Source organism: Leucobacter faecis, assembly GCF_054456695.2.
On sequence record NZ_JBTJER020000016.1, the window covers coordinates 1 to 49,590 of the forward strand.

A 49,590-nucleotide genomic window follows, 5' to 3' on the forward strand; every position below is an offset into this window, starting at 1 on the left:
CTTCGTTGCGGCGACAAGAGATAACATTACGCACTCCCGCCCCGCAGGGCAACCCGAGCCCCAGCGCCGGGCGTGTCGGCTCCCGTCTGTTCACCTACATAGCCCGTTCTTTCATGCGCCGCCTGCTTAGATGGACGGGTGACTACGAGCCATACCCAGCCGCCCTCCCCCGCGGATTTCTCCTTTGCCGTCGATCATCGCCTCGAAAGCGGCGGTGCGCGCGGCAGCAAAGACCAACCACTCGGCCGCGCCGGCACGATCCGCACACCCCACGGTGACATACAGACCCCAGCCTTCATTCCCGTCGGAACGAAGGCCACGGTGAAGGCGGTTCTTCCCGCCAAGGTGAGTGAGCTCGGCGGCCAGGCTGTGCTTGCTAATGCGTACCACCTGTTCTTGCAGCCAGGCAGCGACCTTGTCGACGAGGCCGGTGGGCTCGGTAAGTTCATGAACTGGAGTGGCCCAACGTTCACCGATTCGGGTGGGTTTCAGGTGATGTCACTCGGTGTCGGTTTCAAGAAGGTGATCTCCATGGCCGAGCACGATCACGCGACAACCGACGTGATCGCGAAGACGAAAGAGCGGCTCGCGCACGTCGACGAAGACGGCGTGACGTTCAAGTCTTTTATCAACGGCGACAAACACCGTTTCACACCCGAGGTGTCTATGCAGATTCAGCACCAGCTGGGCGCCGACATCATCTTCGCCTTCGACGAGTGCACCACGCTCCTCAACACGAGGGAATACCAAGAAGACTCTGTAGCCCGCACCGCACGATGGGCAGTGCGGTGCCTCGATGAGCACGCTGCCCAAACCTCGGAGCGATCTCACCGTCCTTACCAGGCGCTCTTCGGTGTCGTGCAGGGAGCGCAGTATGAGGATCTACGTCGCCAGGCCGCGAGCGGGCTCGCCGCCATGACCGGCGACCGTGCGCCCCACCAAACTTTTGACGGTTTTGGTATTGGCGGCGCCCTCGAGAAGACCAAGCTCGGCACCATCACAGGCTGGGTGAGCGATGAGCTGCCCGAGCACAAGCCGCGGCACCTGCTCGGCATCTCAGAACCCGATGATCTGTTTGCGGGCATCGCCGCGGGCGCCGACACCTTTGACTGTGTGGCCCCGTCGCGTCAGGCTCGCGGCGGTAGCATGTACTCCCCCAATGGACGCATCAACGCCAAGTCCGCGGGCCAGCGTCGCCGCTTCGCCCCGCTTGACGAAGAGTGCGACTGCTACACGTGCGAGAACTACACGGCCGCCTACCTGCACCACCTCTTCAAAGCGAAAGAGATGCTCGCCTCCACCCTCGCCACGATCCATAATGAGCGCTACATTGTGCGCCTCGTCGACCGGATCCGGGCCAGCATCATCGATGGCACCTTTGCCGAGCTGCGCGACGAGGTTCTGGGTCGCCAGTACGGTGTCGAGTTCGCGCGCGAGGCGGCAGAGAAGGCACGTGCGCTGCAGGTAGCGCGCGCCTAATCTGCGCCGGATCGCCAAAGGCCGCCGCTCCCAAGGAGCGGCGGCCTTTGCTATGCCAGCGGGTCAGGCTTTGAGCTCGCGCTCCTCCGCCGCGCGCACGAATTTGATCACGCGCGTCGTTACCGGCAAGAGTACGACCTCGGCGAGAACCTTGACGACATAGCCGAGCACGACATACATGACGAAATCGACACCGGTGATAATGCCGGCGAACGCGATCGTACAAAACAAGAGCGTGTCGATCAGCTGCCCCGCGATGGTTGAGCCGATAAGCCTGGTGCGCAGAAAGCGCCCCGAGGTGCGGCGCCGCAACCGGTCAAGCACCCAGGCGTTGACGAGCTGACCCGCGAGAAACGCAGCGAGGCTGGCAGCGACGATGCGTGGCACAAACCCGAGCACTGCAGCGAACGCTTCTTGATTGTCCCAGCCCGCCGCGGGCGGCGAGACCTGCACGAGCAGGATCGTGAGCGAGGCAATGAGCGCGAGCCCGAAGGCCGCAAAGATCGCCCGCCGAGACGCCTTCAGCCCGTAGACTTCAGCGAGCACGTCGCCGAGCACATAGGCGAGCGGAAACAAAAAGACGCCGCCGTCAAACACGAGAGGCAGTGACACGTTGCCCAGCGATATCTCGCCAAACGCAATCGGCTTCACGGCGACCACGTTTGAGATCAGCAGAATGCCTACGAAGATGGCTGAGATCGTAGCGTAGCGTGACCCACGTTGCGCCGACCGCGCGCCCGGAGTCAGGTATCCGTTCCCCTCAGTATCAGCTCGGCCCATGCTCAGCTCCGTCGTGTCAGTCATCGATCATCCCCACTCCGAGCGCGCCGCGGATCATGTCCATATTGAGCTTGGCCGCCACTCGCGCACCGTTCCCCGCGGCAATGATGAGCTGTTGCGGGCCGGGAGGCACGATGTCGCCCACGGCATAGACACCGCGCGCGCTTGTCTCGCCGCGGTCATCGACCACCACGAGTCCCCACCCGTCTCGTTCAATCTCGAGGTCGCCCATAAACTCGACGGGCGCATTCCAGCGTGGGCGCACAAATCCACCGACCCGAGGAATGACTTCTCCGTCGGCGAGCCGCACACCGGTCATGTCGGCTTTCTCGCCCACGATGTCGTCGATAGCGCGCCGCTCGACGCGAATCCCAATCGCGGCAAGCTGCGACTCTTGTTCGGGCCGGATCGTGTCTGCTCCGTTGGTAAACACGATCAGGTCTGAACTGAAGCGGCTAATCAAGAGCGCCCGCGCGAACAGGTCGGCTGTTTCACCGATCAGCACGAGCGGCTTGTCGGTTTTCTCGAAGCCATCGCATTCGACGCAGCTGTGCAGCGCAGTGCCATAGTAAGCGCGAATCATGGGCAGCGGCGGCAGCTGTTCGGTGAGCCCGGCTGCGATCAGTACGCGGCGGGCAATGAACTCGGCGTCGCCCGATCCCCGGATCCCGGTGCCGCGCACCCGAAACCCGATGCCGTCTGGAAAGCCGACGGCGTGCGCCTCGCCCTCGCTCAACCGCTCCACTGATCGCGTGATCGCTTGGGCGTACTGCGCGGTCGAGTACGACTCGAACTCTTCGCGCCCGAGCCTGCGCAGCTCGAGCGGTGATGCACCATCTCGCGTCAGAAACCCGTGTGACTGCAGGGTCGCCGAGTGGCGGGGGCGATTACTGTCGAGAATGGCGATGCGCCGGTTGGCGCGCACCAGCTGCAGCCCGGCCGATAGCCCAGCCGGGCCGCCACCGATGATCGCGACGCCAATGGGAAGGTCATTCGCACCCGCCGTCATGGATTACTCCTCGTCTGCAGCTTTCGCGGCCGCCTGCTCAACCAAGAATGCGGTGAGCTTTGCCAGCCGGGCCAGGGTTTCTTCTTTGCCGAGCAGTTCAAACGACTCGAACAGCGGCGGTGAGATGCGACGTCCCGAGGCAGCGACGCGCAGCGCCCCGAATGCCACGCGGGGTTTGAGCCCCAGCCCGTCGATGAGCGCCGACTGCAGCGCAGTCTGAATCGCCTCGGTGTTCCAGTCTGCAGCCTCGATCGCTTCGAGTGCGGCGGTTCCCGCGGTGAGCACTGCCGTTGAGTCACCCTTGAGTGACTTCAGCGCGTCGTCTTGGTAGCTGAGCGCAGCTGCCTGGGTGAAGAGGAAGCCGAGCATGTCGTTGACCTCTGACAGCACGGTGATGCGGCTCTGTACGAGGGGAACAGCCAGGCGCACGGTCTCGAGCTGCGCGGCCGACGGCTCAACGGGCAGCGAGCCACCCGCAATGAGGTACGGCAGAATACGCGTGCCGAAATCCTCTTCACCGAGCAACCGAATGTGGTCGGCGTTGATCGAATCGGCCTTCTTCTGATCGAAGCGCGCGGGGTTGGGGTTCACGTCGGTGACGTCGAACGCCGCGATCATCTCTGCGCTCGTGAAGATATCGCGATCCGGAGCGATTGACCAGCCCAGCAGCGACAGGTAGTTGAGCAGCCCCTCGGGAATGAACCCGCGCGCACGGTGGTGCAGCAGGTTCGACTCGGGGTCGCGCTTGGACAGCTTCTTGTTGCCCTCGCCCAGCACGTATGGCAGGTGACCGAACTGCGGAATAGCCGCCTCGATGCCCAGTTCGACGAGCGCCGAGTGCAGCGCGATCTGGCGGGGCGTTGATGACAGCAGGTCTTCGCCGCGCAGTACGTGGGTGATGCCCATGAGCGCGTCGTCGACCGGGTTTACGAGCGTGTAGAGCGGTGCACCGTTGGGACGTACGACGACAAAGTCGATCGTGGAGCCGGCCGGGAACGTGATGTCGCCGCGCACGAGGTCGGTGAACGACAGATCGATGTCGGGCACCCGAAAACGCAGTGCGGGCTGGCGCCCCTCGGCGCGAAACGCGGCACGCTCTTCGTCAGTCAGGTTGCGGTCAAAGTTGTCGTAGCCGAGCTGCTTGGGGCGGCCGGCAGCGATGTTGCGCGCGTCGATCTCTTCGGCGGTCGAGTAGCTCTCGTAGAGGTGGCCGGCGGCCTGCAGCTGTTCGATAATGCCCTGGTAGATCTCGCCGCGCTGCGACTGGCGGTAGGGGCCGTGCTCGCCCCCCGCGTCGATGCCCTCGTCCCAGGTAAGGCCGAGCCAGCGCAGTGAATCGAGGATCTGAGCGTAGCTCTCCTCGCTGTCGCGCGCTGCATCGGTGTCCTCGATACGAAACACGAAGGTGCCGCCGGTGTGGCGCGCGTAGGCCCAGTTGAACAGGGCGGTGCGCACCATTCCCACGTGTGGTGTACCCGTGGGTGAGGGGCAGAAGCGTACGCGCACGTCAGAACCGGTCGCGGTGGAAAACTTGGGGGCAGCAGTCTCAGACATCGGGTCCAGTCTAGTCGTTGCTCGCGCGTTCGGGCTGCGCGCGATCGCAGGGTGTCTAGATTCGCCGTACGCTCACGATCGAACGATCACGCGCCAGAGCTTCAAGGAGACGATCACACCGCCCACGAGCACCAAACCTGCGATGAGCGCGAGGAGCGGAAACTCGCCGATCGCAAACGCGACCCCCGCGAGCGCTCCCGCGGCGGCGCCCGCCGCGCTCATCGAGGTGTCTGCGCGCCCCTGCCATTTGGGTCGCTCGTGCTCTGGGGTGATGTCGGTGAGCAGCACGGCGCCTGCGACCGTGACCGCGCTCCAGCCCACACCCAAGAGGGTGAGCGAGACCTGCACCGTGAGGTGCGAGTCACCCGCCACGTAGGCGAGCCACGCCGAAATCCCGAGGGTCACAAGACCCGCGGCGATCGTCGGCATGCGGCCGAACTTGTTCGTGGTGTAGCCAAATACGGGCGACAGCGCGTACATGCCCGCGATGTGCAGGCTGAGGGTGAGGCCGACGATCTCGGCGGTACCGCCCGTGTGCATGAGGTGCAGCGGGGTCATCGCCATGAGGCCCACCATCAAAATCTGGGCCACCGCGATCACCACGATCACCGCGACCTGCGCACCCCGCGTGGCGGTGTGCGGGATCGTGACTCGCGAGGTATGCGGCGCGGCGGCGCTTGCCGCCCCGTGATCCGGATCATTGCCCTGCGGCGCACCGGGCTCGCTGGCGCCCTGGGCGGCGAGCTCGATGGCCGTGAGCTCGCGGGCGGTGAGCAGCGGATCGGGCCGCAGCCCGAGCCAGTTGACGAGCGCGGCGAGGGCCTGGGCTGCGCAGGCAAACACGAAGACGCCCGCGAGGGGCGGCACGCCGAGCGCATTGCCCACGACCTCGCCAGGGCCGATGAGGTTGGGGCCGATCACGGCCCCCACGGTGATCATCCAGACGACGAGCGACAGGTCACGCGCGCGGCGCCGCGGCGCCGCAAGATCGGTGGCGGTGAAACGCGACAGCAATTGCACCGCGCTCGCGACGCCGAGCATGCCGAGGCCGAGTGCGAGCACCGGCCACACACCGATCGCTGCACCGATGATCGCCACGACGGCGCCCGCAAACGCCACCAGGCTGCCAATCACGAGCGCCCGGCGGCGGCCGTGGCGCATCGCAACGCGTGCGAGCGGCACGCCCGCGGCCGCGGTGCCCGCGCTGAACATGGCTGAGGCGAGGCCCGAGATTGCGTCGTTGCCGCTCACCTCGGCGAGCAGCAGCGATCCGACCGAGAGGGCTGCGCCAACGCCGAGGCCCCCCAGAATCGTCGCTGCACTGAGCACGACGATCGTGCGGCGCTGCAGCCGCACAATGTGGGTGGGCGTGAGCGTGGCCGTCACGCGACCGGCTCCAAGTGCCACTTTGCGCCGTCGACGCCAGCGAAGAGTCGCTTAGCAAGCCGCACCTGCGGGCTCTCATTAGCCGTGTTCATTGCGACGAGACCGATCGTGCGGTGGCGCGGGGGTTCGAGCTCAAGGGCGCGGGCGTCATCGGGCAACGATCTAGCCGCGGCCAGCGCGAGCCCCGGCACGAGCGCCACGGCCCCGCCTGCGGCGGCCATCGCCAGCATGGCCGGCACGTTGTCTGTCTCTTGAATAATGTCGGGGTCAAACCCTGCCTCTGCCGCGGCTGTGAGCAGGTGTCCGCGACACTTTTCGCAGCCCGCGATCCAGTGGTCGGCCGCAAAATCTTCAAGCTTTGCTCGATCTAGCGCCGGGTCACAGCCGCGCTCTTTCGACACGACGAGCCGCACTTCCTCGCGCCACAGCGGCGTAAATGCGCTCCCGGCGGGCAGCTCGGCGGCGCCCTCGTAGTCAAAGATCAGCGCGCAGTCGACCTCACCGTCGCGCAGCATTGAAGTCGCCTCGGGCGGTTCGGCCTCGCGGTACTGCAGGGCCACGTCGGGTGCTTCTGCCGCGAGCCTGCGCATTAAGTCGGGTACGAGTGTGGCCGATGCCGAGGGGAACCCCACGAGTCGCAGCGTGCCCGCCCGCTCGCCGCGCAGGTCGTCGATCGCGGCAATTGCGGCGTCGATCTCGGCGACGACCGTGCGGCCGTGATCGGCCAAAATATTGCCCGCGGTGGTGAGCCTAATGCCGCGGCCGCTGCGTTCAATGAGCGGCACCCCGAGCTTGGTCTCAACGCGCTTGATGCGCTGACTCACGGCGGGCTGGCTCAGGCCCAGACTCGCGGCGGCGGCGGTGAGCGATCCCGTCGTAGCGAGCGCGTGCAAGATGCGCAGTTCAGTGGAGTCGATTGACCCGAGTGGGTCGGTGCTGCGGGGTGAAGTCATGCTCACGATTGTACGCGAAACATAATAGATAGTGAAACGATTAATAAGAATGATTCGGTTTCATTATATTCAAGGGTCGCCTACGCTCGAACCATGAGCACCGTCGCCACCAGTTTTACGCCCCTCACGCAGGTCACACCAGAGTTTGCGCATGCCCCGGGATACCTGTCGGCCTGCACCTCAGGGCTACCGCCACACGCGACCCTCGCCGCGATGAATCAGTTCACGCAGGCGTGGGCAACGGGTTCGCATGACCCGCAGGCCATCGGTGTCGAGGTGGCGGCCTGCCGCGACGCCTTCGCCCGCATTGCCGGGGTCGCGGCAGGACGGGTGGCGATCGGGTCACAGACTTCGCAGCTGGTGTCGGTGATCGCCGCGAGCCTGCCCGACGGTGCCGAGGTCGTCTGTGTCGCGGGTGACTTCGCGTCGCTCACCCATCCGTTTGAGCAGCAAAGACACCGGGGGGTGCGCGTACGTTACGCCCCGCTTCAACACTTGGCTGCCGCAATCACCCCGGGCACCGCGCTCGTCGCTTTCTCGCTCGTGCAGTCGGCCAGCGGAGAGGTGGCCGACCACGACGCGCTCCTCGCCGCGGCCTCGCGCGTGGGAGCGCGCACGCTGGCCGACCTTACGCAGAGCCTCGGCTGGCTGCCCGTGCCCGCTTCGTTGTTCGACTACACGGTCTGTCACGCTTATAAGTGGTTGTGTGCGCCGCGCGGCACGGCGTTTATGACCGTGGGTGACGGGCTCGATGACACCCTCGTGCCCATCGCAGCGGGCTGGTGCTCGGCCGAGAACGTGTGGGAGTCCTGCTACGCGGGGCACACCCCGCTCGCCGAGAATGCGAGCCGGTTCGACCTCTCCCCCGCCTGGCCGTTGATTGGCGGCACACTCGCGTCGCTCGAGCTGATCGCGGCGCTCGATCCCGCGCAAGTGCAGCGCCACGACGTGGGGCTCGCAAACGCGGCCCGCACGGTACTCGGGTTGCCCGCCTCGAACTCGGCGATCGTGACGTGGGGTGACCCAGACGGCGCAGCCCTTGCTGCGCTACGAGCAGGTGGCATCACCGCGTCGGGCAGACTCGGTAACGCCCGCGTAGCCTTTCACCTGTGGAACACCGAGGACGACGTCGAGCTCTTGGCCCGCGCGCTGCACGGCGTGCGCCTGCCGTAAGGCTCACGCCCCCTCCTGTGTCATTCTGCGGGAGCGAAGCGACTCGCAGAATCCATGCGCAATGGATCCTGCGACTCCTCCGTCGCGCAGGATGACGCGAAGCGTACGCAGGATGACGCGAAGCGTACGCAGGATGACGCGAAGCGTACACAGGATGACGCGAAGCGCGTGCGGTTACGCTCGGGCGGCCGCCTCGGCCGCTGCGGCTTCTCTTGCCTCGCGCTTGTCTTCTTCTGACGCGACGAGCTGCCCGCAGGCACCGTCGATCTCTTTACCCCGGGTGTCGCGCAGCGTAGTCGGCACGCCCGCGGCGTTCAACCGATCGACGAACTCGCGCGTCACCTCGCGGGTCGACGAGGTCCAGATCGACCCCGGAGTGGGGTTGAGCGGAATCGGGTTCACGTGCACCCAGCCGCGGCCGCGCGCATTGAGCTTGTCGGCGAGCAGGTCGGCGCGCCAGCCGTGATCATTCATGTCTTTAATGAGGGCGTACTCGATCGAGACGCGGCGGCCGGTCTTCTCGTAGTAGTAGTACGCGGCGTCGAGAACCTCTTCGACCTTCCACCGACTGTTCACTGGGATCAGGTCGTCGCGCAGCTTATCGTCGGGCGCGTGCAGCGACAGCGCAAACGTGATCGCGAGGTCTTCGTCGGCGAGCTTACGAATCGCGGGGGCAAGCCCCACCGTCGACACCGTGATGCCGCGGGCCGACATGCCGAGCCCCTCGGGTGACGGCGCCACCATGCGCTTGACGGCGTTCATGACACGCTTGTAGTTCGCAAGCGGCTCGCCCATGCCCATGAAGACGATGTTGTTGACGCGCTCGGGTTCGGCGCCGTTACCCGCGCGACGCTTGCGACCGAGCCCACCCTCAGCGATGATGCGGTTTGCCTGCACCACCTGGTCGAGAATCTCGGCGGTCGACATGTTGCGGGTGAGGCCCGCCTGGCCCGTCGCGCAGAACGGGCAGTTCATGCCGCAGCCGCACTGGCTCGACACGCACAGCGTAATGCGGCCCGGGTAGCGCATGAGCACCGACTCAACGAGCGCGCCATCGAACAGCCGCCACAGCATCTTGACCGTGTCACCGTCGTCGGTGACGAGCCGCTTCACCTCGGTGAGCAGCGGCGGAAAGAACGCTTCCGCAAGCTCCTCGCGCCGGTCTTTGGGCAGGTCGGTCATCTCTGCCGGGTCGGTCGTGCGGTGCTCAAAGTAGTGCTTTGACAGCTGCTTTGCCCGAAACTTTGGCAGCCCCATCTCTACGACCTTCGCCTCACGCTCAGCGAGTGTCATATCGGCGAGATGCGTGTCGGGCTGCTTGACACGCGGCGAAGCGAACTGCAGCGTCGGCCGGCCATCAGGGTTGGTAAGCTGCTGCCACCCCTCGGTCTTGGGGCGCACCTGCGGCCTGGACTGTGCCTCGGGCGGCGCTGAAGAGCCGCGCGGGCGCGTCTTAATCAACTTGGGGGGCTGATCCTGCTTCGGAGGTAGCGCGGCCGGGCCATGGTTGAGCTTGTTCGGATCCATCGTGCTCTATTGTCGCATGCGGCCCATGGCGCCCGCTGAGCGGTTGATCCGGTGCGTCACAGCAGCCGCGACCTGATCAAAAAGCGCTGCCCCTCGGGCGCCTCGAGAGAGAACCCGCCGCCGCGGCCCGGCACCGCATCTACCGTCAGGTGCGTGTGCGCCCACACGGCGAACTGCTCTGCCGACATCCAGAACGGGATCAAGCGCGGCTCTTGCCCCGCTTGATCCGGATCCGCGCCCGCCTGCGCCCCCGGGCCGCCCAGCGGCGCGAGCTGGAGCGTGCCGAGCAGCACGTCCTGGCCGCCCGTGCGAAACTCGCCGGCCTGGTAACACATGGGCGCACTGCCATCGCAGCAGCCGCCGGACTGGTGAAACATGAGCGGGCCGTGCATCGCCCACAGCTTGTCGATCAGCGCAATGGCCGCGGGCGTAAACGCGAGCCGGCTCACCGTCTCACCCGGCACCTCGGCACGGGCGGCGACACAGCCCGGAATATCGGCCGATTTGACGATCTCAGCAGCGGGTAAGGCACAGGCCTCTTCAGTATTGGCAGCCTCAATATTGACAGTTGATTCAGACACGATCTTCATCTCCTTCGCGGCCACGCTGCCGCCCAATCTCAATGCTACGCCCGGTTCCACGTTTGCGCAGTGACGGGTTCGATGAGCACACGGCGGGTCGGTGCAGAGCCCCCCCCCCACTCTGCACCGGCCCGCCTGGTCTTCGGTGTGCGAGACGTGCGGCTTAGAAGAAGCCGTCGGCGCTCTCCTTGTAGCTCACGAGCAGGTTTTTTGTCTGCTGGTAGTGGTCGAGCATCATCAGGTGGTTCTCGCGGCCGATGCCGCTGGACTTGTACCCGCCAAACGCCGCGTGTGCGGGGTAGGCGTGGTAGTTGTTGACCCACACTCGGCCGGCTTCGATCGCCCGGCCCGCACGGTAGGCCGTGTTGCCGTTGCGGCTCCACACCCCGGCTCCGAGCCCGTAGAGCGTGTCGTTGGCGATACGAATGGCGTCGTCAAAGTCGGTGAAGGTGGTCGCCGACACCACGGGTCCAAAGATCTCTTCCTGGAAGATGCGCATATCGTTTGTGCCGCGAAAAATGGTGGGCTGAATATAGAAGCCGCCCGCGAACTCGCCGCCGATGTCGTCGACCCCGCCGCCCGTGAGAATCTGTGCCCCCTCCTGGCGACCAATGTCGAGGTACGACTTGATCTTCTCGAACTGGTCGTTCGAAGCCTGCGCCCCCATCATTGTGTCGGTGTCGAGCGGGTTACCGCGCGTAATCTTCTGTGTGCGTTCGACCACGGCGTCAAGGAAGTCGCCGGCGACCGACTCCTGGATGAGCGCGCGCGACGGGCACGTGCACACCTCGCCCTGATTGAGGGCAAACATAGTGAACCCCTCCTGCGCTTTGTCCCAGTACGCGTCGTCCTTCGCCATCACGTCGTCGAAGAAAATGTTGGGGCTCTTGCCTCCCAGCTCCAGAGTCACGGGAATAATGTTCTCTGAGGCGTACTGCATGATCAGGCGGCCGGTCGTGGTTTCACCGGTGAACGCGATCTTGCGGATCCGCTTGTTCGACGCGAGCGGCTTACCGGCCTCAGCGCCAAATCCATTGACAATGTTCACGACTCCCGGCGGCAACAGGTCGCCGATCAGTTCAAACAGTACGAGAATTGAGGCGGGAGTCTGCTCTGCAGGCTTCAACACGATCGCGTTGCCCGCTGCAAGCGCGGGGGCGAGCTTCCACGTCGCCATCAGAATCGGGAAGTTCCAGGGGATGATCTGGCCAACGACGCCGAGGGGTTCCTGGAAGTGATAGGCGACGAGGTCATCGTTCACCTGCGAAATGCCGCCCTCCTGCGCACGAATTGCGCCCGCAAAGTACCTGAAATGGTCGACCGCGAGCGGAATGTCTGCGTTGAGGGTCTCGCGCACGGCCTTGCCGTTATCCCACGTCTCGGCGACGGCGATCATTTCGAGGTTCTGCTCGATACGGTCTGCGATGCGGTTCAAAATATTGGCGCGCTCGGCGACACTGGTCTTGCCCCAGGCGGGCGCGGCGGCGTGGGCTGCGTCGAGCGCGGCTTCGATGTCTTCTGATGTGCCTCGCGCTACCTCGCAGAACGCTTTGCCCGTGACGGGAGTGATGTTCTCGAAGTACTGCCCTTTCACGGGCGGCACCCACTGGCCCCCAATGTAGTGCTCGTAGCGGCTCTTAAAATTCACCAGGGAGTCGGGTGTTCCCGGCGCAGCGTACACAGTCATGGTGGTCTCCTCTGACAACGTTGTCGGTGGCGAGCCCGCGCGTTGCGAGCCCGTGGCAGACACCATACGCAGCGCAACGTTGCATGCGCGTTGCATGCGTGGTCTACGCGCACCACACACGCGCGGGAGCCCGCTATTCGCGCTGCAGCTCACCCAGCTTTGTGACAACTCGCGCCCGTTTCGGCGACAGCGGCGGTAGCACCTGCAGCAGGGTCTGCCACACTTCGATGTCGTGCTGCGCCCAATTTTGCGCGTACTCGAACAGCGCCTCTGCCGCTGCTTGCTGCAGCATCGCCTCACGCAGCGTCGCGTCGACATCTTCGCGCAACCGATTCGCGACGGGGGCGTCAGAGCCCGGCAAAACAGGCCCCTCGTAGGCGGCAAGCGCGAGCCTGTGGGCGCCCCGCTCGAGCGCTTCGAGCGCCTCGAGGGCGTCGACCCGCAGCTCCCCCGCGAGCCGGTATGGCCGCGATTCAAGCCTGAGCGGCAGGTCTTGGGCGGAGAGCCACTTACGCAGACGCACGAGCTCGGCGCGCAGGGTCTGTTCTTGCCGGTCATCACCATAGACATCACCCGCCAACAAAGCGGCGCTGCGTCCCCTGGGCGCCGCTGCAAGGGCGAGGAGTATTTCACCGTGCCGCCCGCCGATCTGATGCGGCGCGCCCGCAAACTCGAGAATTGCTTGCTCTCGCCCCAGCGTCACGAGGCGCGGCGGGAGTTTGCGCGGCGCCGTCGCTGAGCGTGGGCGCGCGACCGGCCGTCGCTTGACGGGTTGCCGCTCGCGTTCGATGAGCGCGCGCAGTGACTCCAGTTTCAACTCGGCATGCACGGCCGCGACCGTCGCCTCTACGAGCGGCATCAGGTGCGGCGATGCTGCCCCATCGCCGCCGGTGACATCGATCACGCCGAGAATCGACCCGCTCTCGGGGTCGTGCACGGGGGCGGCCGTGCAGCTCCACTCGTGCACGGCGCGTGCGTAGTGTTCGGCCCCCATAACCTGAATCGCGTGGTTCAGCGCGATCGCGCTGCCCGGCGCGCTCGTGCCCACGGCCGCCTCTGACCAGTCGACCCCCGCCGCAAAACCCATGTCTTCAGCGCGCGAGCGCATGCGATGCTCGCCATCGATCCACAAGAGTCTCCCGGCGGCGTCACCTACGGCCACGATGAAGCCCGAATCCTGCGCCTCCTGCACAAGCAGTCGTTCGACAACCGGCAGCACCCGCCCGATCGGGTGAGTGGCGCGCAGGTCGATGAGGGCCTGCGGCGTGAGCTGCGCGCGGGCCGGGGCATGATCCGGATCAATCGTATTTTCGTGTGACCTGAGCCAGGAGGCGAGCACGATCGGACGCAACTGGGCGAACCGCTCGAACAGCTCGGGATCGGCGGCTCCATCAGCAATGAACGCTTCGTGCGCTCGCTCAAGCAGCGCACGTCGATCGCGCACATTCTCGCCCGCCTTTAGCGCTCGCCAGTCGCTCATCTCGTGCTCCTTCGTCGCAGCCTTGCACACGAGCGTAGCCGAGCTGGGACGCGCGTGGGGACTACGCGGAGATTTCGTGCGCTGCGCGGTAGAGGTGCAGCAGGCCCGCGGCTCCTCCGTTGCGCCAGGCCTCGAGCTGCCGCTGCGCCGCCCCACCCGCCGCGCGCAGCCGCTCGAGGTACCGTTCGACGATCGCGAGGTCACCCGCGTCATCGAGTTCGCCTGAAACGTAGTCCATGAGCGCCGTGACGACGTCGAACGCTGGCCGCGGCTCCCCCAGCGACGGATGCACGAGGTCGGCCCCGAGCCCGTTGCGCGCGGCGATCCAGTGCGCGCCGCGCAGCACGTCGGGCTGCACGCGCTCGAACGGTTCACCCGCATCGCGCTCGCGTAGCGCACGAGCCACGAGCGCCCGCACGATCAGCGCGAACGCGACCGCGTCGGCGCTCGTGAGCTGCGAGTCTGCGGTGCGCAGCTCGATCGTCGGGTATTTATCTGAGAGCCGGATCGACCAGTTGACGAGCGCCGGGTCGAGCAACGCGCCCGCCCGCACAAGGTCGTGCACGACCGTGTCGTACTCGTGGGCGTTCGCAAAGTTGGGCGGGTACCCCGAGCTGGGCCACTGCTGGATCGACAGGTAGCGCCAACTGGCGTAGCCTGTGTCGCCGCCGAGCCAGACCGGCGAGTTCGCCGTGAGCGCCACGAGCACCGGCGACCACTGCGCAATACGGGCGAACACCTCGACGCCGGCGTCACGCGAGGGCACTTCAACGTGCACGTGTGTGCCGGTCGAGTAGTACCGCGTCACCATGCCGCGCATGGTGCGGCCGATGTCGAGGTAGCGCTGCTTCTCGACGACGCGGCCCGGCTGGCTGCCGCCGACGGGCGGCAGCCCCGAGCCCGCGAGCACAAGGCCCTGGCCCGCCGCGGCTGCGGAGGCCCGGCGCCGAAACTCGCCAAGCTCTTCGAGCGCCGTCGCCGCGGTCTCGCACACCGATGTCGCTGTTTCGACCTGTGAATAAAAGAACTCGTGTTCGCATCTGAGCTCGGGTATCGCGCGAATCAGTTCTACCGCACCGTCGCGCGGCAGCCCGCTTGTCTGGTCGAGCAGCAGAAACTCCTCCTCGACCCCAAATCTGGGGGCGGCGGGGGTGCGAGCGGTCATAGCGCCCATCTTTCGTAGGTGCGCGGCGGCCTCCTGGCCGCCACTGTGAACTCTAGCGAACTGTGTTGCGCAGCGTACCGATACCGTCGATTTCTACTTCGACAGTGTCACCCGCTTCGAGTAGCCCGACCCCCGCGGGTGTGCCCGTCAAGATCACGTCACCCGGCAGTAGCGTGAAAGCCTGCGAAGCGTAGGCGACAATCTTTGCGAGCGAATGGATCAGCTGTGACGTGCGGCCGTCTTGCCGCACCTCGCCGTTGACGCGCGTGACGATACGGGCGTCGGCGAGATCCGGATCAGTTTCGATGACGGGCCCGAGCGGGCAGAACGTATCAAACCCCTTGCCGCGGGTCCACTGGCCATCTTTGATTTGCAGGTCACGGGCGCTCACGTCATTGGCGCAGGTGAACCCGAAGACGTACTTCAGTGCGTCTTCTTCTGACACGTCTTTGGCGACCGCGCCGATCACGAGCGCAAGTTCACCCTCGTGTTCGACGCGGTCTGAGATCGCGGGCCGCACGATCGTCTCGTCAGGCCCAATCACCGACGTGTTGGGCTTCAGAAACAGCAACGGTTCGGGCGTTGCCTCGCCGCCCGTGACCTCACGCATCTCGGCAATATGGTCGGCGTAGTTTTTGCCCACGCACACCACCTTGGAGCGCGGAATCACGGGGGCGAGCAGCCGCACCTCGCCGAGCGGCACGCGGCGCCCGGTGGTGTCGTAGCCCGCCACGATCGGGTCGCCGTGCAGCTCGACCAGTTCGACCCCGTCGCCGTTTTCGGCACGGTCAACGATGCCGAACGAAATCTCACCCTCGTGCAGGTAGCGTGCGATCTTCATACTTGCCCCTTACGCTTATGCCTTTGCCGGCACGATCACGTCGAGCCAGCCGTGCCGGTCTTCGTGGGTGCCAAACTGAATGCCCGTGAGTTCTTCGCGCAGGCTCATCGTGAGAGCTCCCGGGGCGCCGTCACCGAAGTCGATGGTGAAGTCCTTCGCCTTCAACTGACCGATCGGGGTGATCACGGCGGCGGTGCCGCACGCGAACGCCTCGGTGATCGTGCCGTTCTTGACCCCATCGCGCCACTCACTGACCGTAACGTCTCGTTCTTCGACCGCGTGCCCGCGATCGCGCGCCAGCTGGATCAGGCTGCGACGGGTGATGCCGTCGAGGATGTTGCCATTGAGTGCGGGAGTGAGAATCGAACCGTCGGCCCGCACCAGGAACAGGTTCATGCCGCCCAGCTCGTCGATCGTGTCGACGGTCGCCGAGTCGGTGAACAGTACCTGCTGGCAACCGTTGGCGGTTGCCTCGTTCTGCGGGGCGAGCGAGGCTGCGTAGTTACCGCCGCACTTCGCTGCGCCCGTGCCGCCGCGGCCCGCGCGTGCCAGGGTCTGCGAAAGCCAGATCGAGACAGGCTTCACGCCGCCCGCAAAGTAGGGGCCAGCGGGGCTGGCGATCACCATGAACCGTGCGCGTTGGGCAGCTCGTACGCCCAGGAAGCTCTCGTCTGCGATCATGAACGGCCGCAGGTAGAGGCTCTGGTCGTGGCCGCCGGGTACCCAGTCCGCGTCAATCGTGACGAGCTCATGAACAGCCTGCACGAACAGGTCTTCTGGGATCTCGGGGAGCGCGAGGCGTACCGCTGAGGCGTTGAGGCGCTCGGCGTTGGCGCGCGGACGGAAGGTGACGATTGATCCGTCCGGGCGGCGGTATGCCTTGAGGCCTTCAAAGATTTCTTGACCGTAGTGCAGCACCGACGAGGCCGGGTCCATCGAGATGGGGCCGTAGGGCAAAACCTGCGGGTTCTGCCAGCCCGCGTCCTTTGTCCACTCGATCGAGACCATGTGATCGGTGAACACGTCGCCGAATCCAGGGTCCTGCAAGAGAGCTTCACGCTCGGCGGCAGGCCGGGGTGTCGCGGGAGTGTGAGAAAAGCTGAGTGTCGTCATGTGTGGGTTCCTACAAAGTTTTCAGTTGAGCTAGGCAGCGCGCACGGGCAACGCGGCGATCACGGCATCGCCGATCTCGCTCGTGCCCCGAGCGGCGGTGCCGCGGGAGGCGAGGTCTGCGCGCACAGCGGCGCGTACGCGCTCGGCTTCTGCGGGCAGCTCGAGGTGATCGAGCATGATGGCCGCCGACAGGATCGCTGCGGTCGGGTCGGCTTTTTGCTGCCCGGCAATGTCGGGCGCCGAGCCATGTACCGGCTCGAACATGCTCGGAAACGCGCCGTCGGGGTTGATGTTGCCCGAGGCCGCGATACCGATGCCGCCGCCGATGGCGCCGGCAAGGTCGGTGAGGATGTCACCAAAGAGATTGTCTGTCACGATCACATCAAACTGGGCCGGGTTTTGCACCATGTGAATCGTGGCGGCGTCGACGTGCATGTAGTCGACGGCGATATCGGGGTACTGTGCGGCGACCATGCCTACAACCCGCTGCCAGGTGGCACCCGCGTGCACGAGCACGTTGGTCTTGTGCACCCAGGTGAGCTTCTTGCGCGGGCGCTTCGCCGCCATGTCGAAGGCGTAGCGCACGATGCGTTCGACACCAAAGGCGGTGTTCACTGACACTTCGGTCGCGACCTCGTGTGGGGTGCCGCCACGCAGCGTGCCCCCGTTGCCCGCGTACGGGCCTTCGGTGCCCTCGCGCACGACGACGAAGTCGACGTCACCGGGCTCGGCGAGGGTCGAAGCGACACCCGGGAAGAGTGTGCAGGGGCGCACGTTGGCGTACTGGTCGAAGTCGAAGCGCAGCTTGAGCAGCAAGCCGCGCTCGATGTTGGCGTGCTTCAAGCGCTCATCGCCTGGCACACCGCCGACGGCGCCGAACAGGATTGCGTCGTGCTGGGCAATCGCCTGCTGCTCTTCGGCCGGCAGAGTGTCGCAGGTTGCGAGGAATCGCTCTGCCCCGAGTTTGAACTCGGTGCGTTCGAGAGCGACCTCACCGCCAGCAAGCACGGCGTCAAGCACGCGGTTTGCTTGCTCGGTGACCTCGACACCGATCCCATCGCCGGGAATGACTGCGAGTTTAATCGTGCGGGCCACTGAGCGCTCCTCTTCGTGCTGAAACTAGACTCCCCCAGCTTACTGCTCGTACGCCTCGCTGCAGACCCGCACGGGGCCCAGGCGGGCCGCGCGCAATAACACCCCAGAAAGAACGAAAGCCTCACCCGAGGGTGAGGCTTTCGCGTTTGGTGACCCCAGCGGGATTCGAACCCGCGTTACCGCCGTGAGAGGGCGGCGTACTAGGCCGCTATACGATGGGGCCAAACGCTGTGCTGCAGTGAATTACTTCACGTTTGCAACAAGACATATTTTGACACACTCTGCCGCCGTACAAAAAACTGGGGCGCACGCTCCGCGTGTCACTTCGCGCGTCACTCTGCGCCGCAGCAAGCACGAGACTGTATCAAAATGACGAATCGGCACGAAAAACGCATACTTATCGCACCGTCTCGTCGTTTTGATACACAACCGTGCACACCTCTTGACACACGGCCGTGCACACTTCCACAGATACGACGAAAGCCTCACCCGAGGGTGAGGCTTTCGTGTTCGGTGACCCCAGCGGGATTCGAACCCGCGTTACCGCCGTGAGAGGGCGGCGTACTAGGCCGCTATACGATGGGGCCGAACGCATTACCGCTGTGCTTTTTCGCATCACCGGCAACAGGTCATAACTTTACACACCCCGGGGGCGACCAGCAAATCGCACCCCGAACCCCGGGAGTGTCGGCCCGAACCCCGCCGCCCGCCATCAATCATTCTTCGCTGGGCTGCGGCCGAAACGGGCGAGCAGGCGTGTCTGGCCCGTCCCACACTTTGATAATGCCCCACGCTACGGCAGCAATCGGCACCGACAGCACGGCCCCCAAGATGCCGCTGAGCACCGTGCCAATCGTCAACGCGAGCAAGATCACCAGGGAGTGCAATTTGAGCGCGCGCCCCATGAGCACCGGCTGCAAGAAGTTTCCCTCAAGCTGGTTCACGAGAACTACGACGCCCACCACCACGATTGCACTAATCGGGCCGTTGGCCACGAGCGCGACAAGCGCCGCGAGCGTGCCGGCGAGGGTCGCTCCCACAATCGGAATAAACGCGAGCACAAACACGAGCACCGACAGCGGCAGCGCGAGCGGCACCTGCAAGATGGCAAGGCCGATGCCGATGCCGATCGCGTCGACGGCCGCGACAGCCGCGGTGCCGCGTACATAGGAGCCCAGCGTCTGCACGGTTTTGGCCCCCGCACGCTCGGCTCGACCTAGCGCCTCCCCCTGAAACGGGCGCAGCAAGAAGCGCCAGATCTGCGGCCCGTCTTTCAAGAAGAAAAATAGCACGACCACCAGCAGCACAAGCCCGGTTACAAAACTGGTCACGGCCCCTACGCCTGCGAGCGCCCCCGAGCCAAACTGCGAGCTCGTCAAGAAACCAGTAATGCTGTCTTGCCAGTCTTTGAGCTGCTCGGGGGTGGGCCAAAATGGCAGCTCATGCCCCCAGGCAACCACCTGGTCGAAGCCCTCTTGCGCCTGCTTAGACAGGTCATCCCACTGGTCACGAACGGCCCACACGATCAGCCAGCCGATCCCGGTGAGGATCAGCATGATCGCGAACAGCACCGAGATCGTTGCGAGCAGCGACGGCACGTTTCTCGCACGCAGCCACCCCATCACGGGCGTAAACGTGCTCGCGAAAATGAGCGCGAGCAAGATGGGAATCACGACGGTCGTGAGTGACCTGAGCCCCACGATCACGCCGGCGGTGAGCGCCAGCACGATGATGATCTGCAGCGAGCGCGTGGCGAGCATGCCGAACGTGTCGCCCCACGCCCCGCGCGCAGGCCCGGCAGACCCGGCAGGCCCGGCGGCGGGCGTCGATCCGGATCGATCTTCGCCCGCCGGTGCAACGCCCGCGGCCGCTTCGAGCCGCGCGAGCTGGCGTGCGGTTTCAGCATCATTTCTTCGGAAGAACATGGTGACCTTTCGCCGGTTTTCAGGGCCTGGCACAGGCAGCGCGGTGCCCGAGCGTCTATCGGTTAGCGCTTGGTGGCACGCTGCGCGACGAACTCGCGCAGCGCCTCTTCGTCGTTGCCCATCTCGGTGACGTGCTGCGGCAGTTCGAGCAGCCCGTCCAAGTGCGCGGGAATACCGATGCGCTCGCCGGTCGCCTCGAACACGATCTCGGGAAACTTCTCGGGCTTCGCGGTTTCAAGCACGAGCATCGGCACGCCCGCCTCGACATGCTCGCGCGCCACCTTCACGCCGTCGGCGGTGTGCGGGTCGATGAGCGTGCCGGTCGTCTCGTACACCGAGCGGATCGTCGCGACGCGGTCGGCGTGAGTCGACGTGCCACTTGCGAAACCGAACTCTGCCACGAAGCGAGGCAGTTCGGCCGTGAGGTCGATGCGGCCGGTCTCGTCGAGTTCGCGCCACGCGGCGGCGAGCCGCTCGGGGTCTCGGCCCAGCAGGTCGAAGATGAAGCGTTCGAGGTTCGACGCCTTTGAAATGTCCATCGAGGGGCTCGAAGTGAGGTAGGTGTCGGCGGCAGCGCGCGGTGCGTACACGCCGGTGCGGAAGAAGTCGTCGAGTACGTTGTTCTCGTTCGCGGCCAGCACCAGCTTACGAATGGGCAGCCCCATCGCGCGTGCCATGTGCCCCGACAAGATGTTGCCGAAGTTGCCCGAGGGCACAGTGAACGACACCATGTACGCCCCGCGATCAGCCTCTGCGACCTGATCGGTGGCGCGCAGCCACGCCCAGAAGTAGTAGACCATCTGCGCTGAAATACGGCCCAGGTTGATCGAGTTGACCGTGCCGAGATCGTGCTCGCGCTTAAACTCAAGGTCACCCGAAAGTGCCTTCACCAGGTTCTGGCAGTCGTCAAACACGCCCTCGACGGCAATGTTGTGAATGTTCGCATCGGTGAGCGAGTACATCTGCGCCCGCTGAAAGTCGCTCATGCGGCCCTGCGGCGACAGCATGAACACTGAAATGCCAGCTTTGCCCCGCAGGGCGTACTCTGCGGCCGAGCCGGTGTCACCCGAGGTGGCGCCGACAATGTTGAGGGCGCGGTCTGCGCCCGCGAGCACGTGCTCGAGCGCCTGCCCAAGAAACTGCATCGCCATATCTTTGAACGCGAGGGTGGGCCCCTCTGAAAGCCCAACGAGCGAGATGTCACCCTCGAGGTGAGTCACGGGCACGACCGCCTCGTGCACGAAGTTCTCGGCGCTATAAGCGGCCTCACACATGCGCGCGAGATCTGCGCGTGCGATGTCCGTGGCGTAGAGGCCGAGCACCTCGGTGGCGAGCTCTGGGTAGCTGAGCCCCCGCCACGCCTCGATCTGCGCGGCGGAAACCGTGGGAACGGTTTCAGGAACCACGAGTCCGCCGTCGGTGGCAAGCCCCTCGAGGAGAATCTCGCCGTACGATGCGGGCGTCATGCCGCCGCGGGTGGAAAAGTACTTCACCTGTGCTCCTTTGGATCGCTCCCCGAGAATCGGGACAACATGACTCATTCTGCCATTAGCCGCGCTGCCAGGCGTTCATGTAACACCAAGGCACGATTTTCTCGCGTTTCATCACGCCCGCACCGCTGCCCGCGCGCTATCGTGTGCAACAACGCACTCGCGTAAACACGCGCGGGGCGGCGGCACACACACTACGAAAACAGCTGGGAGATCACATGCTCAAGGGATTCAAGGAGTTTTTGCTGCGCGGCAACGTCGTCGACCTCGCGGTCGCGGTCGTCATTGGCGCAGCGTTCAACGCTGTCGTTGATCGGGTCGTCACCTCGCTCATCACCCCCATCATTGGCATGGTGTTCAAGGCCGACTCGCTCGACACGGCACTCATGATCCCGCTGCCCGGCGGCGGCGCGATCGAGCTTGGCGCGGTGCTCGGGGCCTTGCTCAACTTTGTGATCGTCGCGGCCGTCGTCTACTTTGTGTTCGTCGTGCCTATGAACCGGATGCGCAAGACCGAACCCGAAGAGGTGGCCACCGGCCCCAGCGAGCAAGAACTGCTTACTGAGATTCGCGACCTGCTGCGTGCGCAGCAAAAGAGCTAGCCTGAACTAAACGCAGTTCCTGGCGGCGCAATTCTCGGCGGCGAAGCAAACGGCGGGGCCGGATCATTGATCCGGCCCCGCCGTTCAATTGCGGCCTACGCGCCCTGCGCCGCTCGCAAGAAGCTAGCCCTCTCGCGCGTCGAGCCGCGCGAGGAACAGCGCCTCGGTGAGCACCGACTTGCGAAATGCCTCGATGTGCAGCGACTCGTTGGGGCTGTGGGCGCGGCCGTCTGGATCTTCGACGCCGGTGACGAGAATCTCGGCCTCGGGAAACTCGTTCACAAGCTCGGCAATGAACGGGATCGACCCGCCCGCACCCATGTCGACTGGCGCCTTCTCCCACGCGTCGGCCATGGCCCGGCGCACCTCGGCGACCGCCGGGCCGCTCGTGTCAACGAGGAACGCCTGGCCGAGGCCCGGGTCTTCGAAGGTGAGCTTCGCGCCAAACGGTGCCCTCGCCTCGAGGTGCTGCTTGATCGCCTCGTACGCGGCCACCGGATCCTGACCGGGCGCAATCCGCGCGCTGATACGTACGCGCGTGGCGGGAATCAGCGTGTTCGAGGCGTTCGCGATGCTCGGCGCGTCGATGCCCGTGATTGAGATTGCAGGCTGCGCCCAAATGCGCGACAGAATCTCGCCGCGGCCGATCGTGCTGACACCGGGCAGCAGCGCCGACTCTTCACGCAGCCTGGCCTCATCGTAGGGAGGCGCCTTGATCTCAGCCGAGCCGAGCCCCGCGACCGCGACCGCGCCGTCAGCGTCCCACAGGGTGTCAAGCAGGCGCACCGTTGCGAGCATCGCGTCGGGCACCGCGCCCCCAAACATGCCCGAGTGTGAGGCGTGGCCGAGCGTCTCGACGCTCAGGTTAAACGCGACCGCACCGCGCAACGCGATTGTGAGCGCCGGCGTCTCTTCGTCCCAGTTACCCGAGTCGGCGACAATGATGGCGTCAGCCTTGAGGAGTTCACGGTTTTCACGAAGGAAGCTGCCGAACGAGCCAGACGCCCACTCTTCTTCTCCCTCAATGAACAAAGCGATGCCCAGGTCGAGCTCGCGCCCCTCGGCTTCGGCCGCTGCGGCGAGCGCCCGGATCGCACCGACGTGGGCCATGACGCCCGCTTTGTCGTCGGCGGCGCCGCGGCCGTACAGCCTGCCGTTACGTTCGGTGGGTTCGAACGCTGGGCTCACCCAGTCTTCATCCTTGCCGGGGGGCTGGACATCGTGGTGGGCGTACAGCAGCACGGTGGAGCGGCCGTTACGTGGTTCGCGTCGTGCGACGACGGCGGGCTGGCCGTACTGCACTTCGGTAGCGCCCTCGGGCTGTACGTCGAGCGGCGCGCGGCGAATATCGACCTCGTCGAAGATGCCGATCTCGCGCAGCATGCCCGCGATGTCTTGGGCGCTGCGTTGCAGGTGTTCGTGGTTGAAGGCGGGCCACGAGACCGACGGAATGCGTACGAGCCGTTCGAGGTCTGCGATGGTGGCGGTGAAGTTGTCTGTTACGTGCGCGCGTACGCTTTGTTCGGTGTGCGCGGTGCGATCTGCGTGCGCGGTGCTGTCGTTTGCCATGCGGCGTCCCCTTCGGTGTCACGGTGCCCGTGCCGGGCTGCTCATTCAGCCTATCGCCGCTCTTTCGTCGAACCACTACACTGGCCGAATGGACGGTGTACACGATTTGGCGCTTGCGCGCGCAAGTTTTCCGATGCGTCGCGGCCAGGGCCGGCCTCGCACGAAAAAGGTTTACGGTGCACTGCTCGCCGCTGCGTTGGTCACACTGGTCTGCGTGGCCGGGAGCCCTGTCGACGGCCTCATAGCGGCGACGCCCGCGGCAGCTGCCCCGTTAGAGACGCCTGCCCCGCCCACCGGCGGCGCGTACCCCGCGGGGGCGGCGACCGTGCAGTTGCTGGCGATCAACGATTTTCACGGCCGAATCGAGGCCGCTCCCGCGGCGAATGACCGCGGCCCGGCGGGGGCCGCGGTTCTCGCGGGGGCGGTGACGCAGCTCACCGCAGACAACCCCAACACCGTGTTGGTGGCGGCGGGCGACAACATTGGGGCTTCGACGTTTACTTCGGCGATCGCGCAGGATGAACCAACGATTGATGCGCTGCTCGCGGCGGGGCTTGCGGCCTCAGCCGTGGGTAACCACGAGTTTGATCGCGGCTTTGCTGACCTGCGCGATCGTGTGATGCCGAGGTACGGGGACCCTGCGCTCACCCTCGGAGCGAACGTGTATGACCGCGCTACCGGTGTTCCGGTGCTCGGCGAGTACACGATCATTGAACGCGGAGGCATCAAGATCGGACTCATTGGCACGGTGACCGAGCACACGGCGATCGCGGTAAACCCTGCCCTCATCGCGGGGCTCGAGTTTCGCTCGCAACTCGACACTGTCAACCGCGTCGCAGCAGACATCGACGACCTTGTCGACGCGACCGTGCTATTAACGCACGACGGCTTTGCTAGTGAGAACTGCGTGGTGAATGCGACCGAAGCGTCGACGTTTGGCGACCTTGCGCGCGAAGCGTCACCCCTCGTCGACGCGATCGTGTCTGGCCACTCCCACCTGCAGTACAACTGTACGGTGGCTGGGCGCCCGGTCATTCAAACGGGCAATTACGGGAGCGCCCTCGGTCAGATCGAGCTGCGCTTTGACGTCACAGGCGTAACCCCTGTGTTCACCGGGGCCACGAGCGACCTCCTGCCGCTGAGCGCGGGCGGCGTACCCAGCTATGGAGCCGACCCCACAGTGTCGGCCATCGTTGACTCCGCCATCGCTACGGCCGAGGTGCTGGGCAACAGACCCGTCGGCCGCATTGCCGGTGACATTGTGCGCGGCGGCACTCCCCCGGGCAGCGACCGCTCGGTCGAATCAGCGCTGGGCAATCTGCTGGCAGACATTACGCTTGCGTCACTGCCCGGCGCAGACCTGGGGGTCGTTAATCCGGGGAGCATGCGTGAAGACCTCATATTCGATGCGGCCACCCTGCCGCACCCCGGCACAGTCACCTACCGCGACGTCGCAAACGTGCAGCCCTTTGCCAACATGATGGCGAGCGTGAAGCTCACGGGCGCTCAGCTGAAGCAGATGCTCGAACAGCAGTGGTCGAATGATCAAAACGGCACCGAGGTGAAACGTCACTTGGGCATTTCAGACGCCCTCAGATACACCTATATTTCTGATGCCCCCGCGGGCTCGCGCATCACCTCGATGAAGCTCAACGGCGTGGACGTCGCACCTGCCGTCACCTACACCGTCGTTACGAACGCGTTTCTCGCAGCTGGCGGCGACGGCTTCACCGTGTTTGGGGAGGGTGCAGAGCTTACCGAACTGGCATTCACCGACACTCAGATCACGCTCGATTACTTCGCGGCCCGTGATGTGGTGGCCTCCCCCGGTCTAGGCCGCTCTCAGGTGGGTACCGCACCGGGCGATGAAGAAGATGGCGTTGCCGACGGCGACGATGACGGACGGGAAGAGACTGACCAGGGGAAGACTCCCCCACCCGCCTCCCAGTCCGACGGCACGAACGGTGCTACTTCCACCCCCGCACCAGCGCTCGCTCGTACGGGCTCAAGCGCTGGTGCTGGGCATGCGGTGATCGCGTGGGGCGGCTTTGCGCTCGTCGCCGCAGCGATGTGCATGCTGGCAGAGGTGCTGCGATCTCGACGGCGGAGCTAGGGGCTTCGCAGACTAGGAGCGCCGGCGCAGTAAGTATGCCGCTGCAGCTGTGAGGATGGCTCCCGCAGCTACCCCGCCCGCAGTCCATGCCCACACGGGCAGTGCCCCTCCGTCACTCGCAGGGCGCCCCGGCAAGGCGACCGCACTAAAGTCGGGCACGTCCGCAGGATCCCCGTATGTCCCCGCACGCTCTAGCGTGGAGCCCTCAGGCCAGCCGCCGCCCACATCGCAGTTCATGCGATCCCTTGACGACGCACTGCTGCGCAGATCCATCGGCAGTGACCGTGCAGAAGCGGTCTCACCTTCGATTCGCTCGACCTCAGGTTCTGCAATGCCGCCCGCAGCGAATGAGCGTTCCAACACGCTGCTCAGCAGAAAGTTGCCGAGTCGCAAGCCGTCAAGTGCACGCACGAACGTTTCATCTGTGAGTGCGCCTGCGGGGTCGCGGCCTGCCTCGACTTCACGCTGGGCTGCGGCGAGCGCCTCATCCCATCGTGCAATGGACTGCGCATCGTAGCCCTCGAGCGCCCTAGTGACCTCACTCAGGTACTGGTCAGGCCGCGCACAGGTCGCATACATGAGGCGCTTGAATGTTTGGGTCGCGTACTCGGTGGCCTCTTGTTCGGCAAACGCTGGATCAAGATAGGTCGCTGATGCCCCAGCCGTGAGGTATCGGTGTTGGCTCAGTTCGATCGGCAGTTCGGTCGTGCCGATCGAAATGGGAATGTAGGGCGCGGTCGCTGCGGCCGTCGGAGCAACCCACAACGTAGTGAGCGACGGGTCGGGCAGATCGTCGCGTAACTGCGCCACGTGACCGTAACCTGATCGATCATCTGACCAGCGCGGGTCGCGCACGATCCGCATGACGTCCTCGAGCTTCGCGGGAGCGAGCTGCGCGAACTCCGCCTCCAGCGATACGGGGTGCCGGTATGGCGCCGGGTCATGCGCGTCGGCCACGTCTCCGATGTCGAAGGCTTCGGTGGGAAATGGCTCTTGGTAAACAGTTTGCAGGTTAAAGCTCGCGTCTGTGCTCGGGTCGTACCATCCCTGCTGTTGCGCAAACGAGACCAGATTCGCTGAGCCTAAGTAATCGGGGTCGTTGCCCGAGACCGCGGCCACAGGAAACTCGTGAATGTATCCCGGGTACGATACGCGCACTTCGTCTGCCCCGAGGCGTTCCGCCGCCCACAGCCCCTGGCCACCCGCGTACTCGATGAATACCCAGCCCTCATTTTCATCTGCGAACAGGTGGGAATTTCCGCCGTAGGTTGTATAGCCGTATTCATCGATCAGTTCGCCGAGGATCTCCACGGCCTCCCTGGCGCTGCCCGCGCGCTCCATCGCGATGCGCGACAGATCGGAGTACTGCGGGCCCGACTGATCTTGGGGCGTCATCTCGAGGAGCTCGGCGCGCGAGTTCGACCATACGTCGCGCGCTGCCACGTTCTTTTCGTTGAGTCCGCCATTAGTCAAGGGTGCAGGCAGTCCCGTGAACTCTGAATAGTTCGAGGTGATGTAGCGATACGTGTGCGGCACCTGGGGTATGGTGCTCAGCTGCCCGGGCATGTCGGCTTCGGCCGTCGCCCCCACGGTGATCTCGGCCCCCTCGGGGTGTTCCTGGGCTGGTACGACCTCGACCCAGTGGCTCGAGGGCTCGTGGCCGAATCCGCCGAGCATCGGGTACCCGTCCTCGGTTAGATTCTTGCCAACATACACGGCAAAGGATTTGTCTGGCTCATCAAAGACGGGCGCTACGGCGGCGCCTCCTTGTCCCGATGCGATGCCTGCGACTGTCTGGGGCAAGCTGGGGGTGGCGTGCGCGGCTGACGTGGCTGCCCCCGTTGCCATGAGCCCCACGCAGACGGCAGTCGCGACTACTCTCGTGCTGAATTTCACTGTCGAGGTGTGAAACGAAATCGTGTGTCTCCTTAGTATTGACGGCCACCGTGCACGCGGGCAAGACACGCTCACCCCTGAGTGATTTACGCGATTGGTGTAGCCAAATAGCGAGTGTAGGAGACGCATTTTTCCTTTGGCAAACCGGCCAGGAGGCCGATATTTCGCGCGCATACACGTGTCACACCCGCGCTAATGAGTCAACCTTCCCGCCTCAATTCGCCACGAACCACTGGCTGACTCCCGCCGTTTGTACAGAGCCACCCAGCAGTCTCGGCACGCCCGGTGCTACTCGTGAGCGGCCCGAGCCGCCATTCGGTCGACGGCAAGACGAAGCGCGCGATCCGGATCGACGCCCGCCGCGTTCGCCCGCGTCACGAGCGCGAGCATGGCGTCGCCAATGCCAAGCTCAGCAAGCCGAAGCTCATCGGGGCCGATTACGGCCATGAACGGGTCTTCGTGGTGCCCTTCGAGTGCACTCGGATCGATCAGACGCGCCCGCTTGAGGCGTTCCACGACCTTCGCGGCGCGCGCGAGCGAGGGCATACCGGCCGGCACCCCCTCGAGGGGGCTGCGTGAGCCTCGCGCTTCACCGGCCGCATCTTCTTTGAGGCGCTCCCACTCGGCCTCGAGCTCGTCGAGCGACATATACCCGCGGTCGCCAAACACGTGGGGGTGGCGGGCGATGAGTTTCTCGTTCAGGGCCGTCGCGACCGAATCGAGGTCGTACCCTTCGCCGTCACGCTCCGCGATTGCGGCGTGAAAAAACACTTGGTAGAGCACGTCGCCCAGCTCGGAACGCACTTCGTGGGCGGGGAGGCCACGCTCGATCGCGTCGATAAGCTCAGCGGTCTCTTCGACCAGGTAGGGCGTCAGGGTCTCGTGCGTTTGCGCTTCGTGCCAGGCGCAGCCACCCGGCGATACCATCGTGCGCACAGTGTCGCGCAGAGCACGCAGCGGGTCTGATGTTTGCTGGCCAGAGCCGTGCTTCGCGCACTGCTGTGAGTCGTGTGGTCGGTCTGTACTTCGATGTTCAGTCGCCATACAAAAACACTAGCCGGTACCCGGGCTGTTAGCCTTGATACGCACACCCAGATCTCAGACAGCGCGGTTACACGCGCGCAAGGAGTCCTCTTACCCATGTCAGTTGGCAAGACCACCACCAAGTTCGCAGGCGTTCTTTGCGCTGCGGCCCTCGCTTTCACCCTCTCGGCTTGCTCGGGCGGCCAGAGCGTAGCAGAAGCTTGCAAGATCGCAGAAGAGACCGTGTCAGAAGCGCAGAGCGACATGCAATCTGCCATGACTGAAGCGATGACCGGCGAAGGCGACTTCGGCGAGCTATTCTCAGGCGTCAACGACGCCCTCGTCAAGGCAGAAAAGCAGGTGAACAACGCCGAGGTCTCGCAGGCGCTCAAGGACATCACCGCAGACTTCGGCGAAGTACGCGACGTGTTCAAAGACTTCAAGATGCCCGACATGACCGATTTCGATTACAGCGATCCCGAAGCAATGGCAGATTTCGAAGAAATCTCTGCAGAGCTCGAGGCGAAGAGCGGCGAGCTCGAGGCGATCTCTTCGAAGCTTGAGAAGTCGAGCGCCAAGCTGCAGGAGCTCTGCACCCTCTAGACGAGATGCGGCGCCCACCGGGCACACGCTAGGTACTCTTCTAGCGCCCACATGCGCTGACGAGAAATCGCTCATAGGCGCTGAAGAGACGGTGTTGAAAGGACGAGCACCCACGATAAGTACGTATTTATCGTGGGTGCTCGTCCTTTGGGTGGCCGTTCGTGCCGCTACACGTCTTCTTCGAGCAGCGTCGCGAACACTCGGCCCGTCCAAGCCGCAATATCGCCCTCGTCGCCCACCAATTTTTGGCCGACGCCCGCAAGCGGACTACGCGACGACGCCGTGCCCCCCGGCAGCGGCACCTTGAGCGTCTGCGTCGCCTCAGCGTAGGTCGCACCGGGGAACATGCGCTTCATGCGCATGCGCCTGGAGTCTGCCAGCTGCACCGGTTCAATTCGCAGCACGGTGCCAGCCGCGACAACCTTCGCGAGGCCGAGTCGCGCTGCCCGCCGCCGCAACCGCGACACAGCCGCAAGACGTTCAACCTCGACGGGAGGCGCACCGTAGCGGTCCTTCAGCTCCTCGAGCACGAGCGCCACGTGGTCTTCGGGCGCTTGCGGGTGCGAAGCCGCCGAGAACTTCTGGTACGCCTCAAGGCGCAACCGCTCACTCTCGACATATTCCTCGGGAATGTGCGCGTCGACCGGCAACTCGAGCACCAGTTCAACCGGCCCCGTCTGTTCCTCACCCTTAAACGTGTTGACCGCCTCGCCGATCATGCGCAGGTACAGGTCGAACCCGACGCCTGCGATGTGCCCCGACTGTTCGCCGCCGAGCAGGTTACCCGCCCCGCGAAGTTCGAGGTCCTTGAGCGCCACCTGCATACCCGAGCCGAGTTCGTTGTTGGTCGCCAGGGTGTCGAGCCGCTCGTGTGCGTGCTCGGTGAGCGGCTTCTCGGGGTCGTACAGAAAGTAGGCGTAGGCGCGCTCGCGGCTACGCCCCACACGCCCGCGCAGCTGGTGTAGCTGACTCAGACCGTACTTGTCTGCGGCGTCGATGATGATCGTGTTCGCGTTCGCGATGTCGAGGCCCGTCTCGATGATGGTCGTCGAAACGAGCACATCGTACTTGCGCTCCCAAAAGTCTTGCACCACCTGTTCGAGCTGGTGCTCACCGAGCTTGCCGTGCGCGACTGCCACGCGTGCATCGGGCACCAATTCTGCAATCTGTGCCGCGACACGGCTAATCGAGCTCACGCGGTTGTGCACGAAGAACACCTGGCCCTCGCGCAGCATCTCGCGCCTGATCGCCGCGGCGATCTGCCGGTCGCTGCGTGGCCCCACAAACGTGAGAATCGGGTGCCGGTCTTCTGGCGCCGTCGCAAGCGTCGACATCTCTCGAATACCGGTGACCGCCATTTCAAGCGTACGCGGAATCGGCGTCGCACTCATCGCCAGAATGTCGACGTTCGTTTTGAGCTTCTTCAACGCGTCTTTGTGTTCAACACCAAACCGCTGCTCCTCGTCGATAATGACAAGTCCCACGTCCTTGTATAAGACGCTCTCAGAGAGCAGACGGTGCGTACCAATCACCATGTCGACGGTGCCGGCCGCAAGACCCTCGATCGTCTCGCGCGATTCTTTGTCGGTCTGAAACCGGCTGAGCGGTCGCACATTGACAGGGAACCCGGCAAAACGCGCTTGGAACGTTTCGAGGTGCTGAGTGACAAGTAGCGTGGTGGGCACGAGCATCGCAACTTGTTTGCCGTCTTGAATAGCCTTAAACGCTGCCCGCACCGCCACCTCGGTCTTACCAAAGCCGACGTCGCCCGCGACCAACCGATCCATGGGCACCTGCCGCTCCATGTCGCGCTTCACCTCGTCGATCGTGGTGAGCTGATCAACGGTCTCGGCGTACGCGAACGCTTCTTCAAGCTCGTGCTGCCACGGGGTGTCTGGCGAGAAAGCATGCCCCTTCGACGCGACACGGGCCGAATACAGTTTTACCAGCTCAACGGCGATGTCGCGCACCGCCTTGCGCGCCTTCTTTTTTGCGTTTGCCCAATCGTTACCGCCCATCTTGGACAGGGCGGGCGCTTCACCACCGACGTAACGCGAGAGCTGGTCGAGCTGATCGGTGGGCACGTAGAGTTTGTCGCGGGGCATGCCACGCTTCGTCGAGGCGTACTCGAGCACCAGGTACTCGCGCAGAGCTTTCGTCGCGTCGCGGCCGATGCCCGTGGGCACCATGCGCTGCGTCAGTTCGACGAAGCGCCCGATGCCGTGAGTCTCGTGCACCACGAAATCACCGGCGACGAGCTTCAGCGGGTCGACGACGTTCTTGCCTCGGCGACGGGCGAGCTTCTGACCGCTGGCCGCCTGCGCACTGACCGCGCGTCCAAAAAACTCAGACTCAGTGGCGACGATGAGTTTCGCCTCGGCGCTTTCAAACCCGGCTGGTGCATGACCCACCGTGAGGTAGATCACCCCGGCTTCAAGCTCAGCCGACGTCGCCGGCAGGTCCTCGACCAGGCGCGCCGCTGCTCCTGCCTCGGCGAGTAGATCACGCGCGCGCTCGACAAGACCGGTGCCCTGAGCGGTAATGATCGCACCCCAACCCGCTTTCAGCCTCTCGCTGATGACGCGTAGCGCGGCACCCGTCGGATCACTGTCAACTTGACTCTTAGGAAATGCGCCGCCCGCGACCGTGATCGTGCGCACGCTAAATGTGTCTTCTTCGGGCAGCCCCGCCCCCTCGTCGTGCACAAAACTCGAGACCGTCCACCACGGGCGATCCGGCGAAGCATCTTGCAGCTCGGTGATCGTGAGCATGCCGCTGTCGCCCGTGGGCAGCGGTGCATCGGCGCCCGCCGTCGCCGCGTACCACGCGGCCTCAAGAAACTCACGGTTCGTCTCGGCGAGGCTCACGGCACGCCCGGCAACGCGTTCGGGCGATGCCACGAGCACCGCGCCGCCCGGCGGCATGAGCGCCGTAAGCGGCTGCAAACCGGGCACCAGCTGCGGAATCAGGCTCTCCATCCCCTCGACCGCGATGCCCTCACCGAGCTTCTCGAGCATGCCACCGAGAGCCGGATACTTCGGCAGTAGCTCGCTGGCCCGCGCGCGAACCTCATCCGTGAGCAGCAGCTCACGTGCCGGCCACAGCTCGATCGCGTCGACAGGCTCGCCGGCGCTGCGCTGATCAGACACCGCAAAACGGCGAATTTGGTCTACCTCGTCGCCGAAGAAATCGACGCGCGATGCCTGCGATGCCTCGGGGGGAAACACGTCGAGAATGCCACCGCGCACCGCAAACTCGCCGCGCCTGGTCACCATATCGACGCGCGTGTATGCGCGCTCGATCAGTGCCCGAGCGATGGCCGCGGGGCCGGATCCGGATTCAAGCTGCGGCACCTCGCCCGCTCGCAAGACGAGCGGGGCGGCATAGGCGACCTGGGGTGACACGGGCTGCAGCGCCGCCCGCACCGATGCGACGACAATGAGCGGCGTCTGGCCGTCGTGCTCACGGATCGTGCGCAGCGCCTTCGCGCGCCGACCCACCGTCTCTGGGCTGGGGCTCAGCCGCTCGTGCGGCAGCGTCTCCCAGGCCGTGAACTCGCACGTCACTGCCTCTGGCATGACCGAGCCGAGCGCGTGGCGCAGCGCATCGGCTTCGCGGCTCGTCGCCGCGATCACGAGCAGGGCGCCCGTGTCGCCGCTTGCGCGACGGCGACGCATGAGGCCCGCGATGAGGGGCGCACGCATGCCCTCGCTCGCAGAAAACTCGGCGTTGCGCGCCGCCGTGTCAAGGGCGCGCGCAAACGATGCCGAGCTCTCGAGGAGGCCGTCGAGACCGCGCAAACTCACTGCGCTGCCCGACCGTGAAAGCGCTGCTGCGCGGCGAGCAGCCCGTCTTCGACGAGCGCTTCGCAGGCGTCTGCCGCGTCTTCGAGCAGCACGGGCAGATCCTTGCGTTCGGCCCCCGAGAAGGGTGCGAGCACGAAATCGGCCGGATCCTGGCGTCCGGGCGGGCGCCCCACCCCCACGCGCACACGCAAGAATTGGGGGGTGTCGAGCGCTTTCGCGATGTCGCGCAGACCGTTGTGGCCGCCGTGGCCGCCACCCTGTTTCAGCTTCAGCGCATTAAACGGCAGGTCGAGTTCATCGTGCACGACGATGACGTGATCGGGGCCAACGCCAAAGTACTTACACAGCGCAGATACGGGGCCGCCCGACGTGTTCATGTAGCCGTTTGATTTGGCGAGAATCAGTTTTGGGCCGCCCGGCCGCAGCCAACCCTCAGCAGTTCGAGAGCCCGTCTTGCCGTGCGGGGCGAACTTTGCGCCCATCCGGCTAGCCAGCACATCGAGGGCCATCTGCCCCACGTTGTGCCTGGTCGCCTCGTACTTGGGGCCCGGGTTTCCGAGCCCTACGATGAGCCAGCTGTCTTGCGACACGCGCTCCCCTTCCTGCTTACTGCGTAGCTTGTTACGACGCCAGAACAATTATCTCGTTTCCTTCGCCTCACGTGTGCGTGCTGAGGCACCATAGCGAAAGGCCCGCCGGTGTGGGGTTCCACACCGGCGGGCCAATACGCGTGAGTCGTCGAGCTTACTCGGCAGCCTCTTCGGTCTCTTCTGCTGCGCCGCGGGGGCCAGCGATCTTCACGACGAGCTGGTCTTCAGCGTCGATGACGACCGCGCCCTCGGGCAGGGTGACATCGCGCACGAGAATGTGGGTGTCTGCGGTGAGGCCGGTCACGTCGACAACAACGTTATCGGGGATCGCGGTGGCGGGAACGCTCAGGCGCAGAGTGTTGAGCTCCTGCAGCGCGTTGGTGCCCGAGAAAGGCTCGCCGGTCATGTGCAGGGGCACCTCAACCTCGACCATTTCGCCCTGCTTCACGATCAGCAGGTCAACGTGCTCGATGATCTGGGGTACGGGGTCCTTCTGCACATCCTTCACCAGCACGAGGTGCTTCTCGCCGTTCAGCTCCACCTCGATGAGGGCGTTGGCCTGGCGAATGATGAGGCTCAGCGGGTGGGTCTCAACCGTGATGTGCAGGGGGGCGGTGCCGTGGCCGTACACGACTGCGGGGGTCTGGCCTGCAGCGCGGAGCTTGCGGGCTGCGCCCTTGCCGAAGTTTTCACGGGCAGTTGCAACAAGCTGGTAATCAGCCATGGTGATCTCCTATGCGGGCTTTCGCCCAATGAGGGCGGGCTAGCCGCCGGGATTGGTGTCTCGCACTCGCGTCAATAACGCAGCAAGATGGCCCGCTGAGGCAGTCCGTCCCGCGTCGATAACGGGCGCATGCGCCCCTCGCCGAAGTACAAAGGTCTACTTTAGCAGAAAAGGGCCCTGGGATTTCTCCCAGAGCCCTCATTCACGAGCGCAGTTTACGCCGCGCCCTCGAACATGCTCGTCACCGAGCCGTCTTCGAAGACCTCGTGAATCGCCTTCGCCAAGAGCGGCGCGATGGGGAGCACTGTGAGCTTCTCGAAACGCTTCTCGGGGCCCACGGGCAGCGTGTCGGTCACAACGACCTGATCAATGAAGTCCTGTGAGAGGTACTCAGTCGCCTTACCCGAGAAAATAGCGTGGGTCGCTGCGATCGTCACGCCACGAGCGCCAGCAGCCTTGAGTGCTTCTGCCGCCTTGGTGATCGTGCCACCCGTGTCGATCATGTCGTCGACCATGAGGCACCAGCGATCCTTCACGTCACCAACGATGCCGTGAACAGAAGCCTGGTTCGCGACCGAAGGATCACGTCGCTTGTGAATGATAGCGAGGGGAGCTCCAAGACGGTCACTCCACACGTCAGCGACGCGCACACGCCCCATGTCGGGCGACACAACCGTGAGGTCGTCACGGTTGAGGTGCTCTTCAAAGTGCTTGATCAGCACGGGCATCGCAAAGAGGTGATCGAGCGGGCCATCGAAGAAACCCTGAATCTGCGGTGCGTGCAGATCGACCGACATGATGCGGTCGGCGCCCGCGGTCTTGAAGAGGTCTGCGACGAGGCGCGCCGAGATGGGTTCGCGGCCGCGACCCTTCTTGTCCTGACGCGAGTAGGGGTAGAACGGCGCCACAACGGTGATGCGCTTTGCCGAGGCACGCTTGAGCGCGTCCACCATGATGAGGTGCTCCATGAGCCACTCGTTGATGGGGTCAGTGTGTGACTGAATCACGAAAGCGTCGGCACCGCGCACGCTCTCATCGAAGCGCGCGTACAGCTCACCGTTCGCGAACGTGCGTGCGTCGGTGGGAACGAGCTCGGCGCCAAGTTCGGCTGCCACCTGCTCTGCGAGCTCGGGGTATGCCCGGCCCGTAATCAAGACGAGCTTCTTCTGCCCCGCCATCTCGATCTGGCTCATCAGTGCTGGTTCTCCATCCTATGGCTATTCGCCGTGCTCACGCGCTGTTTTCGAATGCTGCGCCGCTTCTGCGGTGCTGGTTCCCGGCCTGTTCTCGGCAACCCATCCCTCGATATTGCGCTGGGGAGCAACATTTAGCGCCAGCGAACCCGAGGGAACATCTTTACGCACAACGGTCCCTGCGGCCGTGTACGAACCATCTTCAATCGTAACCGGTGCGATCAGCACGTTCTTTGAGCCGATCCGCACCGCGTCACCCACGGTGGCGTGATGCTTATTCACGCCGTCGTAGTTCGCGAAGATGGTGCCAGCGCCCACATTGGTGCCGGATCCGATTGTGGCGTCGCCGACGTAGCTGAGGTGGGGCACCTTGCTCGCGTCGCCGATGGTGGTGTTCTTAGTCTCGACGTACGCACCGATCTTGCCATCACTGCCAAGCTCAGTTCCCGGGCGAATGTACGCGAATGGGCCCACGTCTGACCGCGCACCGAACACCGCGAGCGTGGCTTCACTGCGCCTGATATGCGCGTCTTGGCCCACTTCGCAGTCCACGAGAGTCGTGTCGGGGCCGATCACGGCGCCGCTCGAAATCGAGGTCGCTCCCTGCAAAAACGTACCGGGCAAGATTTCAACGTCGGGTTCGATCGACACATCGGAGTCAATCCAGGTCGTAGCGGGGTCTTGAATGGACACCCCGCCGCGCTGATGCTCGCGCACGATGCGCGCATTCAGTTCGCGGCCCGCGGCAGCCAGCTGCGCGCGGTCATTCACCCCGGCAATAATCCAGGGATCGTCGGTGGCGACGGCTTCTACCGCCCCGCCTGTGGCGAGAATACGCGCGGCCGCATCGGTGAGGTACTTTTCACCCTGTGCATTGTTCGTGTCGATTTTCGCGAGCGCGTCCTGCAGTGCTCGGCGGGCGAAGACATACACGCCACCGTTAATTTCGGTGATACGCCGCTCGCTGTCGCTCGCGTCTTTTTCTTCAACAATTCCCGTTACGGCGCCCGTGGCGTCGCGCAAGATGCGACCGAGACCGGTGGGGTTATCGAAGATCGCAGAGAGCATCGTCATCGCGCGATTGCCGTCGACGTGCCCGCGCAGCAGGCGTTCAAGGGTGGCCTGGTCGATGAGTGGCACGTCGCCTGACAGCACCACAACTGAGCCGTCGAAGTCGGCGGGAAGCGCGCTGAGCGCCTGCTCAACGGCACGGCCGGTGCCGGGAACTTCGTCTTGATCGACGATCGCCGTAGCGGGGGCGTGGTCGAGGATAGCTGCTGCAACGCGATCGCGGTCGTGTCGCACCACCGCGATGATCTGTGTCGGCGCGAGCGCCGCCGCGCTGTCAAGCACGTGGGCGATGAGTGAACGCCCACCGATGCGGTGCAACACCTTGGGCAGCGAAGACTTCATGCGAGTGCCCTGGCCTGCAGCGAGAATGATGACCGCGAGTGAACGATCTGTCATGGCGTGTTCCCTTCCCACCCGCCGCATGAACGCGACGTTTGCTCCGCCCCCAGGACTCGAACCTGGACCTAACAGCTCCAAAGGCTGTCGTGCTGCCATTACACCAAGGCGGACCGCGCCGAAGATCGGCACCCGTATAGTCTGCCAGATTCTTTCGGCGTTTCTGCACAACTGCCGAGAATCGCGCGTCGCAGTTGCCATAATGGACGAATGAAGCATGAGGACGAGGTCGATCAGATCATCGCAGCCTGGAGCGCGGCCAGACCAGATCTGGACCTCGCACCGCTGTCGATTTTTTCGCGTTTGTGGCGCATCGCGAAACACGTCGACCGGGCCAGGGCCCACGCCTTTGAGCGCTCGGGCCTCACGCTGTGGGAGTTTGACGTACTCGCTGTGCTTCGGCGTGGCGGCGCCCCGTTTCGACAGAGCCCCAAGGTACTGGTGCAGCAAACAATGGTTTCGAGCGGCACCATGACAAACCGCATCGACCGCATGGTCGACCGTGAATTGGTGCGCAGACTCACGGACCCCAATGACGGTCGCGGCGTACTCGTCGAGATGACGCCGCTCGGCCTCACACTCGTCGATGCGGCGATGACGCGCCTCAGTGACGCAGAGGAGCGGTTGCTGGGCGGGCTCCCCCGCTCCGAGCGCGAACGCCTCGGCGTGTTGCTGCGCAGGCTCGCGCTGAGCGTCGAACGCTTCGAACCGGTGGTCGAAGGGCCCGATGACCCCTCGTCCACCGCTTGAGCAGGATCCTGCTAGAGGCTGTCCCCGGGGAGCCCCGGGGCCTTCGCGGGCTGAACCCGCATTGATCCGGCGCTTTCAAACGCGGCCGCAAAGCTGAGCAGCGCCGGGTCTTGGTAGGCGCGGCCCGCGAAGGTGAGGCCGACGGGTACACCGATGTCGCGCATGAGCCCCATTGGCACCGTGATCGAGGGGATCCCGAGGTGCCTCAGCGCATAGTTGCCGTTCGAGAAGAACACGCCGTTCGCCCACGCACGGTCGGCGGCGGCGAGGTCGCGCTCGGCGTTCTCGGCGCCCACGTCGGCGTTGGCCGGAAACACGATGGCGTCGTAGCCCTCGGCGTCAAGCCACTGTTCGAAGAGCTCCTCGCGCAGCTGCACAAGCGCCCTGAGTCCCGCCGCAAAGTCATCGCGCTCTCGAGGGTCTGGAATGCCCGCCTGGGCCATCGCAACGGTCGCGCGGTAGCGGTTCTCGTAGTCTTCGACCTCCTCGTAGCGGTCGGGCAGTGTGCCGGGCGGCTGTGGGAAGATCTGGTCGGGGTCGACCACCCCCAGATTGGGCGTTTCGGGGTCACCGTTCGCCCGCAAGAAGTCGTCCCACCCAAACGCGAGAATGTGGTTGAATTCGGTGTCCATCCACCCCTCGGGTAGCACCCCGAGGGCCGCGACGTTCTCCTGCCCCGGGCGATCACCCTCGTACTGTTCGATGAGCGGAAAATCGGTGACGATTACTTCGGCACCCAGCGCTTCGAGGCGCGCACGTGCCGCCGCGAACCGCTCAAGCACCGACGCGCGAACCTCGATCGGAAACGCCGGATCCTCCCCCAGGTACATGCGCGGCACCGCGAATCTCTTACCAGCGAGCTCCGCTGGCTCATCGAGCGAGAGGTAGCTTTCTGGCCGGTGCTCACTTGGCTTGGGCAGTGTGATCACCTGCTGGTGGCGCCAGAAGTCACCGCGTGTTATCGCGTCGTCTGCGACGAGTACGTCGAGCAAGCGCAGCATGTCGCGCATGCTGCGAGTGTGCGGCACGACGACGTCGCGCGCCGGGAACAGCGGCCAGTTGCCACGAATGCTCAGCACCCCCCAGCTTGGCGTATAGGCGCAGAGGCCAGTGTTTGAAGCCGGGCTGCGCCCTGACGAGACGGTTTCTTCGCCCATCCCAAAGACGGCAAGGTTGGCGGCCGTCGAAACACCCGATCCGTTCGATGACCCCGACGCGTACGCGGCGGCGAGGTACTCACGGTTGTAGGGGTTCTCTGCGCGGCCGTACACGCCGCGCTGCATACCACCGTCGGCCATGGGCGGCATGTTGGTCTTGCCGATGAGCACGGCGCCCGCCTCAAGTAGTCGCGCCACCGAGAAAGCATCCCACTGCGCCACCAGATGCTCGAATGCGGGCGAACCCGCGGCGACTGTGAGTCCGCGCACCATGTACGAGTCCTTCACGGTGAAGGGCACTCCCTCAAGCGGTCGCGCCTCGCCGGCCTGCCAGCGCCTGTCGGACTCGTCGGCCTGTGCGAGGGCGTCTGGGTTCGACACGACGATCGAATGCAGCCCCTGCGGCCCTACGTCGTAGGCCGCTGCCCGCGCGAGGTATCGCTCGGTGAGCCACCTGCTCGTGATGCGCCCGTCGCGAAGCGCGGCCAGCACGTCCTCGATACTGGCCTCGATCAGGTCAAAACCTCTGGTGTGGTGTTCCATATCGCTCCTCGCTTCTGCTTGGCTACTTTCGAACCGCGCCAGACGCGGCTTTTGTCGCTGCGCCGGATCGCGTATCCTGAAAACAGTTTCAGTTTAGTGCGCGTTCTTGTCAAGCGGGGCGCGCCCGCACGCACAAGAAGACGCACACGACAGTTAAGGACCCACGATGACTGATGACGCCCGCACACGCATTCTCGATGCGTGTGAGCGCACAATCGCAGAGGCAGGCCTGCGTGGGTTTCGCATGACAGCCGTCGCGCGCGAGGCAGGCGTGTCGATCGGACTGCTCGCGTATCACTTTGGCGACCGCGATGGGCTACTCCAAGCAGCCCTCGACAGGGTCAACGAGGGCACAGCGTTGCGCGCCGCGCACACGATTGACCGCGATGCGGGAGCGACACCGCTCGCTGAGCTTGAGGCGCTACTGTGCTCAGAGTTTGGCGAAGACGCCCACGTGCGGGCCGGCTCGATCGTATGGAACGAATTGCGCGCGGCAGCGGTTTTCACCCCCGGCCAGGCCAAGGCGCTCCGTCATTCGACGACTGCATGGCAGCAGGCCGTCGAACAACTCGTCGCACGGGCCATCCCAGGTGCAGACACAGCCGTGACCGCCCTTCTTCTGACATCACTCGTCGAGGGGCTCTCGGGCAGGTGGCTGACGGGCCAAATCGATGCGGCTCGGGCAAGCGAAGCGATTCGCGCTGCCCTCGCAGCGATCGCCGAAGCGCCACCGTTGCACGAGCGTTTAGAGCACTTTGGCATGTAACGCGAAAATCGCGGCCTACAATTGACCGGTACGCCTGCGGCCACCGAGCCCCGGGCAGACTCGCCCGTGCTAGACCCAGCGCGGGAGTCAGTTGTCAAGCTCTCACACAGGAGTGAAGGATTTGTCGGAGAAAATTTCGGACGCCCCCACAGAAGAATTGCAGCGCGGCCTGTCAAACAGGCACCTGCAGCTCATTGCCATCGGCGGCGCCATCGGCACGGGGCTTTTTCTAGGTTCTGGCAAGATCATCAACCTCGCAGGCCCCTCAGCGCTGCTGGTATACGCGGTCATCGGCTGCATGATGTTCTTCTTGATGCGTGCGCTCGGTGAGCTGCTGCTCTCGAACCTCAACTACAAGACTTTCGGCGACATCGCTAAAGATCTGATCGGTCCGTGGGCCGGCTATTTCGTGTCGTGGACCTACTGGGTCACCTGGGTTGTGATCTGCGTGGCCGACATCATTGCGATCACCGGTTATGTCTCATACATCAACGCGTCCATTCCCAACTGGTTGCCTGCGCTCATCACCGCCGCAATTCTCACAGTGCTCAACCTGCAACCCGTGAAATTCTTTGGTGAGTTCGAGTTTTGGTTTGCGATCATCAAGATTGTGGCGATTCTCGCGTTGATCGCCGTGGGCGTCGTACTCATCGCGGTCGGGTTCGAGAACCCGACCACGCACACGCAGGCGTCCATTACGCACCTGTGGGACATGGGCGGCATGTTCCCCAACCAGCTCACCGGATTCCTCCTGGGCTTCCAGCTCGGCATCTTCTCGTTTATCGGCGTTGAGCTCGTGGGCACGGCCGCCGCCGAAACCAAGAACCCGCACAAGAACTTGCCGCGGGCGATCAACTCGATCGTCGTGCGCGTGCTCATTTTCTACATTGGTGCGCTCACCGTGATCATGGCGATTACCCCCTGGAACAAGCTCGACCCCGAAGCCAGCCCGTTTGTCACGACACTCGCTCTCGCAGGCTTTGGCGCGGCGGCGTTCGCGATCAACCTGGTCGTGCTCACCTCGGCTGCGTCAAGCGCCAACTCTGGCTTCTACTCGGGCACCCGCATGACCCACGCGCTATCGCAGGACGGCCACGCCCCTGCGGGCTTCTCGGTCACCGACAGCCGCGGCGTACCTCGTCGTGCCGTATTCTTCTCGGCTGTCTTCGTGTTCTCGGCCGTGCCGATTCTGCTCCTCGGGGACAACGTGCTGGCAGCGTTCACTATGGTCTCGTCGATCGCATCGACGTTCATCCTGTTCATTTGGAGCATGATCGCGATCTCGTTCATCATGTACCTGCGCAAGTACCCCGAACGACACGCAAACTCGACATTCAAGACTCCCCTGGGCAAGATAGTGCCCTGGGCAGTGCTCGTCTTCTTCGTGTTCATCGCGGTCACCCTCGCCCTTGCGGAGGACACTCGTTTGCCGCTTATTTACGCGCCGGTCTGGTTCGTGCTGCTCGCGGTAGCGTGGCAGTTCACCAAGCGCAGGCTGACTCGCGAAGGTAAGCCGCTCACCGCTGCGATCGCGCTGCCCGGCACCGGCGCAGACGCCGAGTTCGCGCCTTCGAAGGACGCATAGCGTCGACCGTACAAAACACTGCAGCGCCCGGGTTCTCCCCGGGCGCTGCAGTGTTTTCTGTCGATGACGACGCACTACACGAACGCACCCACCCCGGTGATGTCGCGCCCAATAATGAGCGCCTGCACCGTCTCAGTTCCCTCGTAGGTGTGCAGCGCCTCGAGGTCGGCAAAGTGGCGCGCGACCCTGTTCTCAAGCAGGATCCCGTTGCCACCGAGCAGGTCACGCGCATTGCGCGCCATGTCACGGGCGGTGCGGGTGGCGGTGTATTTGCCGAGCGAAGCGCCCGGACCCGCGAGTTCTCCCCGCTCATCTGCGCGGGTGAGGCCCATGAGTAGAGTCTGCAGCGACGTGAGCTGACTCAGCATTTCGGCGAGCCTGTTCTGCACGATCTGCGAGGCCGCGAGCTTACGCCCGAACTGCACACGCTGGCCAGCGTAGTTGACGGCGGTCTCGTAGACGGCATGGGCCTGCCCGAGAGCAGCCCAGGCCACTCCGAGTCGCGTGGCCTGCAACACGGCCGCCGTGTCTTTGAAGCTGTTTGCCCCTGGCATCTTGGCGCTCGCGGGCAGTTGCACCCCGTCAAACTCGATGTGCGCCTGCCAGATGCCACGCAGCGACACTTTGCCTTGAATGGTGCGAGCGTTGTACCCGGTCGAGTCCTGCGGTACGACAAAGCCCTGCACCTGCCCGCCATCACCCCGCGCCCACACCACCGCAAAGGCCCCGTTGCTCCCCGACCCAATCCATTTCTTATGTCCGTCGAGCACATAACCTCCGTCGACCTCGCGCGCCCGCGTTTCAAGGCTCACCGAGTCCGAGCCGTGCGTCGGCTCCGTGAGGGCGAAGGCACCAAGCTCCGTGCCCCGCGCGAGCGGCCCCTCCCAGCGCGCACGCTGTTCGGCAGATCCGCACTGATTGATCGAACGCAGCGCGAGGCCACCTTGCACGCCTCCGATCGTGGCAATTGACCCGTCACCGCGCGCCAGCTCCATCGTCGTAAGGCACGCCGCGATGAGGCTTTGCTCGGGAAACCCCTCCACGCTCACTCCGTCACGCAGCAGGTCGAGGTCCCCCATTCGCCGGGCCAGGTCGACCGGATACTCGGCGCGGTCCCAAATACCCGCGATGACGGGGCGCACCTCTTCGCGCACGAACTGCTGCGCGCGCTCACGGTACGCGTTGTCTTCGCTCGAGAGCCCCCGAAATACCCCTGCGACATCGGCCTCGACGGGGGCCCACAGGTCGTACTCGGGCTCTGCGGTGCCCTGTGGGGTGGGGGCTGGTCTGCTGTTCGACATGGGGTTCCTCTCTGAAGCCGGTGTGACGCCACGGGGTCAACCACGCCACCTCTCGAGCATGCCTGACACTGGGTGTCACGTCAACCTTGAAAGTCGCGCTGCGGCTGTGCAGTTCCGCGCAATTGCGGCAGACACGCCGCGTCGATCCCATGAAACGTAGTCCCAACCTGGCCGTTCCTGTGCTACCGTCACCATATGCCAGCACGCTCGTCCCGCGCCTCCGCCACGTCCCCCGCACCCCCCGGCCCTGCCGCCGCAGTGCGCCTGCTCGCTGCGCGCGGATATGACGCGACCACAGCAGAGGACCTGGCCGACGCCGTCGGCATGAGCCGCAGCACGTTTTTTCGCCGTTTCGGCAGCAAAGACGACGTGATCTTCGCTGACCACGATCTCGCCCTGGCAGGCCTTGAAGAGCACCTCGCCGCTACGCGTCTGGCCCCCGGTGAAGCGCTTATTGCTGGCACCTGTAATGTGCTGCGCCTACTGATTCGGGATCCCGAGGCTGCGCGGTTGCGCTTCGACCTCGTGCGCCAGCACACCCAGCTCAAGGAACGTGAGCTGGTGATCACGCACCGGTACGAGCGCGTGTTTGCGCGCTACCTCCGTGCGCAGTTGCCCGCCGAGGCGCCCGACTGGGTGGCAGCGTCATTCGCGGCCCAGCTCGTCGCACTGCACAATCTCACCCTGCGCGACTGGCTGCGCGATGACGCTGTCGATGCTGCCACGACACTTAAGGACCGGCTCCGCGAGGCTGCTGCGCTCTATCGCGAATGGCTCACGTCCCCGGCCTCCCCACGCACGCACGGCTCGCCCGCCAGCGGCACGGGGGCGCGCGTCGTGGTCGCCGCTTTCGACGCTGCGAGCACCCCCGAAGAGGTGCTCGCAGCGGTGACGATCCAGCTGGGCCTTAAGCAACCGGATCCGGATCGAATTTAGGCACGACCTGGACCTGTTTCGTGCGATCGAGCTCCTCTTCGTGTGCACGCCACTCTTGGTATCCTGGATCGCCCGCGAGCGCAGCCTCAATCTCGGCCTTCGTCGCCGTGAGCTTCGGGTCGAACTTCAGGTAGCTGCGCGTCTCACGCGCAATCAGGCCAGACAGAATCAAGAGGCCCAGGAGGTTCGGGAGCGCCATGAGTCCGTTCATGACGTCTGAGAACGACCACACGACGGCCAGCTGGGTCGTGGCCCCTACGAAGACGACGAGCGAGAACACGACGCGGAAGGGCATCACCGCGCCCCGCCCAAATACGCGCTCCATGTTGCGTTCACCGTAGTACGACCAACCCAGGATCGTCGAGAACGCAAACATCGCGAGCCCGATGGTGACAACCCAGTGTCCCCAGTCGCCCGGGAGCCCCGCAGAGAACGCCTCACCCGTCATGAGCGCGGCAGACATCTGCTCCCCCGTCTCGGGGTCGATGAGCTTGTACGCGCCGGTCGTCACGATCACGAGCCCCGTCATCGACACCACGATAATCGTGTCGATGAAGGTCTGGGTCATTGATACGAGCCCCTGACGCACAGGGTGGCTCGTCTGCGCTGCAGACGCTGCGATGGCGGCCGAGCCCATGCCCGATTCGTTCGAGAAAATACCGCGAGCAAACCCGTACTGCACGGCAATAATAAACACCGACCCAGCAAACCCGCCTGCCGCCGCGGTGCCCGTGAACGCGTCTTCAAAGATCGTGGCAAATGCCGCGGGCACCTCACTAATGTTCGTGAACAGAATGTAGAGCGCTGCCACAACATAGAACACGATCATGATCGGCACAAACGCCGATGTGACCTTGCCGATCGACTTAATCCCGCCCACCAATACGACCAGGGCGAGCACGGTCAGCACCACGCCGGTCACCCAGGTCGGCACGTCAAAGCTGTTCTCCATGTTGGCCGAGATCGAGTTGCTCTGCGTCATGTTGCCGATACCAAAGCACGCAAAGATCGTAAAGACCGTAAACATCCACGCGAGCGTCTTGCCGAGCGGGCCCTTAATACCCTTTTCGAGGTAGTACTGCGGGCCGCCGTTGCGTTCACCCTTCTTGTCTGACTGGCGGTAGCGCACCCCAAGAAAAGCCTCGGCGTACTTCGAAGCCATACCGAGCAGCCCCGTGATCCACATCCAAAACAGTGCGCCCGGGCCGCCAATAGCGATCGCCGTGGCTACGCCCACGATATTGCCCGTTCCCACCGTGGCGGCGAGCGCGGTGGTGAGCGCCTGAAACTGAGAGATGTCGCCGCTCGCGCCTGGATCCTTGCGACGAAACAGCCCCAGGCTGAGAGCTGCGCCCAGCCGCAAAAACTGAATACCACCGAGCCGAATCGTGAGATAGAGCCCCGTAATAAACAGCAGTGGGATGAGCACGAACGGGCCCCAGATGACACCGCTGGCGGCGTCCAGGAACCCCTGAATGGAGTCGAGCATGTGGTGATGGCCTTTCGCGTCATTGCGGAGCACTTGTCCTGAGCCATGCTAGCGACATTTGTGGCATGAATTGGCCCGGCACGCGCGCACTGCGCGCATGCCGGGCCGCATGATCCGGATCTAGGTCTCTACGAAGCGCCTTGCCTAGTGCCCGCGCGCGATCCACTCCTCGAGATTTGGCGCCTCGGTGCCGATGCTCGTTTCGTCGCCGTGCCCCGTGAACACGCGGGTGTCTGCGGGCAGGGTGAGTAGCTGGTCCCTGATCGACTCGATGATGGTCGGAAAGTCGCTGTAGGAGCGGCCGGTTGCGCCGGGGCCGCCGTGAAACAGCGTGTCACCGGTGAACACGACCCCAAGCGTTGGGGCATAGAACACGGTCGAGCCGGGCGAGTGCCCGGGCGTGTGGCGCGCCTCGAGCGTTATTCCGGCGACGGTGAACGTGTCACCCGCGTGAATCTCGGCGTCGGGGGCGACGTCGTGCACGGCGTCCCACAGCATGCGGTCGGCCGGGTTCAGGTACACGGGGGCGCCGAGCAGTGCCGCTGTTTCGCGCGCCGCGCGCACGTGATCATCGTGACCGTGCGTGAGCAAGATGGCGCGCACCGCGCGACCCGCCACGGCACCCGCGACCTCGGCCGCGCTGTGGGCGGGGTCGATGACGATCACCTCGGCGTCGTCACCCACGATCCACACGTTGTTGTCGACGTCCCAGGTGCCGCCGTCAAGCGAGAATGTGCCACTCGTGACGAGGCGCTCGACGCCCTGCACGGCGCTCACAGCTCGACCACCGAACGCAGTACGTTACCCGTTCCCATGCGTGCGAATGCGGCTTCGACGTCGCCTAGGCCGATGCGCTCGGTGACAAACCCCTCAAGGTCGAGGCGACCGAGACGATACTGATCGATGAGCATCTGAAAGTCGCGGCTCGGTAGGCAGTCGCCGTACCAAGACGACTTCAGCGAGCCACCGCGGCCAAACACGTCGAGCAGGGGCAGTTCGAGTACCATCTCGGGGGTGGGCACGCCCACGAGCACGACCCGGCCCGCGAGGTCGCGTGCGTAGAAGGCCTGCTTGTAGGTTTCGGGGCGACCGACCGCGTCGACGACGAGGTCGGCACCATTTCCGCCGGTGAGCTCACGAATCGCTTCGACCGCGTCAACGGACTTCGAGTTGACCGTGTGGGTCGCGCCAAATCGCTTCGCCTGCGCAAGTTTCTCGTCGTCGATGTCGACGGCGATGATTGTGGTGGCACCCGCGAGCTGCGCGCCCGCGATTGCGGCCGTTCCCACACCGCCGCAGCCGATCACGGCCACGGACTCACCGCGCTTCGCTTCGCCCGTGTTAATCGTGGCGCCGATGCCCGCCATGATGCCGCAGCCGAGCAGCCCCACGGCCGCCGCGTCTGACTCTTCGTCGATCTTGGTGCACTGGCCCGCCGCGACGAGCGTCTTCTCGATGAACGCGCCAATACCGAGTGCGGGTGACAGCACCGTGCCATCTTCGAGGGTCATCTGCTGCTTGGCATTGTGCGTGTTGAAGCAGTACTGCGGCTGGCCCTTGGCGCAGGCGCGGCACTCACCGCACACTGCACGCCAGTTGAGAATCACGCGGTCGCCCACCACTACGTTGGTGACGCCCTCGCCCACCGCGGCAACACGACCCGTCGCCTCGTGACCGAGTAGGTACGGAAACTCGTCGCCGATGCCGCCCTGCTGATAGTGCAGATCGGTGTGGCACACCCCGCAGGTGATGATGTCAACGATGGCTTCGCCCGGCCCCGGATCCGGCACCAGAATTGTCTCGATCGTGGGTGCTGCGTCCTTCGCACGCACCACGACTCCCTGCACCCGATAGACCATGTGTGTCCCTTTCGTCAGGCGCGGGCAGCTGCGCCCGGCGCACGTTCTTCCAGGCTATCGAGCCGGCCTCACAGTTGCCACCGGGCGGAGCCCGCGCGCCGCCTGCGGCGCTCGAGAGACCGAGCTGCCATAATCGAGACGATGAAAGCGCACGAGGCTGTACTGGCTTGGGTCACCGAGGAGCTTGCGAGCGGGCGGCTCCACATCGGTGATCACCTGCCCAGTGAGCGCGCCCTCGCCCAGACACTCGAGGTGTCGCGCAGCTCGCTGCGCGAAGCGATGCGGGTGCTCGAGGTGCTCGGCACGATTCAGACCTCGACCGGATCGGGCCCACGCGCGGGCACCATCATCACGGCCGCCCCCGAACAGGCGCTGTCGCTCGCGCTCAACCTGCAGCTCGCGACCAAGCACATCGGCCAGCGGCACATCTACGAGACGCGCCTGCTGCTCGAGACCTGGGCCGCCCGGCACGTAGAGCCCGGTCTGGGCGACTGGGCGCGCGCTGCCGAGCTGCTCGAGGCGATGGACGCACCGGACCTAACAGTCGATGCGTTTCTCACGCTCGATGCCGAGTTTCATACGCTGCTCTCGCACGCGGCCGATAACCCGCTCATCAGCTCGCTCATGGACGCGCTGCGGCGTGCGGTCGCCGATCACACGAGCGCCCTCGCGCGCTCGCTGCCCGATTGGCCGGTCACCTGCGCGCGCCTGCGTGCTGAGCACCGTGAGATCCTGGCCGCTCTTCGCTCCGGATCGGGCGCGCGCGGTGCCGCGCTCTTGCGCAGCCACATCGAGGGTTACTTTCGCGAGACCACTGGCAGCCACGAAGGGCCAGCGCAGTAACGTGGCCCACTCTTGACTCGACGCAGATATCGGGTCTACTCTGTGGTCAGACCACATGGTTGGGCCACACTGTCGTGCGTGCGCCTGGCTCACCGCCCGAAAGGACCCGTTGTGAAGCGTCAGCTCCCCCGCCCCGCAGAGCTCTTGGAACTCATGCAGTTTAAGAAGCCCGAGCTCAATGGCAAGAAGCGCCGATTGGACTCGGCGCTGACCATCGCTGATCTGCGCAAGGTGGCCAAGCGCCGCACACCAGCTGCAGCGTTTGACTACACCGATGGTGCGGCGGAGGGAGAGGTGTCTTTGGCGCGTGCCCGCCAGGCGTTTGAAGACATTGAATGGCACCCCGACATTTTGCGCCCAGCCGAGCACGTAGATACGTCGTGCAAGGTGCTCGGCGGTTCGTCGGCGCTGCCGTTCGGTATCGCCCCGACCGGCTTTACCCGTCTCATGCAAACAGAGGGTGAGATCGCAGGGGCGGGCGCGGCCGGTGCCGCGGGTATTCCATTCACCCTTTCGACTCTCGGAACAACCTCGATCGAGGGCGTGAAGGCCGCCAACCCGGGCGGGCGCAATTGGTTTCAGTTGTATGTGATGCGACAGCGCGAAATCTCGTACGGGCTGGTGGAGCGCGCCGCCGCGGCAGGTTTCGACACGCTCATGTTTACGGTAGATACGCCTATCGCGGGATACCGCATGCGCGATACGCGCAACGGCTTCTCGATTCCGCCGCAGCTGACCCCGGGGGTGATCTTGAACGCGATTCCGCGGCCCTGGTGGTGGATCGATTTTCTCACGACCCCGGGGCTCGAGTTTGCTTCGCTCTCGTCGACGGGTGGCACCGTGGGTGAGCTGCTCAATTCGGCGATGGACCCGACGATATCGTATGAAGACCTCGATGTGATTCGTGAACTATGGCCCGGCAAGATCGTGGTGAAGGGCGTGCAGAACGTTGCAGACTCGGTAAAGCTCATCGACCGCGGAGTCGACGGCATCGTACTGTCAAACCACGGTGGTCGACAGCTGGACCGTGCCCCTGTGCCGTTTCATCTGCTGCCTGAGGTTGTGCGTGAGGTGGGACGCGACGCGACCGTGATGGTCGATACGGGCATCATGAACGGGGCCGACATTGTGGCAGCGACCGCCCTTGGCGCGAAGTTCTCGCTCATTGGGCGCGCCTACTTGTACGGGCTCATGGCCGGCGGGCGGGCGGGAGTGGATCGCACGATCGCAATCTTGAAGAGCGAGATTGAACGCACCATGACCTTGCTCGGGGTTTCGTCGCTTGAGGAGCTCGAACCTCGTCACGTAACCCAGCTGCACCGCTTCGCCCGCGTGGGCGCTCAGGCCAGGATCGACGCTCGCGCGTAACCCACCCGATCAACGAACGGGGTCGCGCGGCGCTCTTGCTGCTTGAGCAACTCCATCCTGTGCACACCACCCACTCACGTCATCCTGCGCAAACCACCCACGTCATCCTGCACACACCACCCACGTCATCCTGCACACACCACCCACGTCATCCTGCACACACCACCCA

General features: G+C 64.7%; 39 protein-coding genes and 3 tRNA genes. 11 read left to right on the top strand and 31 right to left on the bottom strand.

Annotated features, from left to right (window positions below; genetic code table 11):
* Positions 1 to 138: 138 nt before the first annotated feature.
* Positions 139 to 1,479, top strand: coding sequence for a tRNA guanosine(34) transglycosylase Tgt (gene tgt / locus ACXR2W_RS13075; RefSeq protein ID WP_458816583.1), 1,341 nt, complete (start codon positions 139 to 141; stop codon positions 1,477 to 1,479).
* A gap of 63 nt (positions 1,480 to 1,542) precedes the next feature.
* On the opposite strand, the gene ACXR2W_RS13080 is transcribed toward tgt, so the two are convergent.
* The 5 genes from ACXR2W_RS13080 to ACXR2W_RS13100 form a co-directional block, all read right to left on the bottom strand.
* Positions 1,543 to 2,283 (bottom strand): queuosine precursor transporter, encoded by a 741-nt coding sequence (locus tag ACXR2W_RS13080; RefSeq protein ID WP_458816586.1) that lies wholly within the window; start codon positions 2,281 to 2,283, stop codon positions 1,543 to 1,545.
* Positions 2,276 to 3,268, bottom strand: a complete 993-nt coding sequence (locus ACXR2W_RS13085) for an NAD(P)/FAD-dependent oxidoreductase (RefSeq protein ID WP_458816588.1) — start codon at positions 3,266 to 3,268, stop codon at positions 2,276 to 2,278. The genes ACXR2W_RS13080 and ACXR2W_RS13085 overlap by 8 nt, the downstream gene beginning before the upstream one ends.
* A gap of 3 nt (positions 3,269 to 3,271) precedes the next feature.
* Complete coding sequence (gltX, locus tag ACXR2W_RS13090; protein ID WP_458816590.1) at positions 3,272 to 4,822, bottom strand: glutamate--tRNA ligase; 1,551 nt, start codon at positions 4,820 to 4,822, stop codon at positions 3,272 to 3,274.
* A 72-nt stretch (positions 4,823 to 4,894) separates the two neighbouring features.
* On the bottom strand, positions 4,895 to 6,208 hold the full coding sequence (locus ACXR2W_RS13095; protein WP_458816592.1) for an MFS transporter: 1,314 nt from the start codon (positions 6,206 to 6,208) through the stop codon (positions 4,895 to 4,897).
* Positions 6,205 to 7,161: a LysR family transcriptional regulator gene (locus ACXR2W_RS13100; protein WP_458816594.1), complete on the bottom strand. Its 957-nt coding sequence runs from the start codon at positions 7,159 to 7,161 to the stop codon at positions 6,205 to 6,207. Before ACXR2W_RS13100 ends, ACXR2W_RS13095 begins: the two co-directional genes overlap by 4 nt.
* A gap of 93 nt (positions 7,162 to 7,254) precedes the next feature.
* Between ACXR2W_RS13100 and ACXR2W_RS13105 the strand changes: the two genes are divergently transcribed.
* Positions 7,255 to 8,334, top strand: a complete 1,080-nt coding sequence (locus ACXR2W_RS13105) for an aminotransferase class V-fold PLP-dependent enzyme (protein WP_458816596.1) — start codon at positions 7,255 to 7,257, stop codon at positions 8,332 to 8,334.
* A gap of 174 nt (positions 8,335 to 8,508) precedes the next feature.
* On the opposite strand, the gene rlmN is transcribed toward ACXR2W_RS13105, so the two are convergent.
* From rlmN to thrC, 12 genes are all read right to left on the bottom strand, one after another.
* Entirely contained in the window at positions 8,509 to 9,861 is a 1,353-nt protein-coding gene (gene rlmN, locus ACXR2W_RS13110; protein WP_458816598.1) for a dual-specificity RNA methyltransferase RlmN, read from the bottom strand.
* Positions 9,862 to 9,917: 56 nt separating this feature from the next.
* Positions 9,918 to 10,373: a DUF779 domain-containing protein gene (locus tag ACXR2W_RS13115; RefSeq protein WP_458816658.1), complete on the bottom strand. Its 456-nt coding sequence runs from the start codon at positions 10,371 to 10,373 to the stop codon at positions 9,918 to 9,920.
* 232 nt (positions 10,374 to 10,605) lie between these two features.
* Positions 10,606 to 12,129, bottom strand: coding sequence for an acetaldehyde dehydrogenase ExaC (exaC, locus tag ACXR2W_RS13120; RefSeq protein ID WP_458816600.1), 1,524 nt, complete (start codon positions 12,127 to 12,129; stop codon positions 10,606 to 10,608).
* A 133-nt stretch (positions 12,130 to 12,262) separates the two neighbouring features.
* Positions 12,263 to 13,609: a transcriptional regulator gene (locus tag ACXR2W_RS13125; protein ID WP_458816602.1), complete on the bottom strand. Its 1,347-nt coding sequence runs from the start codon at positions 13,607 to 13,609 to the stop codon at positions 12,263 to 12,265.
* A 61-nt stretch (positions 13,610 to 13,670) separates the two neighbouring features.
* Entirely contained in the window at positions 13,671 to 14,774 is a 1,104-nt protein-coding gene (locus ACXR2W_RS13130) for a carboxylate-amine ligase (protein WP_458816604.1), read from the bottom strand.
* A 52-nt stretch (positions 14,775 to 14,826) separates the two neighbouring features.
* Positions 14,827 to 15,615 (bottom strand): fumarylacetoacetate hydrolase family protein, encoded by a 789-nt coding sequence (locus tag ACXR2W_RS13135; protein ID WP_458816606.1) that lies wholly within the window; start codon positions 15,613 to 15,615, stop codon positions 14,827 to 14,829.
* A gap of 15 nt (positions 15,616 to 15,630) precedes the next feature.
* A complete protein-coding gene (locus ACXR2W_RS13140) occupies positions 15,631 to 16,728 on the bottom strand; it encodes a branched-chain amino acid aminotransferase (protein ID WP_458816608.1) in 1,098 nt (365 codons plus the stop codon).
* Positions 16,729 to 16,758: 30 nt separating this feature from the next.
* A complete protein-coding gene (locus ACXR2W_RS13145; RefSeq protein ID WP_458816610.1) occupies positions 16,759 to 17,823 on the bottom strand; it encodes a 3-isopropylmalate dehydrogenase in 1,065 nt (354 codons plus the stop codon).
* 147 nt (positions 17,824 to 17,970) lie between these two features.
* Positions 17,971 to 18,046 (bottom strand) — tRNA-Glu (locus tag ACXR2W_RS13150).
* Positions 18,047 to 18,337: 291 nt separating this feature from the next.
* Positions 18,338 to 18,410 (bottom strand) — tRNA-Glu (locus ACXR2W_RS13155).
* Positions 18,411 to 18,539: 129 nt separating this feature from the next.
* Positions 18,540 to 19,748, bottom strand: a complete 1,209-nt coding sequence (locus ACXR2W_RS13160; protein WP_458816612.1) for an AI-2E family transporter — start codon at positions 19,746 to 19,748, stop codon at positions 18,540 to 18,542.
* A 62-nt stretch (positions 19,749 to 19,810) separates the two neighbouring features.
* Positions 19,811 to 21,241 carry a threonine synthase gene (thrC, locus tag ACXR2W_RS13165; protein WP_458816614.1) on the bottom strand — a complete coding sequence of 477 codons (1,431 nt, stop codon included), beginning with the start codon at positions 21,239 to 21,241 and terminating at the stop codon, positions 19,811 to 19,813.
* A 215-nt stretch (positions 21,242 to 21,456) separates the two neighbouring features.
* Here thrC and mscL point away from each other — a divergent pair, with 215 nt between their 5' ends.
* The gene (mscL, locus tag ACXR2W_RS13170) at positions 21,457 to 21,840 is read left to right on the top strand and encodes a large conductance mechanosensitive channel protein MscL (RefSeq protein ID WP_458816616.1); all 384 of its coding nucleotides are present in this window, start codon (positions 21,457 to 21,459) and stop codon (positions 21,838 to 21,840) included.
* 123 nt (positions 21,841 to 21,963) lie between these two features.
* Here the strand turns inward: mscL and ACXR2W_RS13175 are convergent, their stop codons facing one another.
* Positions 21,964 to 23,409, bottom strand: a complete 1,446-nt coding sequence (locus ACXR2W_RS13175) for a dipeptidase (RefSeq protein WP_458816618.1) — start codon at positions 23,407 to 23,409, stop codon at positions 21,964 to 21,966.
* 88 nt (positions 23,410 to 23,497) lie between these two features.
* Here ACXR2W_RS13175 and ACXR2W_RS13180 point away from each other — a divergent pair, with 88 nt between their 5' ends.
* Positions 23,498 to 25,522, top strand: coding sequence for a bifunctional metallophosphatase/5'-nucleotidase (locus tag ACXR2W_RS13180; protein WP_458816620.1), 2,025 nt, complete (start codon positions 23,498 to 23,500; stop codon positions 25,520 to 25,522).
* A gap of 12 nt (positions 25,523 to 25,534) precedes the next feature.
* Here the strand turns inward: ACXR2W_RS13180 and ACXR2W_RS13185 are convergent, their stop codons facing one another.
* Positions 25,535 to 27,370, bottom strand: a complete 1,836-nt coding sequence (locus ACXR2W_RS13185; RefSeq protein WP_458816622.1) for a C69 family dipeptidase — start codon at positions 27,368 to 27,370, stop codon at positions 25,535 to 25,537.
* A 336-nt stretch (positions 27,371 to 27,706) separates the two neighbouring features.
* Positions 27,707 to 28,462 carry a MazG nucleotide pyrophosphohydrolase domain-containing protein gene (locus ACXR2W_RS13190; protein ID WP_458816624.1) on the bottom strand — a complete coding sequence of 252 codons (756 nt, stop codon included), beginning with the start codon at positions 28,460 to 28,462 and terminating at the stop codon, positions 27,707 to 27,709.
* Positions 28,463 to 28,558: 96 nt separating this feature from the next.
* Here ACXR2W_RS13190 and ACXR2W_RS13195 point away from each other — a divergent pair, with 96 nt between their 5' ends.
* Positions 28,559 to 29,044, top strand: coding sequence for a hypothetical protein (locus ACXR2W_RS13195; protein ID WP_458816626.1), 486 nt, complete (start codon positions 28,559 to 28,561; stop codon positions 29,042 to 29,044).
* A 167-nt stretch (positions 29,045 to 29,211) separates the two neighbouring features.
* On the opposite strand, the gene mfd is transcribed toward ACXR2W_RS13195, so the two are convergent.
* From mfd to ACXR2W_RS13225, 6 genes are all read right to left on the bottom strand, one after another.
* Positions 29,212 to 32,850 carry a transcription-repair coupling factor gene (gene mfd / locus ACXR2W_RS13200; RefSeq protein WP_458816628.1) on the bottom strand — a complete coding sequence of 1,213 codons (3,639 nt, stop codon included), beginning with the start codon at positions 32,848 to 32,850 and terminating at the stop codon, positions 29,212 to 29,214.
* On the bottom strand, positions 32,847 to 33,440 hold the full coding sequence (pth, locus tag ACXR2W_RS13205) for an aminoacyl-tRNA hydrolase (protein WP_458816630.1): 594 nt from the start codon (positions 33,438 to 33,440) through the stop codon (positions 32,847 to 32,849). The genes mfd and pth overlap by 4 nt, the downstream gene beginning before the upstream one ends.
* Positions 33,441 to 33,594: 154 nt before the next feature.
* Positions 33,595 to 34,164: a 50S ribosomal protein L25/general stress protein Ctc gene (locus tag ACXR2W_RS13210; protein WP_458816632.1), complete on the bottom strand. Its 570-nt coding sequence runs from the start codon at positions 34,162 to 34,164 to the stop codon at positions 33,595 to 33,597.
* 215 nt (positions 34,165 to 34,379) lie between these two features.
* A complete protein-coding gene (locus tag ACXR2W_RS13215; protein ID WP_458816634.1) occupies positions 34,380 to 35,357 on the bottom strand; it encodes a ribose-phosphate diphosphokinase in 978 nt (325 codons plus the stop codon).
* Positions 35,358 to 35,381: 24 nt separating this feature from the next.
* Positions 35,382 to 36,824, bottom strand: coding sequence for a bifunctional UDP-N-acetylglucosamine diphosphorylase/glucosamine-1-phosphate N-acetyltransferase GlmU (gene glmU, locus ACXR2W_RS13220; protein ID WP_458816636.1), 1,443 nt, complete (start codon positions 36,822 to 36,824; stop codon positions 35,382 to 35,384).
* 41 nt (positions 36,825 to 36,865) lie between these two features.
* Positions 36,866 to 36,937, bottom strand: a tRNA-Gln gene (locus ACXR2W_RS13225).
* Positions 36,938 to 37,034: 97 nt separating this feature from the next.
* Between ACXR2W_RS13225 and ACXR2W_RS13230 the strand changes: the two genes are divergently transcribed.
* Positions 37,035 to 37,574: a MarR family winged helix-turn-helix transcriptional regulator gene (locus ACXR2W_RS13230; RefSeq protein ID WP_458816638.1), complete on the top strand. Its 540-nt coding sequence runs from the start codon at positions 37,035 to 37,037 to the stop codon at positions 37,572 to 37,574.
* Positions 37,575 to 37,585: 11 nt separating this feature from the next.
* Here ACXR2W_RS13230 and ACXR2W_RS13235 read toward each other — a convergent pair whose 3' ends face one another.
* Complete coding sequence (locus ACXR2W_RS13235; RefSeq protein ID WP_458816640.1) at positions 37,586 to 39,274, bottom strand: amidase; 1,689 nt, start codon at positions 39,272 to 39,274, stop codon at positions 37,586 to 37,588.
* 166 nt (positions 39,275 to 39,440) lie between these two features.
* Here ACXR2W_RS13235 and ACXR2W_RS13240 point away from each other — a divergent pair, with 166 nt between their 5' ends.
* Together ACXR2W_RS13240 and ACXR2W_RS13245 are read left to right on the top strand one after the other, a co-directional pair.
* Positions 39,441 to 40,040: a TetR/AcrR family transcriptional regulator gene (locus ACXR2W_RS13240; protein WP_458816642.1), complete on the top strand. Its 600-nt coding sequence runs from the start codon at positions 39,441 to 39,443 to the stop codon at positions 40,038 to 40,040.
* Between the two features lie 121 nt (positions 40,041 to 40,161).
* Complete coding sequence (locus ACXR2W_RS13245; RefSeq protein ID WP_458816644.1) at positions 40,162 to 41,625, top strand: amino acid permease; 1,464 nt, start codon at positions 40,162 to 40,164, stop codon at positions 41,623 to 41,625.
* Between the two features lie 74 nt (positions 41,626 to 41,699).
* On the opposite strand, the gene ACXR2W_RS13250 is transcribed toward ACXR2W_RS13245, so the two are convergent.
* Complete coding sequence (locus tag ACXR2W_RS13250; protein WP_458816646.1) at positions 41,700 to 42,926, bottom strand: acyl-CoA dehydrogenase family protein; 1,227 nt, start codon at positions 42,924 to 42,926, stop codon at positions 41,700 to 41,702.
* Positions 42,927 to 43,121: 195 nt separating this feature from the next.
* On the opposite strand from ACXR2W_RS13250, the gene ACXR2W_RS13255 reads away from it, so the two are divergent.
* Positions 43,122 to 43,862: a TetR/AcrR family transcriptional regulator gene (locus ACXR2W_RS13255; RefSeq protein ID WP_458816648.1), complete on the top strand. Its 741-nt coding sequence runs from the start codon at positions 43,122 to 43,124 to the stop codon at positions 43,860 to 43,862.
* Here the strand turns inward: ACXR2W_RS13255 and ACXR2W_RS13260 are convergent.
* The 3 genes from ACXR2W_RS13260 to ACXR2W_RS13270 form a co-directional block, all read right to left on the bottom strand.
* A complete protein-coding gene (locus ACXR2W_RS13260) occupies positions 43,834 to 45,351 on the bottom strand; it encodes an alanine/glycine:cation symporter family protein (RefSeq protein ID WP_458816650.1) in 1,518 nt (505 codons plus the stop codon). The genes ACXR2W_RS13255 and ACXR2W_RS13260 overlap by 29 nt on opposite strands.
* 144 nt (positions 45,352 to 45,495) lie before the next feature.
* Positions 45,496 to 46,128, bottom strand: coding sequence for an MBL fold metallo-hydrolase (locus tag ACXR2W_RS13265; RefSeq protein WP_458816652.1), 633 nt, complete (start codon positions 46,126 to 46,128; stop codon positions 45,496 to 45,498).
* Entirely contained in the window at positions 46,125 to 47,210 is a 1,086-nt protein-coding gene (locus tag ACXR2W_RS13270; RefSeq protein ID WP_458816654.1) for an S-(hydroxymethyl)mycothiol dehydrogenase, read from the bottom strand. The genes ACXR2W_RS13265 and ACXR2W_RS13270 overlap by 4 nt, the downstream gene beginning before the upstream one ends.
* Before the next feature lie 141 nt (positions 47,211 to 47,351).
* On the opposite strand from ACXR2W_RS13270, the gene ACXR2W_RS13275 reads away from it, so the two are divergent.
* The gene (locus ACXR2W_RS13275) at positions 47,352 to 48,053 is read left to right on the top strand and encodes a FadR/GntR family transcriptional regulator (protein ID WP_458816656.1); all 702 of its coding nucleotides are present in this window, start codon (positions 47,352 to 47,354) and stop codon (positions 48,051 to 48,053) included.
* 153 nt (positions 48,054 to 48,206) lie between these two features.
* The gene (locus ACXR2W_RS13280; protein WP_458816660.1) at positions 48,207 to 49,421 is read left to right on the top strand and encodes an alpha-hydroxy acid oxidase; all 1,215 of its coding nucleotides are present in this window, start codon (positions 48,207 to 48,209) and stop codon (positions 49,419 to 49,421) included.
* The last annotated feature ends 169 nt before the right edge of the window (positions 49,422 to 49,590 follow it).

Bases quoted from the DNA above. Each gene is read 5' to 3' on its own strand.
- ACXR2W_RS13100 (WP_458816594.1), bottom strand. From the start codon at position 7,161: ATGACTTCACCCCGCAGCACCGACCCACTCGGGTCAATCGACTCCACT.
- ACXR2W_RS13280 (WP_458816660.1), top strand. From the start codon at position 48,207: ATGCAGTTTAAGAAGCCCGAGCTCAATGGCAAGAAGCGCCGATTGGAC.
- ACXR2W_RS13235 (WP_458816640.1), bottom strand. From the start codon at position 39,274: ATGGAACACCACACCAGAGGTTTTGACCTGATCGAGGCCAGTATCGAG.
- ACXR2W_RS13135 (WP_458816606.1), bottom strand. From the start codon at position 15,615: ATGAAGATCGCACGCTACCTGCACGAGGGTGAGATTTCGTTCGGCATC.
- ACXR2W_RS13275 (WP_458816656.1), top strand. From the start codon at position 47,352: ATGAAAGCGCACGAGGCTGTACTGGCTTGGGTCACCGAGGAGCTTGCG.
- ACXR2W_RS13190 (WP_458816624.1), bottom strand. From the start codon at position 28,462: ATGGCGACTGAACATCGAAGTACAGACCGACCACACGACTCACAGCAG.
- ACXR2W_RS13125 (WP_458816602.1), bottom strand. From the start codon at position 13,609: ATGAGCGACTGGCGAGCGCTAAAGGCGGGCGAGAATGTGCGCGATCGA.
- gltX (WP_458816590.1), bottom strand. From the start codon at position 4,822: ATGTCTGAGACTGCTGCCCCCAAGTTTTCCACCGCGACCGGTTCTGAC.
- ACXR2W_RS13260 (WP_458816650.1), bottom strand. From the start codon at position 45,351: ATGCTCGACTCCATTCAGGGGTTCCTGGACGCCGCCAGCGGTGTCATC.
- ACXR2W_RS13270 (WP_458816654.1), bottom strand. From the start codon at position 47,210: ATGGTCTATCGGGTGCAGGGAGTCGTGGTGCGTGCGAAGGACGCAGCA.
- ACXR2W_RS13175 (WP_458816618.1), bottom strand. From the start codon at position 23,409: ATGGCAAACGACAGCACCGCGCACGCAGATCGCACCGCGCACACCGAA.
- ACXR2W_RS13130 (WP_458816604.1), bottom strand. From the start codon at position 14,774: ATGACCGCTCGCACCCCCGCCGCCCCCAGATTTGGGGTCGAGGAGGAG.
- ACXR2W_RS13105 (WP_458816596.1), top strand. From the start codon at position 7,255: ATGAGCACCGTCGCCACCAGTTTTACGCCCCTCACGCAGGTCACACCA.
- ACXR2W_RS13195 (WP_458816626.1), top strand. From the start codon at position 28,559: ATGTCAGTTGGCAAGACCACCACCAAGTTCGCAGGCGTTCTTTGCGCT.
- ACXR2W_RS13210 (WP_458816632.1), bottom strand. From the start codon at position 34,164: ATGGCTGATTACCAGCTTGTTGCAACTGCCCGTGAAAACTTCGGCAAG.
- ACXR2W_RS13080 (WP_458816586.1), bottom strand. From the start codon at position 2,283: ATGACTGACACGACGGAGCTGAGCATGGGCCGAGCTGATACTGAGGGG.
- glmU (WP_458816636.1), bottom strand. From the start codon at position 36,824: ATGACAGATCGTTCACTCGCGGTCATCATTCTCGCTGCAGGCCAGGGC.
- ACXR2W_RS13185 (WP_458816622.1), bottom strand. From the start codon at position 27,370: ATGGCAACGGGGGCAGCCACGTCAGCCGCGCACGCCACCCCCAGCTTG.
- exaC (WP_458816600.1), bottom strand. From the start codon at position 12,129: ATGACTGTGTACGCTGCGCCGGGAACACCCGACTCCCTGGTGAATTTT.
- ACXR2W_RS13180 (WP_458816620.1), top strand. From the start codon at position 23,498: ATGGACGGTGTACACGATTTGGCGCTTGCGCGCGCAAGTTTTCCGATG.
- ACXR2W_RS13240 (WP_458816642.1), top strand. From the start codon at position 39,441: ATGACTGATGACGCCCGCACACGCATTCTCGATGCGTGTGAGCGCACA.
- ACXR2W_RS13215 (WP_458816634.1), bottom strand. From the start codon at position 35,357: ATGAGCCAGATCGAGATGGCGGGGCAGAAGAAGCTCGTCTTGATTACG.
- ACXR2W_RS13140 (WP_458816608.1), bottom strand. From the start codon at position 16,728: ATGACGACACTCAGCTTTTCTCACACTCCCGCGACACCCCGGCCTGCC.
- ACXR2W_RS13255 (WP_458816648.1), top strand. From the start codon at position 43,122: ATGCCAGCACGCTCGTCCCGCGCCTCCGCCACGTCCCCCGCACCCCCC.
- rlmN (WP_458816598.1), bottom strand. From the start codon at position 9,861: ATGGATCCGAACAAGCTCAACCATGGCCCGGCCGCGCTACCTCCGAAG.
- ACXR2W_RS13085 (WP_458816588.1), bottom strand. From the start codon at position 3,268: ATGACGGCGGGTGCGAATGACCTTCCCATTGGCGTCGCGATCATCGGT.
- mscL (WP_458816616.1), top strand. From the start codon at position 21,457: ATGCTCAAGGGATTCAAGGAGTTTTTGCTGCGCGGCAACGTCGTCGAC.
- ACXR2W_RS13160 (WP_458816612.1), bottom strand. From the start codon at position 19,748: ATGTTCTTCCGAAGAAATGATGCTGAAACCGCACGCCAGCTCGCGCGG.
- ACXR2W_RS13230 (WP_458816638.1), top strand. From the start codon at position 37,035: ATGAAGCATGAGGACGAGGTCGATCAGATCATCGCAGCCTGGAGCGCG.
- ACXR2W_RS13250 (WP_458816646.1), bottom strand. From the start codon at position 42,926: ATGTCGAACAGCAGACCAGCCCCCACCCCACAGGGCACCGCAGAGCCC.